At 56.3% G+C, this 57,671-nt stretch carries 43 protein-coding genes (2 of these 43 running past the window's edge); 21 read left to right on the top strand and 22 right to left on the bottom strand.

Annotated elements, in window-relative coordinates; translation table 11 throughout:
• From OSO_RS0124255 to OSO_RS0124245, 3 genes are all read right to left on the bottom strand, one after another.
• On the bottom strand, nucleotides 1-898 hold the start of the coding sequence (locus OSO_RS0124255; RefSeq protein ID WP_010585661.1) for a PA14 domain-containing protein. It extends 2,300 nt beyond the left edge of the window; the window shows 898 of its 3,198 coding nt (coding positions 1-898); its start codon is at nucleotides 896-898; the stop codon falls past the left edge of the window.
• Nucleotides 899-1,054: 156 nt separating this feature from the next.
• Nucleotides 1,055-1,894, bottom strand: coding sequence for a (5-formylfuran-3-yl)methyl phosphate synthase (locus OSO_RS44910; RefSeq protein WP_010585660.1), 840 nt, complete (start codon nucleotides 1,892-1,894; stop codon nucleotides 1,055-1,057).
• Nucleotides 1,891-3,993 (bottom strand): DUF2079 domain-containing protein, encoded by a 2,103-nt coding sequence (locus OSO_RS0124245; protein ID WP_010585659.1) that lies wholly within the window; start codon nucleotides 3,991-3,993, stop codon nucleotides 1,891-1,893. The genes OSO_RS44910 and OSO_RS0124245 overlap by 4 nt, the downstream gene beginning before the upstream one ends.
• Nucleotides 3,994-4,273: 280 nt before the next feature.
• Here OSO_RS0124245 and OSO_RS0124240 point away from each other — a divergent pair, with 280 nt between their 5' ends.
• Both OSO_RS0124240 and OSO_RS0124230 read left to right on the top strand, forming a co-directional pair.
• A complete protein-coding gene (locus OSO_RS0124240) occupies nucleotides 4,274-5,515 on the top strand; it encodes a CCA tRNA nucleotidyltransferase (RefSeq protein WP_010585658.1) in 1,242 nt (413 codons plus the stop codon).
• A 201-nt stretch (nucleotides 5,516-5,716) separates the two neighbouring features.
• Nucleotides 5,717-8,026: a PQQ-dependent sugar dehydrogenase gene (locus OSO_RS0124230; RefSeq protein ID WP_010585657.1), complete on the top strand. Its 2,310-nt coding sequence runs from the start codon at nucleotides 5,717-5,719 to the stop codon at nucleotides 8,024-8,026.
• 50 nt (nucleotides 8,027-8,076) lie between these two features.
• Here the strand turns inward: OSO_RS0124230 and OSO_RS0124225 are convergent, their stop codons facing one another.
• The gene (locus OSO_RS0124225) at nucleotides 8,077-8,706 is read right to left on the bottom strand and encodes a hypothetical protein (protein WP_010585656.1); all 630 of its coding nucleotides are present in this window, start codon (nucleotides 8,704-8,706) and stop codon (nucleotides 8,077-8,079) included.
• Between the two features lie 153 nt (nucleotides 8,707-8,859).
• On the bottom strand, nucleotides 8,860-10,137 hold the full coding sequence (locus tag OSO_RS0124220; protein ID WP_010585655.1) for a Gfo/Idh/MocA family protein: 1,278 nt from the start codon (nucleotides 10,135-10,137) through the stop codon (nucleotides 8,860-8,862).
• A gap of 249 nt (nucleotides 10,138-10,386) precedes the next feature.
• Here OSO_RS0124220 and OSO_RS0124210 point away from each other — a divergent pair, with 249 nt between their 5' ends.
• Nucleotides 10,387-11,841, top strand: a complete 1,455-nt coding sequence (locus OSO_RS0124210) for an Nramp family divalent metal transporter (RefSeq protein ID WP_040593125.1) — start codon at nucleotides 10,387-10,389, stop codon at nucleotides 11,839-11,841.
• Between the two features lie 397 nt (nucleotides 11,842-12,238).
• Here the strand turns inward: OSO_RS0124210 and OSO_RS0124200 are convergent, their stop codons facing one another.
• Complete coding sequence (locus tag OSO_RS0124200; RefSeq protein WP_010585652.1) at nucleotides 12,239-12,616, bottom strand: hypothetical protein; 378 nt, start codon at nucleotides 12,614-12,616, stop codon at nucleotides 12,239-12,241.
• Between the two features lie 29 nt (nucleotides 12,617-12,645).
• On the opposite strand from OSO_RS0124200, the gene OSO_RS0124195 reads away from it, so the two are divergent.
• Entirely contained in the window at nucleotides 12,646-12,951 is a 306-nt protein-coding gene (locus OSO_RS0124195) for a (2Fe-2S)-binding protein (RefSeq protein WP_010585651.1), read from the top strand.
• A 52-nt stretch (nucleotides 12,952-13,003) separates the two neighbouring features.
• On the opposite strand, the gene OSO_RS44905 is transcribed toward OSO_RS0124195, so the two are convergent.
• The 6 genes from OSO_RS44905 to OSO_RS0124165 form a co-directional block, all read right to left on the bottom strand.
• Nucleotides 13,004-13,561, bottom strand: a complete 558-nt coding sequence (locus OSO_RS44905; protein WP_010585650.1) for a metallophosphoesterase — start codon at nucleotides 13,559-13,561, stop codon at nucleotides 13,004-13,006.
• Between the two features lie 107 nt (nucleotides 13,562-13,668).
• Entirely contained in the window at nucleotides 13,669-13,860 is a 192-nt protein-coding gene (locus tag OSO_RS0124185) for a hypothetical protein (protein WP_010585649.1), read from the bottom strand.
• 98 nt (nucleotides 13,861-13,958) lie between these two features.
• Nucleotides 13,959-14,384, bottom strand: coding sequence for a division/cell wall cluster transcriptional repressor MraZ (locus OSO_RS0124180; protein ID WP_010585648.1), 426 nt, complete (start codon nucleotides 14,382-14,384; stop codon nucleotides 13,959-13,961).
• A 225-nt stretch (nucleotides 14,385-14,609) separates the two neighbouring features.
• Nucleotides 14,610-15,728 (bottom strand): glycosyltransferase, encoded by a 1,119-nt coding sequence (locus OSO_RS0124175; protein ID WP_010585647.1) that lies wholly within the window; start codon nucleotides 15,726-15,728, stop codon nucleotides 14,610-14,612.
• Nucleotides 15,725-16,774 carry a ferrochelatase gene (locus OSO_RS0124170; protein ID WP_010585646.1) on the bottom strand — a complete coding sequence of 350 codons (1,050 nt, stop codon included), beginning with the start codon at nucleotides 16,772-16,774 and terminating at the stop codon, nucleotides 15,725-15,727. The genes OSO_RS0124175 and OSO_RS0124170 overlap by 4 nt, the downstream gene beginning before the upstream one ends.
• A gap of 306 nt (nucleotides 16,775-17,080) precedes the next feature.
• Nucleotides 17,081-17,926, bottom strand: coding sequence for a LolA family protein (locus tag OSO_RS0124165; RefSeq protein ID WP_157605420.1), 846 nt, complete (start codon nucleotides 17,924-17,926; stop codon nucleotides 17,081-17,083).
• A gap of 370 nt (nucleotides 17,927-18,296) precedes the next feature.
• On the opposite strand from OSO_RS0124165, the gene OSO_RS0124160 reads away from it, so the two are divergent.
• From OSO_RS0124160 to OSO_RS0124150, 3 genes are all read left to right on the top strand, one after another.
• The gene (locus tag OSO_RS0124160; protein ID WP_040593120.1) at nucleotides 18,297-19,556 is read left to right on the top strand and encodes a hypothetical protein; all 1,260 of its coding nucleotides are present in this window, start codon (nucleotides 18,297-18,299) and stop codon (nucleotides 19,554-19,556) included.
• 135 nt (nucleotides 19,557-19,691) lie between these two features.
• Nucleotides 19,692-20,504 carry a hypothetical protein gene (locus OSO_RS0124155; RefSeq protein ID WP_010585643.1) on the top strand — a complete coding sequence of 271 codons (813 nt, stop codon included), beginning with the start codon at nucleotides 19,692-19,694 and terminating at the stop codon, nucleotides 20,502-20,504.
• Nucleotides 20,505-20,549: 45 nt separating this feature from the next.
• Nucleotides 20,550-21,977: a DUF11 domain-containing protein gene (locus OSO_RS0124150; RefSeq protein ID WP_010585642.1), complete on the top strand. Its 1,428-nt coding sequence runs from the start codon at nucleotides 20,550-20,552 to the stop codon at nucleotides 21,975-21,977.
• Nucleotides 21,978-22,747: 770 nt separating this feature from the next.
• Here OSO_RS0124150 and OSO_RS0124140 read toward each other — a convergent pair.
• From OSO_RS0124140 to OSO_RS0124130, 3 genes are all read right to left on the bottom strand, one after another.
• Nucleotides 22,748-23,050 (bottom strand): hypothetical protein, encoded by a 303-nt coding sequence (locus OSO_RS0124140; RefSeq protein ID WP_010585641.1) that lies wholly within the window; start codon nucleotides 23,048-23,050, stop codon nucleotides 22,748-22,750.
• A gap of 159 nt (nucleotides 23,051-23,209) precedes the next feature.
• Nucleotides 23,210-23,455 (bottom strand): hypothetical protein, encoded by a 246-nt coding sequence (locus OSO_RS0124135; RefSeq protein WP_010585640.1) that lies wholly within the window; start codon nucleotides 23,453-23,455, stop codon nucleotides 23,210-23,212.
• Nucleotides 23,456-23,887: 432 nt separating this feature from the next.
• Nucleotides 23,888-26,470, bottom strand: a complete 2,583-nt coding sequence (locus OSO_RS0124130; RefSeq protein ID WP_040593119.1) for a DEAD/DEAH box helicase — start codon at nucleotides 26,468-26,470, stop codon at nucleotides 23,888-23,890.
• Nucleotides 26,471-27,059: 589 nt separating this feature from the next.
• Here OSO_RS0124130 and OSO_RS0124120 point away from each other — a divergent pair.
• The 4 genes from OSO_RS0124120 (at nucleotide 27,060) to OSO_RS0124105 (ending at nucleotide 34,241) form a co-directional block, all read left to right on the top strand.
• Complete coding sequence (locus tag OSO_RS0124120; protein WP_010585638.1) at nucleotides 27,060-28,580, top strand: permuted SH3 domain-containing protein; 1,521 nt, start codon at nucleotides 27,060-27,062, stop codon at nucleotides 28,578-28,580.
• A 1-nt stretch (nucleotide 28,581) separates the two neighbouring features.
• Nucleotides 28,582-29,916 (top strand): ABC transporter permease, encoded by a 1,335-nt coding sequence (locus OSO_RS0124115; protein WP_237729330.1) that lies wholly within the window; start codon nucleotides 28,582-28,584, stop codon nucleotides 29,914-29,916.
• Between the two features lie 390 nt (nucleotides 29,917-30,306).
• A complete protein-coding gene (locus OSO_RS0124110; RefSeq protein WP_010585636.1) occupies nucleotides 30,307-32,763 on the top strand; it encodes a PSD1 and planctomycete cytochrome C domain-containing protein in 2,457 nt (818 codons plus the stop codon).
• 5 nt (nucleotides 32,764-32,768) lie between these two features.
• Nucleotides 32,769-34,241: a DUF1501 domain-containing protein gene (locus tag OSO_RS0124105; RefSeq protein WP_010585635.1), complete on the top strand. Its 1,473-nt coding sequence runs from the start codon at nucleotides 32,769-32,771 to the stop codon at nucleotides 34,239-34,241.
• A gap of 145 nt (nucleotides 34,242-34,386) precedes the next feature.
• On the opposite strand, the gene OSO_RS0124100 is transcribed toward OSO_RS0124105, so the two are convergent.
• Together OSO_RS0124100 and OSO_RS0124095 are read right to left on the bottom strand one after the other, a co-directional pair.
• Entirely contained in the window at nucleotides 34,387-37,092 is a 2,706-nt protein-coding gene (locus tag OSO_RS0124100; protein ID WP_010585634.1) for a hypothetical protein, read from the bottom strand.
• Between the two features lie 320 nt (nucleotides 37,093-37,412).
• Nucleotides 37,413-38,729 (bottom strand): TAXI family TRAP transporter solute-binding subunit, encoded by a 1,317-nt coding sequence (locus OSO_RS0124095; protein WP_010585633.1) that lies wholly within the window; start codon nucleotides 38,727-38,729, stop codon nucleotides 37,413-37,415.
• Between the two features lie 280 nt (nucleotides 38,730-39,009).
• Between OSO_RS0124095 and hpnC the strand changes: the two genes are divergently transcribed.
• Together hpnC and OSO_RS44895 are read left to right on the top strand one after the other, a co-directional pair.
• Nucleotides 39,010-39,960, top strand: coding sequence for a squalene synthase HpnC (gene hpnC / locus OSO_RS44900; RefSeq protein WP_010585632.1), 951 nt, complete (start codon nucleotides 39,010-39,012; stop codon nucleotides 39,958-39,960).
• 171 nt (nucleotides 39,961-40,131) lie between these two features.
• Entirely contained in the window at nucleotides 40,132-41,088 is a 957-nt protein-coding gene (locus tag OSO_RS44895) for a phytoene/squalene synthase family protein (RefSeq protein WP_157605419.1), read from the top strand.
• 151 nt (nucleotides 41,089-41,239) lie between these two features.
• Here OSO_RS44895 and OSO_RS0124080 read toward each other — a convergent pair whose 3' ends face one another.
• On the bottom strand, nucleotides 41,240-41,533 hold the full coding sequence (locus tag OSO_RS0124080; protein WP_237729329.1) for a hypothetical protein: 294 nt from the start codon (nucleotides 41,531-41,533) through the stop codon (nucleotides 41,240-41,242).
• 105 nt (nucleotides 41,534-41,638) lie between these two features.
• Here OSO_RS0124080 and OSO_RS0124075 point away from each other — a divergent pair, with 105 nt between their 5' ends.
• Entirely contained in the window at nucleotides 41,639-42,634 is a 996-nt protein-coding gene (locus OSO_RS0124075) for an NAD(P)H-dependent glycerol-3-phosphate dehydrogenase (protein ID WP_010585629.1), read from the top strand.
• A gap of 60 nt (nucleotides 42,635-42,694) precedes the next feature.
• On the opposite strand, the gene OSO_RS0124070 is transcribed toward OSO_RS0124075, so the two are convergent.
• Together OSO_RS0124070 and OSO_RS0124060 are read right to left on the bottom strand one after the other, a co-directional pair.
• Entirely contained in the window at nucleotides 42,695-43,612 is a 918-nt protein-coding gene (locus tag OSO_RS0124070) for a dihydrodipicolinate synthase family protein (protein ID WP_010585628.1), read from the bottom strand.
• A gap of 293 nt (nucleotides 43,613-43,905) precedes the next feature.
• The gene (locus tag OSO_RS0124060) at nucleotides 43,906-44,313 is read right to left on the bottom strand and encodes a hypothetical protein (protein WP_010585627.1); all 408 of its coding nucleotides are present in this window, start codon (nucleotides 44,311-44,313) and stop codon (nucleotides 43,906-43,908) included.
• A gap of 498 nt (nucleotides 44,314-44,811) precedes the next feature.
• Between OSO_RS0124060 and metX the strand changes: the two genes are divergently transcribed.
• The 6 genes from metX to OSO_RS0124020 all read left to right on the top strand — a co-directional run bounded on the left by metX (nucleotide 44,812) and on the right by OSO_RS0124020 (nucleotide 53,175).
• Nucleotides 44,812-46,017 carry a homoserine O-acetyltransferase MetX gene (gene metX, locus OSO_RS0124050; RefSeq protein ID WP_010585625.1) on the top strand — a complete coding sequence of 402 codons (1,206 nt, stop codon included), beginning with the start codon at nucleotides 44,812-44,814 and terminating at the stop codon, nucleotides 46,015-46,017.
• A gap of 8 nt (nucleotides 46,018-46,025) precedes the next feature.
• Complete coding sequence (metW, locus tag OSO_RS0124045) at nucleotides 46,026-46,649, top strand: methionine biosynthesis protein MetW (RefSeq protein WP_010585624.1); 624 nt, start codon at nucleotides 46,026-46,028, stop codon at nucleotides 46,647-46,649.
• 59 nt (nucleotides 46,650-46,708) lie between these two features.
• Entirely contained in the window at nucleotides 46,709-47,176 is a 468-nt protein-coding gene (locus OSO_RS0124040) for a hypothetical protein (protein WP_040593116.1), read from the top strand.
• Between the two features lie 130 nt (nucleotides 47,177-47,306).
• Nucleotides 47,307-49,994 carry a PQQ-dependent sugar dehydrogenase gene (locus OSO_RS44890; protein ID WP_010585622.1) on the top strand — a complete coding sequence of 896 codons (2,688 nt, stop codon included), beginning with the start codon at nucleotides 47,307-47,309 and terminating at the stop codon, nucleotides 49,992-49,994.
• Between the two features lie 437 nt (nucleotides 49,995-50,431).
• Complete coding sequence (locus OSO_RS0124025; RefSeq protein WP_157605417.1) at nucleotides 50,432-52,693, top strand: hypothetical protein; 2,262 nt, start codon at nucleotides 50,432-50,434, stop codon at nucleotides 52,691-52,693.
• An 83-nt stretch (nucleotides 52,694-52,776) separates the two neighbouring features.
• A complete protein-coding gene (locus OSO_RS0124020) occupies nucleotides 52,777-53,175 on the top strand; it encodes a hypothetical protein (RefSeq protein ID WP_010585620.1) in 399 nt (132 codons plus the stop codon).
• Between the two features lie 125 nt (nucleotides 53,176-53,300).
• On the opposite strand, the gene OSO_RS0124015 is transcribed toward OSO_RS0124020, so the two are convergent.
• Nucleotides 53,301-53,867, bottom strand: coding sequence for a GNAT family N-acetyltransferase (locus OSO_RS0124015; RefSeq protein WP_202799971.1), 567 nt, complete (start codon nucleotides 53,865-53,867; stop codon nucleotides 53,301-53,303).
• 189 nt (nucleotides 53,868-54,056) lie between these two features.
• Here OSO_RS0124015 and OSO_RS0124010 point away from each other — a divergent pair, with 189 nt between their 5' ends.
• A complete protein-coding gene (locus OSO_RS0124010; protein ID WP_010585618.1) occupies nucleotides 54,057-55,463 on the top strand; it encodes a DUF1501 domain-containing protein in 1,407 nt (468 codons plus the stop codon).
• Nucleotides 55,464-55,732: 269 nt separating this feature from the next.
• Here the strand turns inward: OSO_RS0124010 and OSO_RS0124005 are convergent, their stop codons facing one another.
• Nucleotides 55,733-57,671, bottom strand: the 3' portion of a protein-coding gene (locus tag OSO_RS0124005) for an efflux RND transporter permease subunit (protein WP_010585617.1). 1,232 nt of this gene lie beyond the right edge of the window; 1,939 of the gene's 3,171 nt are visible here — the last part of the coding sequence; the start codon falls outside the window, past its right edge — the gene reads right to left on this strand; the stop codon is at nucleotides 55,733-55,735.

Raw genomic sequence — 57,671 nt, 5'->3', positions numbered from 1 at the left:
CGGTCACCGCCGCGATCTCGATCACCGAAGAGTTCTGATCATTGAATGATCGAGGCATTCCCGAGTTGTGGCGATGTGAAATCGGGTTTGCCAAATGTTGTGCAAGCCACTGCCGTGGCACTCCGTCTGCGACAAGGTTCAGGGGCAACGTCTGTCGGGCCTGACGGAATCTGTCCTCTGTGGGGGGCATCTCAGGATCGTGGCAGGACGTACACTGGCTTCTGATGACAAGTTTCGTTCCCCGGTCGATTTCTGTGAATTCACGTTCGTCAGCGAGTTGGTGGGAAAAGGACGAGGGCATGATCGATTCTTCAAAGCCATCGGGAAGTTGCCAGAAGAGCCGCAAAATTGCAGGACGTTCCGCAATGGCAGAGAAGCGCGCGGTCATTGAGACCGTTCCCGAGGCGAGTTCAATCGGATCGCCCAGACGATCCACCGGAACGAGTGATGTTCCGCTGTCGATCGCAAGAACCTGGCGGTTGTCGATGCTCAGTTCGAATCGACCTGCGACGGTCGCCGAGAACCGATAGGTCCCGGGATTCGAAACCTCGAGTTGTCCGTGATAGGACGCATTCCACGGCGTCATTGACTTAGACGATGGGTGTTCGGGCGAAATCCAATGGGCCATTCGTCCGGTTGTTTGCCGCAGCGTTGCCTGACCGATTGTCGTTTCCACGATCAATCCAGGTGACCGCCGTTCGCCTGAATCGACCTCGTCCGCGACGACTTGGCTGACCAGAAGAGCGTGTGCGAGAACCAAGACTGTGAACGCGGTCAGCAGGAGGTTGTCAACTCCTTGTCGCGACAGCGTGGGAGCCGTCCCGGATTGTATTGCGGATGATGGCCGTTTCGAAACGGCCTGACCGACCAAGCCAATCAGGAACCGCTGTGCATTCATTGTTTGATCACCGTGAGCATCGTGGGTTCGCATCCTGTTGAAAAAAGGGAGGCAGGCACCTAGAAGTTCACGATGTCGTACGTCTGGCGTTTGGGTTTCCTGAAGTAGTCTACGGCGAGCCGTTCGCTTTTCAAGCTTATGACGTGGTGTCTTCTATTAGCGTGAGTGGGCATTGTCTGTGGTAGGGATGAACTGGTTCTTCAATTCGTGGCGGAATGCGTTGACTTGATTCGAATCCAGTTGTGATGTGCGTTCGGTATTTCGACACGCAGCCGAGCGGATGGCGATAACGTCGGCGGGAACGCCTGCGATATGTTTCAGTGAGTCTCGCGACAGCTTTCCCGCCAGTGCGAAAAAGAGCCCGGCTTGATGACAGTGGGCGGCCATCATCTTCAGGGTCGGGGGATCGAGAAAATCCAAGAGTGATCGACGTCCTTTCGTCCAGGTGTCGATCAACAGGCCGGCGCAGCCCGTCACTTGCGCCGCCTGAAGGACGTCTTCGATCGCGGGTGACTGGGCTTCGGCTGCATCGGCATACGCGACCGCAACCCAGGTCAACTTTGCGCCGGACTGCCGCTGAAACGCAGTTCGGACTTGATCCCAGATTTCACGCCAATCGGATTGCGACGAGCATCCACTCAGTCCCAGTTTGGCATAGGTGATTCCTGGGGGAAGCGAAGGAACCGGTTTCGATGAGTTCCAATCAAGAGCTTCTCCCAGTGCGGCGCTCAGTGGAGTGACACCCTGGGCAACAGATTCGATCGTGGCGATGTCTGAGATCGTCTCGATGTCTGACATGCCCAATGATCCCTTCAGAGGATCTTTGATATCGAGGATCTCGGCACCGCCAGCGAGTGCGGAATGTGCTTCATCGGCCGAACGGACACTGACGAGCAGGCGGGGGCGATCGGCGGAACCGAAGTTGAATGTCGTACGTCCCGTCGGTTCAATCGAACTTTTCGCTCGCGGCGCAACCCATTGGGGGCTGGCTGTCATTCTGCATCCTTTGGCTGACGTTTGAGTACGATAAAGTATCCCTCGGTGACATCCGGGATGACCTTCCAGCGATCGGGATGTTCGCGCAGTTCGGGAACTTCATTGGGGTGTTTGATGCGTGAGTAACGATGCTGGGTGTCGATGACCAGATAGTCGGTGTCATCAGGAATGCGTTTTCCTTCCCCGCTGACTTTCCGCTGATAATCGCTGTAGTCGTAGGATCGTTCGAAATGCGTATAGCGCGGGTGCACAAAATCGGTCGACGCGACGCGCGCAGTGTTTGGAATCAGGTCGGCAATCCGCGCGAACATCACGGCGCGCGGCGTGGGGCCATAGAGGCGTTGCCAGGACCAGCTCGAACCGGGGTCCCAAAACGTGGTGCTCAAAGGACTCAAGCTGAAGAAAATGCCCGTCGTGAGTGCGCTGCTCCAGACCAATGTCGGAAGTAGCGAAGACGTGATGATCGTTGGATTCGCGTTCGGAGCGGCTCGATTCACCAGAAATTCGATCAGGAAACGTGCTCTTGGAAGTGCCGCCGCAAGTGCCCAGAACAGAATGGCGACCAGTGGTGCGTGGAACTGATGTTGGGGAGTTCGCGATCCTTCCAGTTCGTTCAGGCACAGAATCCCGAACAGCGGCATTCCGACGGCGAGGCGACCGGGGGACAGCAGTGGAAGAAATGCAAGCGGGGCGAGTAGCGCCAGTCCATAGAGTGCCGTTTCTGCTGTCACGAGAGACTCAAATAGCAGCCCCGGCTGCGTGAGCATTGTCCGGACGATTTCTTCCGGCGATTTGCCAAACTTTGCAAAATAGCTGGCGTAATGCACTTCGCCGCCGGATCGAAACCAGGGCATGATCACGCGAGTGGCCAGCCAGAGATAGGCTACGCTGAAGACGCTGAGGCCGAGACCAAAGATGATTCGAGACTTCGTCGTGTTCAATGTCCAGCTTGTGGACCGTCCCGCGGTCAGCTCGTCGGGTTTGGGGCGACTGAGAGCAATCCACGAACCAAGCGGTCCCAGAATGAGCGAATAGTCCTCTTTGACGGTCAGGCAGAAGGCGATCGCGATGATTGTTCCAATAACCTGCCTGCGGTCCAATTGGTCGAGTGCGAGCAAGAGAAGTGGAATTCCGAACGACTCGGGCCGAAACGTTTTCAGGTCAATCTCGATGTCGAGGAACTGCATGGGAAAGTACAGCAAGTACGCTACCGCGGCCGCGAAGGCGACTCGATCCGATCCAGAATGACGCCGTGCCATCCAAAAGACTGGAAACGCTCCGCATGCCAGTGCCGCGGAACTACAGGCCTCGAGCAGCAGGTGTGACGGCCAGAGTGCATAGAGCGGGATCAGGAAAAGGTGGACGAATTGGATATGTTCACCCCAGAAAAGCCCTTGATCGAGGTAGCTGCGAAAACCCTTTCCGTGCAGTAGATTCCAGAGGTGCTCCTCATACATGACCGAGTCACCATGAGGAACAAGCAGGTTGAAATAAAGTCGCCAATTCATTGTCGTAAACACGACAAAGTACGCTCCACAGGCGAGCCACAGCCAGCCAATTCGAACTTGCGGCGATTCGCCAATCTGCTTTGCAGCTTTATTTGGCTCGCTGATCACCGTCCAGGTGGTGATCCATCCAGAGAGACACGCGGCCAGCCAAAACTGAGGCGTGACAGCCATCAGGCTGGCGATGCTCGTCCACCCAGCGGCATTTGCGATGATCCAAACCCACTCCCACAGATCGACTGCGATCCACCACAATCCACCGTACCAACCCCATCGGATGAACGCATCGAGTGGCGCGTCGTGGCGACGAATGATCAACCAGACCGATCCGCAAATCCATGAGCCCACTGCCACGGCCACGCATGGGACGAGCGTAAACCAGAACGGAAGTTCAATCGAATCGACTTGAGGTGCTGTCGAACGGCTGGAGGATGCCAGCGACATCCACGTCGGCAGGCTGATGAAATTCGACGAGAGCAGCCGAGACGACAAACAGGTCTGCCAATAGCCGCTGCAGAGAAACACGCCGAGCAGAATCACGGCAAATGTTCCCAGGAATCGACCTGTCGAATTGTGTGGGGTTGCGGACGACATCGCTGCATCGTAATTGGTCGACTTCGGTCGGTCGATGGACCGGTGTGGCAGAAACGCTTCCGAATTGGTCCGGATGCCGTGAAATTCGTTGTTTTTGAATCGCAGCCGAATTGCTCGGAATCAAAGTGGCGAGTAGTCTGCTACGCAGAGGCCCGTAAATTCACGAGATTCAGGGCATACGTGAATCTCGGTGCAGCGAGCTCCCCTTTTTTCCAGGTCGAGACCGCCAGTCGCGGGCTCATTGATCATTGTTTGATGCACACTTTGAGAAAATCTCTGAATGGCCGTCGTTTCTGCTCAGCGTGATTTTGCCGTTCAGATTGTGAACCGACTGCGTGAAGCCGGGCATACCGCGCTCTTTGCGGGAGGCTGCGTTCGCGATCTGCTTTTGGGCCGTGAGTCCAACGATTTTGATGTTGCCACAACGGCCCGGCCGAATGAAGTTCGAGAGCTGTTCGGTCACCGCCGGACACTCGCGGTGGGGGCCAGTTTTGGTGTGATTGTCGTCATCGGTCCACCGGAACTCGGTCATGTGGAAGTCGCCACGTTTCGAACGGATCTGGACTACGTTGACGGCCGCAGACCCGAGGGAATCGCCTTTTGCAGTCCCGAAGAAGATGCACTTCGGCGTGATTTTACGATCAATGGGATGTTTTTCGATCCGATTGATGAACGTGTGATCGATTATGTGGGGGGCGAAGAGGACCTTAAGGGGCGATTGGTTCGGGCCATTGGCGATCCGCACGATCGGATGCGCGAAGACAAGCTTCGCATGCTGCGTGCGGTTCGCTTCACGGCGATTCTCGATTTTTCACTCGATCCGATCACTGCGGATGCGATTCGGCAGATGTCCTCGGAACTGGTTGTCGTGAGTGCCGAGAGGATTGCCCAAGAGTTGAAAAAGATGCTCGTCGACCGGAACCGTCGCCGAGCCGTCGAATTGTCCGAGGACATGCTGCTGCTACGCATCATTCTTCCTGAACTAAACGAATTGCAGAAGCAGTCGGACTGGTCGACCACGCTCAGGCGGCTCGAGTTGCTCGAACGTCCGTCATTCGAGCTGGCAATGGCAGCCCTACTGCAGTCGCTGGATTCCAAGTCGGCCGTGAACAAGATTTGCCGACGTCTCAAGCTGTCAAACGATGAAATCGAACGGATTTGCTGGCTGGTGGAACATCAGCGAGACCTGGACGATGCGTCGCAACTGAGTCTCGCGTTACTCAAACGCTTGCTGGCCCACCCATTTCGAAGCGATCTGTTGCAGTTCGTTGAAGCGGATCGAACTGCGAAAGAATTGGGCATAGAGCCGATTGCGTTTTGTCGAGAGTTTCTCCGATCCACTCCGATGGACCAGATTGATCCTTTGCCGCTCGTGACAGGTGATGATCTGGTCGCGATGGGACTTCGGCCCGGTCCAAAGTTCAAGCAGGTCCTTGATACGATCCGCGATGCACAGCTCAATCTCGAGCTAACGAATCGCGAGGACGCATTGGAACGCGCAAGGATTGAATGGAACGCATGAACGATCCCCTGATTCGGTGACCGTCTCTGCATGAACATTGGCCGCGTCTTCGACGCGTTGAACAACGCAACGAATCTGTGGGCGAACTCAGGCGAGCAAAAGTGCGCGCGGCGACTTACAATTTCGCAGAGTCATTCTGAATGACTGGCGATGCTCGTTCGCTCTCCTTTCGCTCTCGAACTCCTTTTACTGAGGTGCGGCATGGTGTGGGCTCCAATTGCGCTGGCGTTGATGTTCGCGATGCCCGTATTGGCCGCCGCGGCGGAACCCGTGAAGCCCGCTTCATCGTTTGATACGCATCAGAGGGTTCCGTGGACGACGGGCAATCTGCAGGGGTCACCCGATCTGCCCGATCCCTACACGACCGAGCGGGCATTTCCCAAGCTCAAATTCGTCGAACCGCTGTCAGTCGGGCTTGTGCCGGGGTACGGACGGTTTGGAGTCGCGACTCGTCCAGGAAAGATTTTCACGTTTGAGATTCGCTCGGACGTGAATGAATCGCAACTGCTGATCGATCTTCAGAAGACAACCTACGGTCTCGTCTTTCATCCACAGTTCGCACAAAACGGCTTCTTTTATCTGACGTACATTCACGACGACGACCCTGAGATCCAAAATGGAAGCCGCTTGTCCCGGTTTCACGTTCCACCCGGAGGGCCGCTTATCGCTGACCCAAGGACCGAGCAAGTTCTACTAGAATGGCCAGCGGGCGGTCATAATGGCGGCTGCATTCGCTTTGGTCCCGATGGCTATTTGTATCTGGCAACCGGTGATGGAAGTGGAATTGCTGATGGCCGATTGACGGGGCAAGACATCAGCGACCTGCTCGCCTCAATCTTACGAATTGATGTCGATCATGTTGATCCCGGGCTTGCGTATTTCATCCCTCGTGACAACCCGTTTGTCGGAGTGAAGGGGGCCCGGGGCGAAGTCTGGGCGTATGGCCTGCGTCAGGTCTGGAAGTTCAGCTTTGATGGTCAGCAGCGGTTGTGGGCGGGAGAAGTCGGTCAAGATTTGTGGGAGATGATCGACCTGATCCAGCGTGGCGGCAACTACGGATGGAGCGTGAAAGAGGGCAATCATCCGTTTCGTCCTGAGCGTCCCCAAGGACCGACAGAAATCATTCCCCCGCTCGTCGAACACAATCATGCGGATTTTCGCTCGATCACCGGAGGATACGTCGCACGATCGAGCCGTCTGCCGGAATTGAACGGCGCCTACGTGTATGGGGACTACGACACTGGAAAGGTCTGGTCACTGCGACTTACAGGCGAGAACGTGACCGAACATCACCAGTTGACGGACACGCAAATTCGCATTGTCGAATTTGCGCACGACCTTGAAGGAGATGTGTATCTGGTCGACTTTGCGGGAGGCGGCTTTCATCGGCTGGTCAAATCGAACGTTCAGGTGTCGACGAAACCCTTTCCGAAAAAACTCAGTGAGACAGGACTGTTTGACTCGACGAAAGATTTGATTCCCGCCCAGGGGCTCATTCCCTATTCCGTCAATGCACCGCTCTGGTCAGATGGAGCCGAGAAGGATCGGTTTCTCGCCATTCCTGGGAATTCTACAATGGAATTCGACACGGTCGTCTATCCGCACGGACCCGACTATGCCGATCGTGGCTGGCGGTTTCCTGACGGGACAGTGCTGGTGAAAACGTTCTCGATTGACATGGAACAGGGCAACCCTTCCAGCCGCCGACGGCTGGAAACGCGGTTACTGAAGTTTCATAAAATGCCGGGAGATGATGACGAATATGGAGCTCAGTTGTGGTTAGGATATACCTATGTCTGGAATGACGACCAGACCGATGCGGAACTGCTGGATGCGAGTGGGCTCGACCGCGTGCTGACGATTCAAGACGCGGCCGCGCCCGGGGGCCAGCGTCAGCAGGTGTGGCGATTTCCTAGCCGGACGGAATGTGCCCTTTGCCATACCATGGCCTCAAAGTACGTCTTGGGTGTCTCGACTCTGCAGATGAACAAGACGCACAACTATGGTGGCGTTGTCGCGAACCAGTTGGATGTCCTTAATCGACTGGGACTTTTCGTCGAGAAACTGCCGAAGCCTGCGGATGAGCTGCCTCGCCTGGTGGACTATCAGGATTTGACGGCCGATTTGAATCTGCGTGCGCGATCGTACTTGCACGCTAACTGCGCGCACTGTCATCGAAAATGGGGGGGTGGTAACGCAGATTTCGAGTTGCAGGCGTCCATCCCCGTTTCACAAACCATGACGGTTAACACTCGGCCCGGACAGGGACGCTTCAACCTGACCGATCCACGCATCCTGGTCCCTGGTGAACCGCAACGTTCGTTAATTCTGGAACGAATGAAGCTTGAGGGATTGGGGAGAATGCCGCATGTCGCATCACGAGTGGTCGACGAAAAGGCAATTGCGATTTTGACAGAATGGATCGCCAGTCTAAATCGAAAAGACGCATTGGAAACCGCGGGAGCAATCCACCCGCGAATCCCTGAAGTGAAAGCGGGACCGGCCGAATGAATGCCGGAAACAGTGACGCGCCCTTCAGGCCAGCCTCACTCGATTTCCAACTAACGAGATCCGAAATAGAAGAGCATCATTCCCAGAGCCACACGATGGAACACCGGATGAAGCACATCGGGCGAGCCAAGAAACTCGGGAATTGCGACGCAGAGCATCGCGGCCAGGACCACGAGCGCCTTCAAATCTCCAAATGTCCCCTGCGAACGCTTCACCTGGTTTCGATTCAGCCAGATACCGATTCGCCGAACTGTTGCGCCGAGCAGGAACGAGGCCATCATCGCCAACAGGGTCGCCGCGTGATGTTCGAGCAGCCGGTTGTGTTCGTATAAGTAGTATGCCAGCCAGCCGAACGCCGCGATGATGATGACGCGGATGGAATTTCGCGGCAGGAACAACGGATTTCGCTCGCGATCCAGGATCCCGTCGTCTTCCAACTGGCGTCGGGCATTGGGTGGCAAGTCGACGAATCGTCGAGATGTAAAGTAGTGCGACAGCGCGATCAGAAGCGCTTCGATCCAAAGCAGGTCATCGTGTGCGGGATCGAGAGTTAAGTCGCCTCCGCGCACGATCCTCGTGATCACGACGGCGACCAGGATCAACGTCAGGATCGCCCGGACGCTGCCGGTGGGCATCCCAAGCGGAGGCCATGTCTTCGGCGAGCCTTCGAATTCGTCCATTTCGCGAGTTCCTTTTCGTGAGTCGTGAATTTGCGCGCTTTGCCGTTTCTCTTTGTTCCCAGGCTGTCACTTCATTAGTTGCAAGAGGCGTGACCAAGCGGGAGCTTGGTAACGAGGAAATGACGAGGAATCGCTCGACCTTGGGGCTGGTGGTCAGACAACCGGTTCCCAGCCGGGACGGTACTCGCGGCTGAGCAGCGCATCGGCTTCACTATCACTAACGAACCGCCGTGATTCCGGATCAAACTTTAGCATTCGTTTGAGCTTGTACGAGATGTTTCCGAGGTGGCACAGCAGCGTACTCTTCTGCCCTTCCTCGATTTCGGAATTCAGTGGAGCGCCAGTTCGAACGCTGTCCAGGAAGTTCGCGATATGCTCCTGTTCGCCACCGGTACCAGAGCCCTTTCCGATTTCCTCGCCTTTGGGATTCAGGATGCGGTATCCATTCTGAAGGATTTGCAAGGTTCCTTCAGTCCCGTAGAAAATGACGGTTGCATGCTTTTCGTCGCGGCGTGGCAGGCAGCTACTAAAGTCCCAGCTGATTCCTTTGTCGCCGAAATTGAAGACGGCCACGCCTGTGTCCGGTGTTTCTTGATCATCGTCAAAATGGTACCGGCCTCCGAGAAAGCTGATCTCTGTCGGGTATTCGACCCCCAGTCCCCATCGCGCGACATCCAATGAGTGAATGCCGTTGTTGGCCAGTTCTCCGCCGCCCCAATGCCAGCGCCAGTGCCAATTGTAATGGACCAGATTGTCGAGATAGGGACGTTCCGGCGCGGGGCCCTGCCACATCGAGTAGTCCAGATTTTCTGGAACGGGAACCACTTTGCCCTTTCCGATCGACCCGCGGTCGGCGTCGTACCAGCACCTCGCGAACAGCAAGCGACCGATGACGCCTTCTTTCAACTTGCCCATGGCTTCACGAATTGCGGGCCAGGTGCGCCGCTGATTACCCATTTGAACCAGACGATTGTATTTCCGCGCGGCCTGAACCATCAGCTCGCCTTCGCGAGCGTTGTGACTGCCGGGCTTTTCAACGTACACGTGTTTGCCTGCGGCACAGGCCAAGATCGTGGCTGGCGCGTGCCAGTGGTTGGTGGTCGCCACGAAGACGGCGTCCAGTTTGGGATCGTCCAGCATTCGACGCAGGTCAGTAATTCCTTGAGCCTTCGCGCCGCGCCCTTCCACCGTTTTCATCGCAAGCGCCAACCGCTTTTGATCGACGTCACAGACGTAGTTCAGTGCGACGCCTTTGGAATTGAAAATTGCAGCCGCGTGGGCCATTCCTCGCCCCGTGCCGATAATGCCGACCGAAAGGTCTCGACTTGTCGATTCCTGAGCGGAGACGGCGTTGAACATCCAGGGGGCAAGTGATGCGGCCGAAGCCAGGGCAGAAGACTGAAGAAATTGACGTCGATCAGCAGAATGCATAGTCCCGGTTCCTTCAAGTAATGAAACGAGCATCACGGCATGATACCGGACGATCCAACGAATAGCAGTCTGGCCGCGTCCGTCATTGACAGACTTTTGTGATCGGATGGTGAAAATGAACTGCCATTGTGGCGTCGTTGTTCGCGATGATTTGCGAGGTGCCGCTGTTGCAAGTCGCTTGCTTTGTGGGCGTCACGCAGGAGAATGCTTGACCTCCAAACAATCTCAAAAAACCAGAAAGGCCCCGCGATGAGCGAAGCCACTGAATACGATCCGTATGCCCTGCCGCCGGATGTGATTCAAGATCCGCCAACATCACTGTGGCAAGCGCTACGTAAAATCGGCCCCGGGATCATCCTGGCCGGTACGATCGTGGGATCGGGCGAACTGCTGCTGACGACATCTCTGGGGGCCAATTATGGCTTCGTGTTCCTCTGGTTGATTCTGTATAGCTGCGTGGTCAAGGTCTTCGTCCAGACGGAACTCGGCCGCTACGCGATTTCGTCGGGCAAACCGACATTGGGCGCGGTCAATGAACTGAGTGGCCCCCGTCTGGGGGCAAATTGGATCGTCTGGTGGTGGTTCGTGATGATGCTCACCACGATCTTCCAACTCGGCGCCATGACAGGCACGGTCGGACAGTCGCTGAATCTTGCGTTTCCCGGCGTGACGCCTGCGCTGACTGGGTTCCTTGAATCGTCGGCACCCCAGCTTGCGGATGTGATTCGCGATCGTCCGGAATATCCTTGGGCGGTCCTGACCTGTCTGATGGCGATGTTACTGCTGTGGAGCGGTAGCTATCGTCGCATCGAATCGATCACCACATTTCTGGTGGTGACGCTGACGATCGTGACTGTCGTCGCGACGGCATCGCTACCCGCGACGAAGTTTCCAATTCCCTGGAACGAAGTCGTGTCGGGGCTGACATTCGGCTTGCCACCTGAAGGAATTGCCGCGGCGTTCGGTGTGTTCGGCATCACCGGGGTAGGAGCCGCCGAGCTGTTTTACTATCCCTACTGGTGCCTGGAAAAGGGCTATGCGCGATACGTCGGGCAATGTGACGGCAGTCCCGAATGGGAACGTCGTGCTCGAGGATGGATCCGCGTAATGTATCTGGATGCCTGGGTCAGTATGGTCGTCTTTACGATCTCAACGGTTGCGTTCTACTGTATGGGGGCGACGGTCCTGCATCCGCAAGGGCTGCATCCTCAGGGGCGAGACATGATCCTGCATTTGTCACGAATGTTCGTCGATACCTTCGGGACCTGGACCCAGATCGCGTTCTTGATCGGAGCCGGTGCGGTGCTCTTCAAGACGCTCTATCTGTCGTCCGCCGGCAATGCGAGGCTCGTTGCGGACGCCGTCAGTCTTGCCAGTTTCGTCCGTTACCGATCTCCGCATGATCGGGCGCGTGTGGTTCACTGGGTGTCGCTGCTGATTCCCGTCATCGCGTTGCTTTTGTTTTTGACGTTCAAGGAGCCACGATGGATGGTTGTTGTCGGCGGGTTCGGCCAGGCATTGACGCTGCCAATCATCACGGCCGCAACGATCTATTTTCGATATCGAAAACTGGATCGCCGCCTGACCCCCTCGCTGATCATCGATCTCATGCTCTGGCTTGCGTTCATCTCGATCACCTGTGTGGCGATCTATGCACTACGCGATCAGGTTATGAAGTTCTTGACACCGGCTGCTGCGGCGTGAGGTGACAAGTCGAGTGAAAGAACAGCGTGTTAAAAGAAAGGGGACAGGCACCTCGCGGAGCCAGTCCCCTTTCTTTTAACACGCTGTGACGCTTGCCTTCATTTCCAGATTTCCCGCTTCGGAGCGTGTCTTTCGATCTCGTCTTTTGCCGAGCATGCAGGAGGTTGGAGATCCGTCTGCACACAACGTCTGGGCATGCGAAACGATCCCAAGCGAAGCTTGGGATCGAGGAGAATATTCTGCTGGCCCGGTGTTGCCCATCGCCGAATAATCCGTGCGAATGTGCACAGTATTTTCAACGTAAAAATGAAAATGCCCGGAAGCAACCGGTCCAAGGGGGGCGAAGGACAAGTTGCTTCCGGGGCGATCGGACGCTTCGAATTTTAAACGGGACGCTTCACTTCCATGTGAGGTCGTCCCGCACCCGCTCTTCGTCGCATGCATCGAAGCCTCCATGCTTGGATGCAACACGCCGTTCAACCAGGGGGCCGAACGAACGGGAAGGTCTTTGTATACTCAAGTGGACAATCGAAATTGTCTCGGCGGAATCGTCGAAATTGACGGGCGAAACGGTGGTGATCTGTCGAATCGAATTCAGATGAATGATGAGTCGCGAGATCGGATTGGCTTGCTCGTGCTGGCTGATCATCTTGATCTGGTCAGTGCGGGCGGGCGGAACATAGAGGCTAATTTCTGATGGGTCAACATGTGTTTCTTTGTTCCAGCAAATTTTGTAATAATTGATATTCGCAAAGAATTCCTGAAGTTCTGGCATCGAAGTTTTTGGATGAAGCAGGCAGGCTGATGAAAGACGACGACACGATTTGTTATTGCTTCCACGTCTCGAAGCGGAAGATCATGAACTTCATTCGCATCCACCGGCCCAAGCGCGCCAGTCAGATCAGCGAGTGTGGAGGTGCGGGGACGGGATGCGGATGGTGTGTGTCGTTTTTGAAGCGGTCTTTTGCCGATGCTCAGTCCGCGGTCGCCAGCACTGACGCGCTGACGGCTGAAGATTACGCCGCGCAGCGCGCAGCCTATATCAAAGCGGGGCACGGTAAGCCGGCGGCAGGTGCAATCCCATTACCGACCGACAAGACGTCCGATTGACCCGGTATGTCAGTTCCTGATGTGAACGAGCTATCAGGATGCAGGCAAGCTGTCACGACCGTTCAGTGCGCGGCTTGGGCGATGTCGCCTGCCGGGGCGATGGCTGAAGTGGGGGGCTGAAAGGTTGCAGATCGACGATCCACGCTTGCTTGGTCGAAGTTTCGAGCAATGCAACGGACGGTCGGCCGTATGACCACCCGCTTGTTTCACCGGGATTAATGAACAGGCGGCCTGCCGCGTCGTGTGTGATGTTCGGCTTGTGCGTGTGAGCATAGATCGCGACATCGAAGTCGCCTTCCAGTCCACGCAGCATTCGGTCCATATGCGTCACCAGGATTCGGCACCCGTCGGGCGTCTTGAAACCAAATGGCGGTTCACCGATCGTGCCGATGATCCGCATGCCCGCAGTGACACCGGGTTTGTTCCCTTCGTTGTCGCCGAAGCAGCCGATGACTTTGCAGCGAAGGGCACGCAACGGAGGTACTGCGAACGAAGACACCAGATCCCCGGCGAAGACGACGAGTTCGCAGTTTGATTCGTTGAAGAGAGACACGGCCTGGCGGATGTTGTCCAGGTGGTCGTGACTATCAGCGAAGATCCCGATCAGCATCGGCTGCGGTTCCTGTCGATAAACTCGGTTGCTCAATGCGCCGTCGTCGGCATCATGGCGAGAGGGACAGGATCATGGCAAGGTGTGGTCGAACGGTTGCGGCGGTTTTACAAGAGAAGCCATTCGCCGCGGGCGGCGTCCTTTCCGCCCGGCGGCTGCGCCAGGATTGGGCGAATGACCCGTGACGGGACGCTGCCGCGCTTCCCATCACACCTTCCATGGTCGGCATCATCTCCGACCGTTCCGCGTAGCCCGGTTGCCAGCGGAATCGCACGTGATTCCTTTTTGACGAGTGGCACAGCCAAATTGTCCTGACAGATTCATGAATATCGCCCGCAGCTTCGTTGGCCTGCTCGTTGCGAGTTCATCAACGTGTCATTTCAGGTTTGCAGCTCCACTATGACATCGCTTTCAGGGCCAGTTGATCGAAGTCGGGGGTGTGGGTTGTCATGAAGGCGTCCCACGCCTCCTTGTCCCACAACTCCGCATGATCCTGGACACCTAACAGGTAGACGTCTCGTTTCAATCCCGCAAAGTCGGCCAGTCGATCTGGGATGCGAACACGACTTTGGCTGTCGAGTTCCACCCGTTCAGCAGACGAATAAAACAGTCGCAGATACCGCTGATTCTCGGGTGTCGCTGACAGTCGAGCTGCGAATTGATCGAAGCCCTTCGGTGAGTACACCGCAAGTGATTTCTCGGTCCCTGGGGCGATGATGAGGCTTTCGAGGTTTTCTTCCGCAAAGTCATCCTTGACCCGCTTCGGCACCGCCAGACGACGCTTGTCATCCAGCGTTCGGAGGTAGGTCCCCGTTAGTGCCATTTTTCACCATTGTTCCCCACTGTTCCCCACGGCGGCCCAAATGTACCAAGGCGTACGCGTTGTTCAAGCGTGAAAGATTCCGACGACTTCGCCGGACGAACATCGTTGGATCTAGCTCCCTAGCCGGTATAGGAGTTACGATTTTGAGAAAAATCTGAGCGACGTGAAAATCGACTCAAGCTTCCCGTTTGGGGGCTCAGGATTTTGGCCAGAAGGGCCCGAGATTTATTTGCGACTCAAGAGAGTGCGGTAGACGTTTGTGTAGGCCTTGCAGGTGGCTTCCGTCGTAAATGATTCTCGCACAATGCGTTGTGATTCGGAACCAGCGGATTCTACGAATTGAGGGTTCTCGGCAAACCATTCCAGGGCTGACCTGAGGTCGGCTGGAGAGTCGGGTGAGACCACGAGCCCCGAGACTCGATCGCGGACAATTTCAGGCACGCCTTCCACCCGCGTCGCAATCACCGCTCTTCCCGTCGCCATCGCCTCGAGAACGACGTTTGGCATCCCTTCCCAGCGAGACGCCAGGACCAGGGCACAGGCGCTCTTGAGCAGCCCCGGGATATCCTGGCGTGGTCCTGCAAAATGAACTCGATCAGTGAGGCGATGTTCGGCGACTTGCGCCTGCAATGAATCGCGATCGTGACCATCGCCAACGATGAGGATCTGGACGTCATCGGGGATCGTCTTCCAGAGGGCGACTGCGTCGATGAGCAGGTCCATTCCCTTCTGACGTTCCAGGCGGCCGATTGCAATGAAGGTGCGGGATCCGTCTGGAATTCCAAGCGAACGAAGGTCCGTTGGGGGCGCATTTGCGAATCGTTCGATCTCTACGGCATTCGGAATGACGCGCAGTTTCGATCGCGCAAGGCCGACGACATCGGCGGAATAGTCTGCGACGCCTTGGCTGACGCACACGTTGGTCGTCACCAGAGAATTCGTCCAGCGGTCAAGCCGGCCGTACCACCGGCTGCGGTGGTCAGCCACGCGAATTCCCGACACGACATGGGGGATTCCTGCGAAGCGTGCTGCCACGCGCCCCAGAAGATTTGCGTGGAACAAGAAGGTCTGCACCAGTGCCGGCCGAAGTCGCCGCAATTCCTGCGTCAGTCGGATTAGGATCCGGGGAAGGCTGGCAATTCCTCGTGCATTCAGGCAAATCACGGGGATCTGTTCGCCTTTCAGGACGTCGACGAAATGACCGCTCGGACCCAGGCAGATCACGTGTGGTTCCCATTCGTCGCGATTGAGACCCAGCACGAGTTGCGTCAGGGCTCGTTCCGCGCCCCCCAGATCGAGTTCGGTGATGCAGAAGACCAATCGAATGGGTGAGCCTGACGTCATGGCTTCGCCGGTGGGCGCTGTGGGATCGTATACAGACAACAATCGGCGGGGCAAACATCGTGCGAGGGGCCATATTGTCCGATCGCGCGGCGTTCGGTCCGCCGGCCAATTCGTTCTTCAATCAATTCGCGGATGCAGGCGACAAATTCGGGATGTGAACCCACAGTCAAGGCGCGCGACATCGTGATCTGCAGCTCGTCGCAGATCTGTTTCGCTTCTTCATCCAGATCGAACATCACTTCCATGTGGTCGGAAATGAATCCGACGGGCGCGATGACCAGTGATGTCACCCCCTTCGCGTGCAATATGCGAATGTGGTCGCCGATATCGGGTTCCAGCCAGGGATCGCCAGGGCGCCCGCTTCGGCTTTGATACACCAGCTTCCAGCGTTCAGCAGGAATCGACAACGCTTCGGCGACCAGGCGACAGCACTCTTCCAACTGTCGTACGTAATTACAATTGTTCGACATCGAGATGGGAATACTGTGTGCGGTAAAGGCGATCTGGGCGTGCTGGCGGGCATCGGGTGGCAAGCGGTCAAATGCCGCGCGGATGCGATCGACGTTTGCGGAGATGAAGCCGGGATGGTTGTAAAACATCCGCAGCTTATCGATCTTTGGTGCCCCTTCTCCGACCTGTTCCGAGGCCTTCAGTAGGTTTTCACGGTACTGGCGACACCCCGAGTAGGAACTATAGGCGGATGTCATAAATGCCAGTGCGCGCCGAACGCCGTCCTGCTTCATCTGCTGAATCGTGTCAGGCAGCAGGGGATGCCAGTTTCGATTTCCCCAGTAGATGGGCAGATCGATTTGCGCCTCGGCCAGATCGCGTTTCAGAGCTTCGATGAATTCGCGAACCTGAGCGTTGATCGGGCTGACGCCATCGAAGTGATAATAGTGTTCGGCGACCTCCAGCATTCGTTCGCGCGGGACGGGCTTTCCGCGAAGGACGTTTTCCAGGAATGGAATCACGTCATCGCGTTTTTCCGGTCCCCCGAAAGAAACGACAAGAATTGCATCGTACTTTTGCTTGTCCGAATCGCTCACGAAGTTGTCCTGTCTGGAGTCCAATTCAGCACCTCAGATGTCATACAGTGCAGGCTATTTTAGGGGAACCGTTCACAGTTCGAAGCGAGTGGAATAGGCACTTTTTCCCGTTTCGTTGGAATCCCCCGGGTATCGACCAGAGCAATCCATCGCTTGGCAGCGGGAAAATGTGCCAGCCCCCGGCCTGCGATCTGTAATCGATTGTAGGATCAGGAGGCGAATATCCGTCCTACGGCGTTCTTGTAGATGGCATCCGGCGTGGTAAGAGGGCCGTGTGAAGAGCCTGCTCGGCGGATTCGAGTCGGTTCAGTTGGCGGCCGGCGGAGTCTCTGTCGGCGGAAGCATCCGGTTGATGTATTGCTTGGTGACATCCTCGGGGACTTCACCATCCGGAACCTTGAACACAAATACGTCGTCGTTGACAGGCTCGTCAAAGACGATGTTGTGAAACTGGAGATTGACGAGTGCTTTGAAGGCGCGTTTCCCCGGCTGCTTCTTCAGATACAAGATCTTTTCAGGGAAAAGCGTCTGATTGTTGATGACCAGTTGCACGGCGTCTGGAATATAAGGCGGCAGTGACTGATCCTTATCTTTGGGGAACTTGTCGGCGAACGACTTCTTCCAGCGTCCCTGAATGCTGGTTCGAGCCACGTCGCCGGTGCTGTCGGTCTTCATGGCATCAAACGTCATCGTTCGTTCGAGAGAAGCAAGCAGCGTCGCGACACCGCCCAGGCCCAATTCCACGTTCGCGGTGGCCTGAGTCACGTTCTTCTTATTGGCAGCAGCCGCGGCTGCCAGAATCTGTTGGACGTTCCGTTGTGTCAGGCGTTTGGAATCGGGCAACGTCAGTTGAGTCCACAACTCGTTTCCGTCGCAGACTTCAAGGATTTCCCCTTGCGCACCCTGATCGGGCATGACCTTATAGCTGAGCCTCAACTTTTGGCCGGACGAGACGTACTGGCCGTCGACACGAAACTGCTGATCGCCAATCGAGACCGTCTGTGTGACTTCAGCCTGAATCGACTGATGCCGAGGCAGTTCCTGCCGGACCCTGGCAAGAAATTCTGAAGCCTCGGATGTGGTTTCTGCGTCAGTCGTTTTCGCTTTCTCTTCATTCGCGGATTGAGCTGTTGCGTAACGTACTGATGGCAAAAGAGTTATCGCGGACGCTCCGCCAAGGCAGATGACAAGCGTCAATTTAAGCAAAGTTTGTGGGTGGTTCGGAATATGACGGATTTGCCAAAGATGCAATGCAGTTCCTTCCGAAAAGAGAGGAGCAGACCAAGGTGCCACGATGGATCAGTAACCGGACTGTCGCGAACGGGCTTCACCAAGCCTGACGTCGATCGCGAAGGATTGTAGCTGAAAGCGGATGCACGGGTCGACGGAAAAACGTGTCACAAGGCAAGTCAGAAGGGATTCGACAGTGCGACCAGACATGAAGACACACACGCGGGCCGATCGAAGTGCCAATGCAAATGATGTCGTGGCTGTATCGCATCCTGTTCCGAGAGGGGTCGCAATGAAGCTGTACTTTCTCGCATTGGGCACGGTCGTCGTAGTGTGCGTCGGCTGCGCCATGGATGGTCACCAATCGCCGCGTCAAAGCAGCGGCTTGGGAGGACCGGGGCTCGGTGGATTAAACCACAGCGCCGCAAACAAAGGTGAGTATCACGCACCGCCACCGGCGATGATGATGCGACCCGGACCAATGGTCGATGGACCAGGGCCGGGTGTGTTGCCGATGATGGGCGGCGGCGGCATGGGGGGGCCTGGCGGACTGCCTCGCACGTTTGCACCCAGCAGCACTCAGATTTCGTTCCGCGGACCCGATGGCATGCACATCGGCTGGCAGATTCCTAACGGCTATGCCGAGAATCAGCTTGTCACGCCTGCTCGTTACAACTTCATTCAAGGGGCGACCTATCGCCTGAAGTTGTCAAACATCGCCGGCCCAGGGCACGAAGGTGTGGTGCTGTATCCTTCACTGCAAGTCTATCCAGCCCATCCAAGCACAGATGCTTATCTGTCACACAATGCGGTTCCGATGGAGTTGACGCAGGAAGATCTGGATCAAATCGAAAACAACAATTTCGTCACCAAGGTCATTTATCTGCCGGATGCCGCGTTCCAGGAATTGGCGATCGCCAATGTGGAAACGCTGGTCTCGACGCGGCTTGATCCCGGTGTCGATCCGATCCAAGAAGCTGACAAACGCGGTACAATCATGGCCGTCATGCGAATCGGTAACATGGATCTGGAAATGCCCGGTCAGCCAGGCGGCAAGCCAATGGCCTCAGGCCAAGATGGAAGCCTGGACCAGGTTGGATATCAAGTCGATGGTGAACGGGGCGATCTCGTCCCACCGATGCCTGTCGGCCCTGCAGGTCCCTCTGGTGGTCCTGGTATCCCGAACGCCATGATGATGGCCGGTGGCGGTTATCCTGGTGTGCCGATTGCCGGTGGCAATGTGGAAGCCTGGGGTATGCCCATCACCGGAACGCCGATTGGACTGCCAGGTCCACCACACCTGCCCTACGGTGGTCCTGCTGGTCTGAAGTCTCACACGGTTCGTAACCGCACTCGAATGGACTTGCCGAAGCCTGTCGATCACATGCTGATCGATGTGCGACACGAGCCCGGTTTGAGCCTGCCAGAACCTGTTCGGTACATCGAATACACGGAAAAGCATCCCGTGTATCAGCCAGGCGAACTGTCCAATCCTGCCTGGAATGCACCGAATCAAGGCCAGGGACAATACTGTCCTCCTGGGCAAGAATAATGTGAAATGATGGTGATTTCGCTCAGCCCGGATGCTTCACCGCATACGGGCTGAGTTCCTTCCTTCCGGCCCGCATTTCTCGACGCGACGTCCGTACTAAACCTGTCTGGCGTCTCATTCTGAAGGCGAATTATTGTGATCCGGACGTCTTTCATCCTCTGGCTCTCGCTCATCGCGGCACTCACGCTGCCCTCGCGCTTTGTGGTGGCTCAACAGACTCCGAACCTCGATGGGCGGTATTTTCCGCTGAATCAGATGACTCCCCCCGGAACGGCTGCCGAATGGGCAGCGAAATCCGGAAAGTTTACCGCGGATTACTTCCAGCCAATTCGCGTCTCGCTTCCGACGACTGGCACGGTGACCTTTTATGAAGGAACGCCAGACCGTGCGATCGATCTTCCCGCCCCGGCACAGGCCAGTCTGATCGTGGGACGGATGTATCGTCTGAAGGTCAGTAATCTGCCCGAGTTTCCCGGTGTCGAGTTCTTCCCGTCGATCGAACTGATCGATCGCCTGCATCCCCCCGCGGGCCAGGTTGAGGACTTCCCCGTCGAATTCGAGTTGACGCTGGAAGAACTGGAATGGGCGGTCGCTGATCGGCTGCTCACCAAGGTCGTTTATCTCGAACAGCCGAACCGTGTTCCGCTGACGATGCTGGACACCAAAGAACGAATCAAGACCGTTGCCCCCGCTCAGAACGTCATCGCCGAAGCGGATAGCCTGGGGCGTCCAGTGGCAATCGTGCGAATGGGTGGACGTACGCCGGATTTCAATCGGCCTGATCCTGTGTTTTTCGGGCCGGGCGGCCCCATTCGAATCACAGAACGAGCACAAAAAACAACGGCCCGCATCGGGCAGACACGAACGGCCAAGACCGCGACGAATGACAATGACGCAGGTGTCTATCACCTGCGTTCCGCCGCCTCAAAACGGATGGCTCAGCGTTAGCAGACGGTCAGCGGATTGATCGTCAAATGAGGATGGGAACTGGCGATGACACGGATTGTTGAAGGCCACGCCATGAAAACGACAAGTCACCAACTGGGACAGACGCTGCTTCGCTGGAGTTCAATCAGTGTGGCACTGGCCTGTTCGGCGTGTACCTCCATGTCGCCAGCGGCGCGCTTGAAAACGGTCGAGAATGGTCCGGTGCATGCGGTCTATCAAGAGACCGTCAATGACAGCGCGCAGGCCCGAGCGACGCGTCGCGGTCGCATGGCGGAAGCATCTGCCGGACCTGCTTCCTCGTCGGTGCCTGGAAATCCGGTTGTGCGTCGCGATCCATCTTTCCAACAAATTGCTTATGCGGGACCAGTGCCGGCCGCCCATGGAATTCAACCTGCAGGAGGCGCACATGGAGCTCCATGGCAGGGCGACGATCTGCAGGGACAATTCAACTGTCCCCCTGCGGACGTAGAATGCCCTCCCCTGCCTCGCTGGCCCGCCGCCGGTCCGAACCCTATGGCGCCGGGAATGATGGCATGCGATGCCTGCAATGTTCCTTCACCCGAGTCTTATCCTGATGAGTACCTGTGTGACGGTGGTGATCGTGACTGGCCAGTCCACTACGACAATTTCTCGCGCGACGGACTGGATACCGAAGACACCGTGTTGGAGTACACCGATCGCCGTGGCTATGAAAAGATGAAGCCGTCGAACAAGGTGTGCGTCTACGCTCCCCGATTCGCATCCGTCCGCACGGTCAGCCAACCGCATGAACGACACAATGTCAGCGAGCTCGCTGGAGTTGGTCAACTCGCTTCAACTCAGGGGATGAGCACTCGGCTGAAGGCATCGAAGCAAATCAAACGCGAAATGATGGGCGGAATCGCCGTTCGATCGCGGGCGAGTGGGCTGGATACCGATGCCGCTCAAGGCACTGTTTCTCAACTTCGTCGGCCATCGGCTCACGACAAAGTGCTGAATCTGTATGAGTCGATGAGCTTCTTGATGACCGGTAAGCTCGAAAACACCGACACGGCTCGGTTGGGGCTGGGGCTTCAGAACGGGATGGTTTGGACGCGCAACGAATATCCGGTCATCACGGCCAAAATCGACGTGCCGATCGAAGGACATTTCGAGCAGTCGACGGCGGTGATCACCGGGATTGAAGAGAAGGAAGAAGCCGAAAACCTGCGGATCGTGAAGCTGGCGGACAAGAAGTCGGCACTTCCCGGCGACGAAATCCTGTTTACGATTCGTTACGACAACCTCGGTGGCCGCGAAGCCCATCACATTCGCATCGTCGACAACCTGACGCCACGCCTGCAATACATCGTCGATAGTGCGACGTCAGATCGTGACGGCGAACTGGTCTTGCAAGACAATGGCGAAGGCAGCCAGATCCTGATCTGGGAACTGTCAGAGCCGCTTCCCGGTAATACCGGCGGCATCGTGACCTTCAAGGCCAAGGTCCGGTAGGTCACGGTCGGTGACCCCCGCGGTCCGATGACCCAAGCCGTCGTTTGCTCGCACAGGTATCAATCGTTTCATTCCTCCGCCCGAAGTGGGCGGAAGGGCACAAGCCTAGGGCAAGCGAGCAACGCGAGCGCCGCCCTGGGGCGTTTGTCGAAACAAGAAAGTACCCTGAAGGGGTACGGGAACCTCACTTCGAACGCGACAAATTTCGAGTCAGACTCTCTCTGGCTAACGAAGACGCAATTTCCTGCACCCTCTCAGGGTGCTCTTTGGTCTGCGCCGTAAACCCAGGGGAGCGATCGAAACGCTCGCACCCCTGGGCTTGTTCGCGTCCGCCCGGCTGGGGCGGAGAAGAAATGGGACGGCGCGCCGTGTATCCGCCGCGATCCAGGGTACCTACGCTGCCGCCGTTCGCATCTAGTTAACGGCGTGTAACGCAAAATCCGCCCGCGTAATGAGTTGCTTGCAGCAACCAAAAAAGCCGAAAGCCCGGCGAGTGTCAACTCCCGGGCTTTCGGCTTTGATTTGGATTCGCCACCGGCGAAGCGCAATCACATACCGTACTTCTGCTTACGGATACGTCGTCGCTTGATCTTGAGGCGGCGATCACGCTTCTGCTTGGTCGTCAGTTTTGGCCGTTTCATCGGAAGCCCTTCGTGGGAAGTCATGAGTACAAGTTCGGCGGTCGCCGGTTAAATCGAGCCGGAAAGAGTAGCAACGTGAATCGGTTTCGGGAAGGGAGTTAGAATTTTGAGGGCTGAGTGATTGGTGCGTTACGAAAGTTTCGTGTGCTCGGGAATCTTGATGTAGTGAAAGGTTCCTAGCGTTTCGGCGTATGACCACGTCGATTTCTGACGAATCCGACGCCAGAGCAATGAAAATAGAACTTCGGTATGCCTCACTGGGGTCGTTTTGTGGAATTCCAGAGTGAGTTTGTTTGATCCGCGAAGACTTGGAGGCACAACGGCCATCAGTTCATAGCCCTGCGATTCGAGATCTTGAATATGCCGTCTGACGGTGCGCAGCGTTAAATATTCGAATAGCGGGAATATTGAGACCTGCTTTTTTTCGTCCATAATCTTGCCATAATTCGAAGACCTCAGCTTCCCATCCACTTCGCTAACGAACAAACCTCGGTTTATCGCCGGTGGCGTTCGAATTCAACGTCAGTCCTAGATCGTCGCTGATTCTTCGATCCGTTCGCTCATCGTGTGATCACGGCGGATTTTCGTGCGTCAGAAATCACGTCGCCAATTTTTCTTCTTCATAATTTGATGACTTGCCTTGGGCTTCATCGGCTTGCTGATGAACAGATAGGCGGTGAGCAGGGTGAGTGGCGTGATGAAGTAAGGAAAAAAGAACGCCCGCGCCGTTATCACGCCACGGGACTCGGCATGAACCCACAAGACGAAGAATTCCAATGCGTTCACCAGCGTTAGTAGCCCAATTCTCCGTCGCGGATATTTGAAGAACTCGACCACAATGGCATCCCCTAAAATGAAGGTACTCCAGCTTATCGTCTGGGCTTCACCTGTTTAAGGGCATTTTCCAGAGCTGAGGGAGCTCTGAGGTCCGATCTCGGCGAGTCCAGGTGTGATCTTCAAGATCAGATCCCCTCACTGGCGTTTCGTTCAGCGTGATCAGTTTTCGTCAGAATGATCGCTCTCTCCACTCAGGTATAGGAGCGGTCTCGCGCCTGAGGTTCACACAGCATCATTAGACCTTTGGCGAGCTGAGAACCAGTCGTGTTTAAAGAAAGGGGACAGGCACCTGGTGGAGCCCGTCCCCCTTCTTTAAACAAAGCGGGAACTTCGAAATGACGAGAATTCTCGTCCGTCACCACCCACACTCAGTGATAAGTTCAACTGGGAGTGACGCTTCTCGGCTCGCCAAGACTTTATTCGGAATGTCGATCATCGTTCCACAAAATCTGCGCTCTCTTGTTGTGCCAGCATGGAATCTGTCCAGCTTGGATCGACGCTACGACAACATTCGGTCAAGCGGTCGGCGGTTTCTTGCAGGTCGGCTTCCCATTCCAGCGGATCGACGCCCAGCGGTGCAATCTGACGGAATTCGTCGAGCAGCAAGACCATCTTCAACAGGTGCCGGAAGATCAGGCCTTCCTGACGGATCAGATCGCGGCTCGACACGAAGTTGAAGAAGTTGCCGTTCCAATTCAATAAGAGTTCGGTGGCAACCATGATCGGTTGCACCGAGACGTCGTTGACATCGGGATACTCTGAATCGAACAACATTCGTAGTTTTTCGACGAGCGCTGGGGCGTACTTGCGTTCTTCCGGCGGGACATCGCGGTCGAATTCGGGGTAAAGATCGGATGCTGCGATCAAGCCGCGCTGGACGATTTCGTTGTCCAGTCTTTCCTTGGCCAATGGACCGGGCGGTAGCCGGAACGGGGGCGGAACGCGGACGTGACGAATGAGGGCTCGGGGTAGTTCGAGCACGCTTTCGAAAATCAGCATTCGCTCGGTCCAATCAGCCAGACCCAAATGTTCGAGCAGGAACATCCCGTAGACCGGATTGACGCTGCGGAACGCAAACAATTGTTCCAGTCGTTCTGTCGGCTCAGCCAGGACGGCTCGATAGCGATTCTTTTCGCGTTCTTCGGCCGCGCGATCGATCTTCTTGCCCGTCTTTTGCTCCTGCTTTTTATCGACCTCTTTTTGAAGCTGCTTCGAGAGCCAGGTCGACTTGGGGGTATCCTCGGGTTGAGGCGGCGGCGGGGCCTCACCCGCCTTGATGACGGCGGGCGGCGGCGGCGGTTCGGGGGTGAGCTTTACAAAGTCACCGGCGTGCAGCGTCATCAGCATCTTTTCCAGGTGCCGTTCGCCTGCGTCCAATTGCTTGGGGTCCATCAATCGTTTTTGGACCAATCGCCGCAGCCGATCGACCTCGGGAGACAGTTGCAACATGTACGCCAGCAGCCGCCACGGCAATGGCCCGCGGCTCATTAAATCGCCGGGCATGGCGAATCGCAGTTTTTCGAACTGCTGTTCGGTCCAATACTGACGATTGGGATTTCGCGTGGGCATCTTCTTTTTCAAGGCCTTTTTGGCCTTCAGAAGGGCGAAGTCTTTGGTGTCTTCCGGAATCGAATCGTACTTTTCTCGCCAGTTCAGAATCCGGACATCGTCTTCATGCGCGAGGGCAAAGACGTGACCTTCGGTATCGAACTGTGGTCGACCGGCTCGGCCGAAGATCTGGTGGGCAGAACTGGGGTCGATCAATTTCAGATCGCCCGGTTTGCCCTTCATCAAGGACGGTAAGACCACCGAGCGAGCTGGCAGGTTAATTCCGGCGGCCAGTGTTTCAGTACAGACGCAAATCGTCAGCAGCTTCTTTTGGAATAACTCTTCAACGATTTTCTTGTAGCGCGGCAACAGTCCCGCGTGGTGGACACCTACCCCGCGCATCAGCAGTTGTTTCAGCTTGGGGCCGACCCCTTTATTCCATTCATATTTTTCGATTGCCGCGATCAGCTTTTTCTGTTGACCGCTGGCCAGCATCGCTTTGCCCTTCAGTTCTTCGGCGACATTCCAGCATTCGTCGCGATTAAAACAGAAGACCAGGGCCGGCGTCTTGCGATCGGCTTCCTCACCGGCAGCCATGTTTTCGAGCTGGTCGGTCAGGTACTGATCGCCGATCCAATGGAACTGCAGTGGGATGCGACGGTCGGTACTTTGGACGAGTTCTAGCAGCCGGTCGTGCGTCTTGTAGCACCATGACCGGAACGTCGCGGCATTACCGATCGTGGCCGACAGCAGCAGCAAGCGAATATGTTTGGGCAACAAGGCCAGTGAAAATTCCCAGACGATCCCGCGTTCTGGATCGGAGAAGTTATGGAATTCGTCCATCACGACGGCGGCGACGCGATCGAAATCCAGCGCGAGCGGCGTCTTGGCATGCGCCGGATCGGCTTCAGCTTCCGCTAGTTCCTCGACAACTTCGTCGTCCCAGCCGATCAGATCGTTGTACGAGTGCAGGCCACCCTTATGGTCTTGTTCTGACATCGATTTGAGATGGTCGGCCGCGACCTGACGAACGCGCGCCGCTTCCGCCTCTTCTTGCGCGGCCCAGTGCGACGTCAGCAAACGGTTCAGCAGGATCTCGGCGACGACAACCAGGACGTTGGCATTCGGGTTGACGCGTCGATTGCCGGTGACGAGTCCCACCTGATCGCGGCGAAATCCCCAGCGTTCAGCCGAGTCTTGCAGCTCGTTGAACTTTTGATCGGTCAATGCGATGAGGGGCGTCGTGTAATAGATGGTTTGGCCGGTGTGCAGCGCCTCAAACGCCGCTGCTTCGGCGATCAACGTCTTGCCGGTTCCCGTGGGAGCGCACACCATCACCCCTTGCGTCGTTTCGAACCACGCCAGAAGTGCTTCTTCCTGGACGGGGTACGGGACGTAAGGCAACGAGTCGAGATATCGCAGTGCCAGATCTTCGCGGGCAATATGTCCGGGGGGTAGTTCATTCATGGCGAAATCATAGCGGAATTCGGTCGAGAACACCGCTGGCGAAGGTGTTTGGGCTGGCGTATTCCGATTTTGACGAATCAACCTGCTTGGTATCTGGTGTGCTGAATATCACGCGAACTGTTCGATGTTCAGGCGTGTTGTTTAAGCGATGTCTGTGAGTTGCGATACCGCTTGGCAACGTTTCCTACAGATCGGAAATGTGTGCGTCGGTCCGACGGCCACTTTTCTGATCGACGGAAATAGAGAATTGCGAGAGGCGTTGCCAAGCGGGAGTCAGGCAACGAGGAAAACCGAGATCTCAAGGGGCGTTCCCAAGCGGGAGCTTGGGATCGAGGAATGGATGTGAGCTGGAGCGGGAGCTTGGAAACGAGGAAACGAGGCGGGAAAGAACATTGACCGCGGTGCGAATCCGGGTCGCCTCTTGAAATTACTTGACTGCCTTTTTATGCATATCCGTTACCGAAAGACGTTTTTTCTTTCTCGCGTGGTGAGAAGAATTTGTGGCGAGGATCGCCTCCAATCGATATAGTCAGACAATTCGTCGTGAGTCCGTTTCTGCCATTCTCCTCAAATTGCGATGATCACGTCCATGAAAAGTGACTCGACACCACCCACAACGCATGCCCGCAAAGGCGGCGCGCGCCGGCGAATTCTGGTCATTTTAGGGGTTCTTGGCGTCTGCCTTGCGGCAGGTGGCGGCGCGGTCTACTCGTTCCGCGGCGAGGGGGCCGTGCAGGCGATCACGCGTCGGCCGATCTTTGGCGAATTTGTGAATGACATTGTCGAGCGTGGCGATGTCGAGAGTTCGTCGAATACGGAACTGCGCTGCGAAGTTTCGTCGTCCGAAGGTGTCAGAATCCTTGAACTCGTTGCAGAAGGTACACTCGTCAATCCCGGCGATGTCGTGATTTCATTGGACGACTCCACGATCAAGAAGGACTTGAACGCCCAGCGGATCACGGTGAATACCGTCGAAGCCGCCTACAGCAAAGCCAAAAATGAATTGGCTGCCGCACGTCAAGCACGTGAAGAGTACGAAAAGGGGACCTTCGTTCAGGACGAGCAGAAGCTGCAGAGTGAACTGTTTGTTGCCGAGGAACAGTCTCGTCGAGCCAAGGCGACGTACGAATACGGACGAAAGATGCGAGCGCGGGGCTTCATCACCGATTCACAGCTTGAAGGGGAGCTTTTCTCTGTCAAGCGGTACGACAAAGATCGCGATGCGGCCACGACGAAGTTGATGGTGCTGCGGGAGTACACCAAGCCCAAGACGTTGATTAAACACGAATCGGACATCAAGACGAACGAGGCTGCTGAATTCGCCGAAAAAGCCAAGTACGAAATCGAACTCGCCAAGCTGGCCAAGCTCGAAGAACAGCTCGAAAAATGCGTGATTAAGGCCACGACGACCGGCCAGGTTGTCTACAACAATCAGGATCGGTGGCGCGGCGACGAATACTTTGTGCGTAAGGGGAACCGCGTCCGAGAACGGCAGGTCCTGGTCAAGCTGCCGGATATCGGCCAGATGCAAGTGAAGGCCAAGATCGGTGAAGCACGTGTTGACCGGGTGAAACCGGGAATGGAGGCGATCATTCGGGTCGAGGCGATGCGCGGCTCGGAGCTCAAGGGCATCGTCAAGACGGTCAGCGCCTATGCCTCGGACGAGATGTGGTACAACCCAAATACCAAAGAATACGACGCGATCATTACGATCACCGATCCGCCAGCGACACTGAAGCCCGGCATGACATCTCAGGTGGCGATCCGAGTCGAGACGCAGCAAGATGTGTTGCAGGTGCCGGTGCAGTCTGTGGTCGAGCGGACGGGAAAACACTATTCCATCGTCCGTGAACAGGATGGAAAGTTGTCGCTTCGCGAACTGTCGATCGGTTCCTCGAACGAGAAGTTCATCATTGTGAAAGAAGGACTTGGTCGGGACGACGAAGTTGTGATGAATCCACGTCCTCATCTGGCGCGCGTCGGATTGAAGGATGTGGAAGTTGATCCCAACGGTGCAAAACCCGCGGACGACGCGAAAGGCAAGACACCCGCAACGACCAAGACGCCCGCCACGCCCGTTGCAGGCGAGTCGCCAGGTCGAGGCGCGTGACGTGAACGCAAATCTCTTCGGGCTGATTGGCTTTTCGTGGAGCAGCGTGAAGGGACTTTTCCTTCACCCGCTTCGATCCCTCCTGACCATTTTGGGGGTGGGTATCGGTGTGGCCAGCGTGATCTGGCTACTGGCGATTGGAGAAGGAATTGGCCAGGCCGTTCAGAAACAGATCGAGGGCCTGGGGGCCGACAATGTCATCGTCCGTTCGCTCAAGCCCCCCGCTGAACTGAACTCGGGAAAGCGAGGAATCTTTCCGTATGGCATCACTCGTGACGATCTCGAACGGATCATGGCAACTCTGCCGACCGTGAAGCGATCCGTACCGATTCGCGAGGTGCGTCGTGAGTTTCGGTATCTCGATCGGCTTGTCGACGGCCGAATGGTCGGCTGTATTCCCGAATATGCCGAGATCACCAGACTGGAAATCGACCGTGGTCGTTTTCTGACCCAGGGGGACTGCGACGAACGTGTGAATGTGTGTGTCTTGTCGGCGGAAACCGCGGAAAAATTGTTTCCGTATGAAGATCCGATGGACCGGGCGATCAAGGTCGAGAAGGACTACTACCGAATCGTGGGGCTGCTGAAGCCTCGCGCACCGTCTGCGGGAATCGGCGGATCGCTCGAAGCGCAGGACTATTCCCGTGACATTTACGTCCCGCTTCAGACACTCTGGTTACGGGTCGGCGATCTCGTTGTGACGCGCCGCAGCGGTTCGTTTGAAGGGGAACGAGTGCAGCTCAGCCAGATCACGCTTCAAGCGGTCGATGTCGCACATGTGGTCGAGACCGCCGACATCATTCGTGAGACTTTGCTGCCGCATCATCCGAACGGGGACTTCGCCATTACGGTCCCGCTGGAGCTCTTGGAGCGGGCCCGGGCGATGCGGCTGATGTTCATGCTGTTTCTGGGGATCATCGCGGTGATTTCGCTGCTGGTCGGCGGCATCGGCATCATGAACATCATGTTGGCAACCGTGACCGAACGTACCAAGGAAATTGGCATTCGGCGGGCGTTGGGCGCCAAGCAAGGTGACATCACGCGACAATTCCTGCGGGAAACGATCACGATGTCCGTCATGGGCGGCGTGGCGGGAATTCTGGCCGGGCTGGCATGCGGGCCCTCGATCAACTTGATGCGCTGGTGTCTGCAGAAAGTCTTGCCGCACGCGATGGCTCAGGTGCCCGATGTCATTCGTACCATGGAGCCGACGATCGTAAACTGGTCCGTGCCGCTCGCGTTCGCAATTTCCGTCATGGTGGGAGTTGTCTTCGGCCTCTATCCCGCCATGCAGGCCGCTCGGATGGACCCGATCGAAGCGCTGCGGCACGAGTAGTCGTGACACTGAGTCCCCAGGGCTGAGTATCTCTGGAGGACTTCATACTGCGCCTTGGAGTTCAGCTCGTTCTTTCGAAAGCTGATCGCCCGAAGGTCATTGGAAGAGGAGGCCGTTCGATGCGACCTCGCTCGGGCGCGCCCCCCGTTCAGAACTGTAAATTGGTCAACGTCATAGACCGTCCAATTCATGTTTTCGTAAGAATCTGTGTCGCTTTGCGTACGGATCTGTCAGTTTCGGGCCTCTTTGCGCTCGAAAATTGAGCAAAGGCGTTGATAGAATCAGCGGACCTCATTTCTATGGTTGGGTGTTCAAGTCTGAATTGTGCGTTCTGCACAGCAAATTGACCTTCGCGGCGCGGATGCGCCTGCGCGGGGCGGAGTCGGCGACATGTGGCATCGCGCAGATCTGCCGCTTGGTTGGGCCGTGGGACGATTGCTCGTCGTTCTCACTGCGGCGACTGTCTTGACGCTCGACCACTGCCGAGGATTGACGTCCGTCGCGAATCGACCGAAATCATTCGCTTCGAATCTCAACAACACGATCAGCGTTCCTGTCGTGTTCACCAAGTCTGAACCCCTTGCGGCGTGCGAGATCTGTGAAGCACGTCGCCGTGCCCAAGCGGAGCGACAGTCGGGCGAAGGTATCGATTCCGAACATGCCGCAACGCCGTCCGCCGATGTCAAAGAGATATCGCTGAGCGACAATCAAGCCGATTCTTCGGTGAGTTTTAAGCATGACATTCGTCCGATCCTGGTTGCGCATTGTTATCGGTGCCATGGACCGGGACAACAAGAAGGTGGGCTGCGCTTCGATCGACGAGAATCCGTATTTAAGCCTGTCGAGTCCGGGGCGATCCCGGTAATTGCGGGACATCTTGAGGACTCGGCGCTGCTCGCACGCGTGACGGCGTTGGAGCCCGATGAACGCATGCCACGTGGCGCTCCGCCGCTGACATTCGAGGAAACGTCGCTGCTGAGGAGCTGGATTGCGTCGGGCGCATCCTGGTCCGAGGATTCGCATTGGGCGTTTGTAAAGCCTCAAGCACCCCGCCCTGCTCTGATTCAAGAACGGGATTGGCCGAACGTCGCAGTCGACACATTCATCCTGCAGCGGCTGGAAGCCGACGAGATTCCGCATGCCGCACCTGCCGATCGAATCACGCTGATTCGCCGGTTGTCGCTAGACCTGATCGGTCTGCCTCCCGCTCTCGAAGATGTCGACGGCTTTCTGGTCGATTCCGCCCCTGATGCGACGGAACGGTTGGTCGATCGATTGCTGGCCTCGCCGCATTTCGGCGAAAAGTGGGCGATCAGATGGCTCGATCTGGCACGCTATGCTGATACGAATGGATTCGAATTCGATGCCGTGCGCACCATCTGGTTGTATCGCGACTGGGTGATCGACGCACTCAATCGCGATTTGCCATTCGATCAGTTTACGTTCGAGCAGGTCGCGGGTGATTTGATTCCCGATGGCACCATTCAGCAACAGGTGGCGACAGGATTCATGCGGTGCTCGGCCGTCGCACCCGACATCATCACCAATCGATTCGACATGCTGGTCGACCGCGTGAATACGCTGGGAACGGCCTGGCTGGGGCTGACGTTCAGTTGTGCACAGTGCCACGATCACAAGTTCGATCCGCTCACGCAAAAGGATTTCTATCGTCTGTACGCGATCTTCAATCGTGGAGCGGATGAAGTCGAGGGGGTGAAGTACGAAGGAACGACCGTCGCGGCGATGTCTCCTTTCAGCGAAATGGAGGCCACTACACTCGTAATGTCGGATCGCGCTCGTCCCAATGCGACATTCGTCAAAGTACGTGGATCGGCCGTCGTGGATGGCGAGCAAGTTCAACCAGGGGTGCCCACGTTCCTGCAGCCAGCTAAAGGTGATGACGACGATCGGATCGGATTGGCCTGCTGGCTGATCGACGAAGACAACCCATTGACGACACGCGTGGCCGTCAATCGTGTTTGGGAATCACTGTTTGGCAATGGGCTGGTGCGGACCAGCGATGATTTTGGCACGCGGGGTGAAGCCCCGTCACATCCCGAACTTCTTGACTGGCTCGCCGTCGAGTTTCGGCGTGGCGGACTCAGCCAGAAACGACTGCTGCGGTCTATTGTGGTTTCGGCGACGTATCAGCAATCGCCACAAGTCTCGCTCGAGATTCGCGAACGCGATCCCCTGAACCGATTGTGTTCACGCGGCCCGCGATTGCGCGTGGATGCCGAATTAATTCGTGATATTGCCTTGTCGGCGTCCGGTCTGCTGTCTTTGCAACTGGGAGGCCCCAGTGTGTTTCCCTGGCAACCGCACGGGACATCGGAAAAGCTGGAATTCGCCGCGTTCCAGTGGAATGTCAACCCGGACGAAAACCGATTTCGCAGGGGAGTGTACACCCATTGGAAACGAACTGCCCTTTATCCGAGTTTCGCGATCTTCGATGCACCCAATCGAACTGGTACTTGTGCTCGTCGCGGAAACAGCATCACCCCTCTTCAGGCGCTGGTGTCGTTGAACGACCCCGTCTTTTTTGAAGCCGCGGTGCATCTGGGCAAACGTATGCTCGAAGAGGGTGACGGTTCCATCGAATCGGCACTGTCCGCTGGCTTTCGGCTGTGCGTGGCCAGAACGCCGAGCGGTTCCGAGATTTCTCAGTTAACGCAACTGCTTCAAGAGGAACTGAGTCGCCTGACCGACGATGGCGACGCGGCGCGTCAGATGGTCGGGGATGAAGCGATTTCGCAATCGTCGCACCTGAGTGTTTCCAAGTGGGCCGCGTACGCAACGGTTGCGAGCGTGTTGTTGAACCTGGACGAGACGATCACGAAGGAGTAGCTGCGATGGATCACCCGGCGCTCGCTCATTCAGATCTCATCCGTCGACGTGTGTTTCTTGCGGGAAGTGGCGCGGGGATGGGCGGGTTCGCGCTGGCGTCGCTGTTTGCGTCCGACGCGCGCGTCGACGTCTCGCCGCCCACAGCGCCCGATCGTCTCGTGGGATTCCCTCATTTTGCTCCGCGCGCCAAACGGATCATTTTCCTGTTCATGGCGGGTGCGCCGTCGCAGCTTGATTTGTTTGACGACAAGCCGATGCTCCGCAAAATGAATGGCAAAACCGCCGATCGCGAGTCGCTGGGCGATGTGCGGTTTTCACAGATCCGCTCGCGGAACAAGTCGCGACCTTCCAAGCTGCTCGGTTCTCCCTACAAATTTCAGCAGCATGGCCAGTCAGGGGCATTGGTCTCGGAATTGTTGCCGCATTTTTCCGGCGTTGTCGATGATGTCGCGTTCCTGAAAGGAATGCGATTTGATGGCCAAGTTTTCGATCATCCTTTTGCGCAGCTCAATTTGATGACCGGTTCGCCGCTCGAAGGTCGTCCCAGTTTGGGGGCATGGCTCAGCTATGGATTGGGACGCGAAAACGACAACTTGCCGGCGTTTATCGTTCTGCTCTCAAACCTGTTGCCGCGTGGTGGTCCGGGCATGATGAGTTCAGGGTTTTTGCCGTCCGTTCATCAAGGTGTCCCGTTCTGTTGCCAGGGAGATCCGGTCTTATTCTTGTCGAATCCCCAAGGCGTGACGCCCGAGGTGCGACGACGGACAGTGGAGACGATTAATAACCTGAATGCCCTGCGTCGCGATCTCGTGGGTGATCCCGAGATCAGCACGCGCATTGCGGCATTCGAGATGGCGTGCCGAATGCAGACGTCGGCGCCGGAACTGGTGGATTTCTCGAATGAGCCGCAACACATTCAAACGATGTATGGGGCCGAGCCTGGCAAGCAATCGTTCGCGAACAACTGCCTGCTGGCGAGACGTTTGGTCGAACAAGGGGTGCGCATCGTGCAGCTTGTTGATCTCGATTGGGATCATCACGGCGATACGCAAGCTCGCGATTTGATGCAGGCGTTACCCAGACAGTGTCGGTCGGTCGATCGTGCGATCGCCGCACTGCTGCGCGACTTGAAACAGCGCGGTCTTTTGGACGATACGCTTGTCGTCTGGGCGTCGGAGTTCGGGCGGACGCCGATCGACGAAGAACGTGACGGCTCGATCTATCTTGGACGCGATCATCATCCGTTTGCCGGGACATTCTGGATGGCTGGGGCGGGAATTAAGGCTGGCATGACGATGGGAGCGACAGACGAGCTTGGTTTTCAAGCGATCGAGCAGCCCACCGATATCTATGACTTTCAAGCCACGATTCTGCACCTGATGGGACTGGATCACGAACGATTCACGTACCGCTTTCAAGGTCGTGATTTCCGCTTGACCGATGTGGCCGGCCGAGTGATTCACGAGGTCCTGGCGTAGGGGCTTCTGTCTCACATTGGCGATTTTTCGCGTCACCGAGGAAATAAGCAATTCCTCGTCCCCAAGCGGAGCTTGGTAACGAGGAGAACGAGAATTCAGGATCCGAGAGCTAACGCTTCTCGGCTCGCCAAGTTGTTTCGCTTGTTCACAATTGCGGCTTCGGCAGGTCTTCGAGCAGATTGAGGTCCTGTTCTGACGGTTCTGGTGGCAAATCGCCCGGATGTAATTCGACATAGCCCGACTGCGATGATTGCTCGTCGATTCGGAACGCATCGGGACAATTGTTGTAGTAGCGGTCGATAAGCGACTCGTTGGTCATCGGACCTGGATCGATCCAGAGTCCCCGTTCGTCGAGCTGCATGGTCCCCATGTCAAAATCCAGAAGACGACGCTGGACTTCGTAGTGTCCCCACACAAACAGGAATGCCTGCTGCATGTCGAGCAGGTTCTGTAACGCATCCACGAGGTCACGCGCGAGGGTTGGAGATGCCGGTGCCGTTTTGCCGTCGACTGCGGGTCTTTCCGGTTCGACCAGTTTCAAGTAGGCCACGTCGGACTGAGTGATCGCGGTATCGACGGCCAGTCGACGGATCTCCACATTCAATTGATCCACCCGAATCTGTCGCATCCGATCGCGAAGCGCATAGTGGATGGAATCGCGATAGGCCATCGCCGATCGACGGGTTTGCTGATAATCGATCAGCGACTGGCGAAACTTGTTGCGTTCGATGACGCGGGTCAGCGGCGCGTCAAACGTTACTCCCGCTGCCAGATCGCTCTCTGTTGCGGCGAAATTGACGGGGTTGTTTCCGGTGGTTCTCAGGTTGCCCGAGACGTTGATCGTCACATTTGAACGCAAGGCGTTCGCGTTGTATCGGATCAAACGCCATCCATCGACGACACCCGCTTTGGCGTTCATCCAATCCGCACGTTGTGCAAGCGCGATCTGAAACGCGGTTTCCGATGTCACATTGACGGGGTGGATGGAAACGCCATGCAGTCTTGCTCGAGCTTGCAGGAGCGACAATTCGAGAAGAGCTGATGACATTTGATTCAGCATCTCTTTCTCGGCCTGCAACTGATCTTCGGATTCGCCCTCGGATTCAGCAGGAACTGCGTCCGCCCGTTGGGCCAGTTGCGTGAGATCGTCAGTCAGGCGTCCGTAGTCACCTCGTAGCGTGGAGACACGTTGGTCCAATGCTTCGGGGGTGAGCGCGCGAATATCAAAATGATTTTCTTTGAGCTCTGGGAACTCGGCAAGCGACAGCAGCATTTGCTTGCGTTTGGGGAGGTTCTCATCGACGAGCTTCAAATCGTTCGTGACTTCGGCGAGGAACTCGCGAATTCTTGGTCCCAAGTTTTTCACAGTGGATTCGCGTGAGTGCGGAGTGCCTTCGATTTGTGCGGTGGAAAGTACTTCCAGTCGGTCATCCACTTCGTCGAGCAGCTCTTGCAGGTCGGGATCGACCAGATTGAACTGTTCGAAGAAGTTCCCCTTAACTTCGATTGGAACGTCCGGCGGCAATCCCATTTGCGCAATCTTGTAACTGTCGAGCTGACTTTGATACGACATCAACGTATTCAACAGAAAGCTTTGGCCGCTGTAGTAGGCTTGTTGCGCAAGATCAACCTGGTAGCGATTCTCCAGGCGACCTGCTTCGTACGCGGTCCGCAGCTGCAGCCAGGTCTCGCGAAGTCGCGAGTTCCGTGCACGCACATTACGGATGATTTGCTGTGTCTGTAGAAAGCCGAGATATCCCCCCGCGATGCCTGGTGCGATCCCTGCATTCCCGGCACTACTGCCGCTGGTCAGCGTCGTGATCGCACCGATACCACCAAAACCACCGGAACCGACACCCGAGAAATTATTCAGTCCTGAACCGCCGAAAAGTCCGCCGATCCGCTGCAGCCCAGTGGCAGATGACGCGCCTGTCACAACTTGCAGATAGAAGCCCTGTCGATACCGCTCGTACTGTCGAACGTTCCAAAGCAGGTTTCGTTCGACGCGAGTCAACCGTTCCAGGATGTAGGGACGGCCGGCGTACTGCAGGAGCGGTTGCGACACGGCGAAGTTCAGCAGCGACGAGTTGACCGTCGTTTGGCCACCCGAGAATTGCCACACGACGGAGTTGAGCGCCCCCACCATTAGGGTTGTGCCGGTGGTGAGCATCTTGTTGACACGGAGGTAGGACGCCGTCGTCAATGAACTCGACGGTGTTCCACCATTAAAGAGCGAGCCCAATCCCACGTATTGAGTCGAGTTTCCACCGTAAAATTGAGATTGGAAGGCAAACCGCTCGGCACTGACGTCGAGCGCCGCCAGGTACAGCGTTTCCAACTGAGCCTGATAGTCGCGTGAGTGCAGTCGTGACAGTTCGACCGCCGACTCAAGGTTCACCGGGACTTTGCCGTTTTCGTCAAAGGGCAGATACGATCGATAGTCGTTGACTTCGACATCGTCGAGATCACCGTCCTTGTGCCAGTGAGGCCAGCCTCGATGTCCGTCGACGCAGACCATCAGTCGCGCTGAATCGGGGTCGTCGGGTGGCATGGGAGGAAAGTCGGGATCGGTCGGATCGTAAAGTCGCGATCGCGAGTCGACCGCCACACTGTGACCGGGTAGTGCAAAACGCGGATTCGCCGTCGCACCGGCAACGGCGTCTGAGACAACCTCGTCGGCCTGGGTGCGGTAATGGGTGCGATTGCACCCCACCAGCAACAGCCCGCAGATCGCAAGGGCCGCGGCGGACGCGGTCAGGCATCGGGCGAACTCGCGGTGTTGATCATAGTGCGAATAGACCGCCGGACGCGGTCGTTGTTCGGCTTCATCGCGGCTCGATCGGTCAGACATCCCTGGAAGCCCACTATTCCCGCATGAGATTTTGAACTGGCACTTTCGGCCGCTGACGGTTGCCAAACCTGAACTTGGTACCGTCAGCCAGCGGCTGACACCATTCGTCCGCCGTTAGGTTCAGACATGATGTCAGTATCGGAGTTCGTGCTGCTCAACTTAACGGCAATGCCGATTATCGGGGGCAGGCATGGTGGGACCGGCAATCATTGCCGAAGGTGAATGTGGCACGACACACCACATGATGATGGGTGTTCATTTGGGTTCGGCTTGCGCGCCATTTCAGGTCTCAACTCGATCGAAATTACTCGCACGTGATTTCACGTCGGTTCCGCCTGAGGAACGGCAGTGCTCACTCGAGCTCGTACCAGGTTCAGGTGCAAACGCAGGTTGTAGTACTCTTCCATATAGCTGAGCGGCACCCCGACATGCGCGATTTGTTGTTCGAGGCGTCTCAGGTCTTCGAGAGACTGTCTGGCCTCGTCGGTCGACATGCCATGGATCGACAACTGGTCGATCTTGCGAAGGGCGGCATACCACAAATAGATCTTCCGCCGTGTTTGCCAGCGCACGAGCGGTGGTGCCATGCGCACGAGAGGCATCATCAGCATGATCAGCGGGATGAGCATGATCTTCAGGCGGTCGACAAGCGACGCGAGCCAGAAAGGAAGGATCCGTTGCAGCACTGGTGGACCAACGCGAAAGTACCGATCAGCATCATCGCTCAACGGCAGATCGGTCAATGCGGCCGAAGGGAACTCGCCCGTTGTTGCCAACAGATCTCCTGAACGATGCACCTTGGCTGCCACTTTCAGCAGCAGCGTAATGAGCGCCGGATGCAGCGAGTGGTGCGCAACCAAAGTGGCCGCGGGGGCGACCATGGTCGTGTCGTGCGAGGGGATGTTGTGCTGCAGGTCGAGCAATCCCGCATGGATTGTCACTGTCGAGAGAAAGCGGAATCGGCGTTCGTATGCCTTAGCATCTTTCAGCTCGACCAATTGAATATTCGGCATGCGCAGCAGCCTCTGGATGTAGGCTGCGTCGACGCCGGCGACAAAAAACGCGGTGTCGATTTCGTTGTTCTCAAACGCGTCAGCCGCGGCCGTTCCACCGATGTCTTTTAACTCGGCTTTCTCAGAGTCGATTCCATTGGCGCTGAGGAGTTGCAACGCGATACCGCGGGTTCCACTGCCTTCAGGTCCGATGGCGATGCGCTGGCCTTGCAATTGGGTGAGTCGGTCGATTTCGTCTGAACCGCGATGAAAGATCCATAGAGGCTCGCGATAAAGGCTCGCCAATGCCATAAGAGAGTCGGACTTTTCGGGGTCGGCAATTCCCGTTTGGACAAAGGCGACGTCAATGTCCGATGATTCGTCGAGAAGCAATTGCACATTCTCGACCGAACCATGCGTGGTGCGGACGTCCAGCGTGACGCCCTCTTTTTTGAGCAGTTCTTGATATCGCTCGGCAAATTGATGGTAGGCGCCATCCGCGCTGCCTGAAGCCATGACGATTCGTCGCGGCGGCGGCGGCTCGACAAACAGAAAATAGGTTGCCAGCACGCCCGATGTGCAGGCCACGACAACGGTCGCCCAAACCCACATATACGAGCGATTTGTCGAGACTTCCCGTGACATCAGCGTCTTCCTCCATGACGACTCTTCCAGCTGAGTGCGGCGATGACGGCCGCTGCAGTGGACAGATGGTAATGGCTCGGATGATATCTTGATCCCACGGCAAGTAAAGGACGGTGAATAGGCGGATATTGCGTCGTATCGCGGAGAACTCGAACAGGACGACTGGCATTCCCTTACGCCATTCGAAAACTCTTCGTAAGATTCTGCCCTCTGTTCGATATTTCAATTCGCGTGCTGGTCGTGAGCCTGAACCGAATCACTTAGAGAAGGTCTTTGTCGCTTGTTCTTAGACGATCTCCGGCAGTACGGTCCAACGGCTTTGGAATCGATCGAGGTTCCCGATCGGCGCACCGCCGAGGCTTATTGCAAAAAATTGGCGACGTCTCATTATGAGAACTTTCCCGTGGTGTCGTGGCTCTTGCCACAACATCTGCGTCAGCACTTTTATAATGTCTACGCCTACTGCCGCTGGGCCGATGATCTGGGTGATGAAGTCGGCGATTCCGCCAAGTCGCTCGAACTGCTCGCCTGGTGGCGGAATGAATTGCAAGACTGCTACGCCGGGCGGTACCGTCATCCTGTGTTCGTGGCGCTCCGATCGACGATTGATGAATTCTCGATTCCTCAGGAACCGTTTGTCGATCTGATTTCTGCATTCGAACAAGATCAGTCCGTGCTTGAGTACGATACCTTCGCTCAATTGCGGGATTACTGTCGGCGTAGTGCCGATCCCGTCGGACGGCTGGTGCTGTATCTTTGTCGCGAGTCGACACCCCGGAATGTTATCTGGTCGGACTCAATTTGCACCGGCCTGCAACTTGCCAATTTCTGGCAGGATGTGGCTCGAGACTACGCCATCGGGCGAATTTATCTTCCGAAAGAAGACTGTCAGCGTTACGGATTTCGACGGGAAGACTTTGACTCAGGTCAAAGCAATGCGGCGTTCGTTCAATTGATGAAATTCGAAGTCGATCGCGCGCGGCAATTCCTGCGCGATGGGCTGCCGCTGGTCGAACAGCTTCCGGGACGATTGCAGGTGGACATCGATTTGTTTGCCCGTGGTGGGCTGCGAATTCTGGATCGAATTGAATCGATCGGTTATCGAGTCTGGGAAACGAGACCCAAAGTCACGAAGTGGGATGCACTCCGTCTGGTTGCGGGGGCTCTCGCACGGAAGTTCGCCCGCGGCGTTCGTGGGACGCAACCTGAATCTCGTCGTGGACCGGGTTAAGTCTCGCGAGCCAGAAGCAGCGATTGATCCGGCGATTGCGCCAACAACTTGGTGATTGTCGGTTTCCAATTGGACGTTCTGGCGTCAGAATGTCGAACTCAATTGCGTCAGCCCTTTCATCCTCCACGCGCTGGTCGTGTCGAACGTCGAGAAATCCAAGCGAAGCGAACAATGCCGTCTCTGTCAGAGTCCTACGAATTCTGCCGCAAGTTGACTCGCCGGACGGCTCACAATTTTCGCTTTTCGTTTCTTACCCTGCCTGAAGAAAAACGTCGTGCGATGGAGGCGCTGTATGCGTTCAATCGTATTACGGACGATTTGGGCGACGACACCGGAATGACGCTTCAATTGCGCAAGGTTCGGCTGGGAACCTGGCGTCAGGCGGTCCGCGTGGCATTAAATTGTCGAGATGAGCGTGTCGCGCCGGGGATGGCCACGACGGGGCATCTCGCGACATTTGGCGATCATCCCGCATTACCCGCAATCAGCGACATGGTCCAGCGACATCAAATTCCACCTGAGTATCTATTCGCTGTGATTGACGGTGTCGAATCAGACTTGGTCTCGCTCGATATTTCGACGTTCCGTGAACTGGAGCGTTACTGCTACCACGTGGCGGGGGCGGTCGGGTTGTGCTGTATCCACGTCTGGGGTTTTCATGGCGACGAAGCGATTCCGCTCGCCATTGATTGCGGGCTCGCGTTCCAACTGACGAACATTCTGCGCGACATCAAAGAGGATGCCGAAGTGGGGCGAATCTACCTGCCTCGGGAAGATCTGGATCGGTTTTCTTATTCCGAAGAGAGCCTGCGAAGTCACGAAATCAACGAGCCATTTATGGAGCTGATGAGCTTCGAGACCGCGCGAGCGCAGGTCCATTACGAGAAGGCCGAAATGCTGTTCGATTATCTCGAGCCGCACGGACAGCGCATCTTGCGGGCGATGATCGATATCTATCGCGGACTGCTACACGAGATTGAACGACGTCGGTTCGATGTGTTTTCGCAAAGAGTGTCGCTTCCCAAATGGAAGAAACTTTGGTTTGCGGGACGCGCGATCTTGATGTCACGGTCGTCGCGCAGAACTCGCACGGGTCACGTCGCGAAGGGCGCATCCGGTACGCGTTAGATCTGGTTGACCGTGGTCGATCCGTCTGTCACAACAATGCGCGCACGTCGCCCTGAATCCGAGTTGCTGCGGTTTTCTATCTGGCCCGTGGGCATTTGAGCGAACGGGAAATCCAATCGAGACCGGATGCGGCGGCGGATTGCCCCGCTGCTTATTTGTGGTAGCCTAATTCGGCGATGACGTCGTACAGTTCGTCGAAGGTGATAAACCGGCGTCGATGTCGCGCTTTGTAGGCATCGACAGCCGCGGCCATTTCGGCGACTTCGGGCCGTGACGAATCGGGGGTGGCGCGGAACTGACGTCGTTCTGGGCCGCCTTCGCGAGCTTCCCCGGTGCCACGACGTTCGACAAATGGACGAGGGTTCTGTTCAGCGAGACTTTGCATTAGGATTCGCTCCGCATGAGTGAAGGTGTTATGGAAACCTAGTTCGCATTTCACCGCCATGCGAAACTTCTTTCCCGAAAAACTCCAGGACGAACGATCCCCCAAGTGGGTTTGTAGCGGGATTGTCGACCTGCATTCCTTATCAACCTATGGAATCGGCACACCATGGCAACAAACATTGCAATTCTGGGCAGCGGAGCGATGGCAACGGCATGCGCGACATTGCTTGCCGAACACGACAATCAAACGGTCTCGATCTGGGCGCGAGATCCCCAGATCGCTCAGCAAATCCAGCAAACTCGGGAAAACAAACGACTGCTTCCCGGGGTTTTGCTCTCGGATCGGATTTCCATCACCAGCGACGTCGAATTGGCGTTGCGAGACGCGGAATACATCGTCGCCGCGATTCCCACCCAATTCCTGCGGTCGAGCTTGCAGGACATTAAGGTGCATCTGACCCGAAATCGACCCGTCATCAGCGTCATCAAGGGGATCGAGAACGCGACGTTCATGCGGCCTAGCGAGATTATTTCGGAAGTTCTCGGCAGCCGCGCGGTGGTGGCAGTTGGCGGGCCCAGCCATGCCGAAGAAATCTCACGTCGAATGCCGGCGACCGTCGTCGCCGCCAGCGGTGATCTGGGACTCGCACGTCAGGTTCAGCGGATGTTCAACACCGACCGATTCCGCGTGTATACCAATCTGGATTTGATTGGTGTGGAGCTCGCCGCGGCCCTGAAGAATGTCATCGCGATCGCGGCGGGGATTTCAGACGGGTTGGGATTCGGTGATAACGCCAAGTCCTCGCTGATGACGCGCGGTCTTGTCGAAATGACACGGTTTGGCCAGCGATTCGGTGCCGAAGCGACCACCTTTACGGGACTTGCAGGGATGGGAGATTTGATTACCACCTGCGTCAGTCCCTACGGGCGAAACCGCGGCGTGGGTGTTCGTCTGGGCAAGGGAGAATCACTCGATCAGATCATCCAGAGCATGGATGCCGTTGCCGAAGGGGTCGCGACGACCAAGAGCGTTTTCGATGTCGCCGAACAGGAAGGCATTGAGATGCCGATCACGACCGAGGTCTATCGCGTCCTCTACGAACATCGTGCGGCCGACGAAGCCACACGCGCGTTGATGCTGCGACCGCTACGGGCTGAATAGACGGCGTGAATACGGCTGCGGTGACAGTGCGTCACCGCAGTTCGATCCGACCGGGCACGCTTAAGAGCCGGAATTCACGACGTCATCCAGGCATTTCAGCAGGCGATCCAGCTCCGCGCGTGTCTCGTTGTCCAGGCTGTACGCGTACGGCGGGCGGCGTCGGTCTGTGGTGAACAGTCCTCGTTTGTGAAGGACGTATTTTTCGACGGCCAGAAAGCCGTCGAGCCCCGCTTGCAGCTGCAGGCTGACCAAAGCGCAGATGGGAAAGTACAGGCGATAGATCGCTGCGTCATCTTTTCGTTCGAGCGCCTTCCAAAGGGCGACGATTCCGGTCAGAAATTCCATACCGGGCATCGTGCCGTCGATTCCGCGGCGGTAACAGTCGACCAGGCAGACGCCACCCGAGCCATCGAAAATCCTGGCTTCTCCGCCCGTGGCATCGCGCAACGCAGACAGGTTTGGTCCAATCGGCGATGCCTCTGGTTTGAATAGGATCTTGTCCCGACCGAACCGCTTCAGCAGACCCACGCTGACGTCCAGAGGAATCGGTTGGCCGACGTATCCCGAGGCGTCTTGAACGATGACGGGAATCGAGATGCTTTCGGCCAGGGCGACGAAATAGTCGCGCACGGCTGCGGCCGGGGCTCGCGTTGTCATCGGGGGCGTTGCCATCACGCCGTCGGCCCCTGCCTTCTCCGCAATCTGCGCATATTGAATGGCCTGACGCGTTGATTCGGCACCCACACCGGCGACGAAAGTTCCGCGACCGTGAGCCAGCTCTGCCAAAGTCTTCGTCAGCGCGGTGCGCTCTTCAAACGTCAGGCGGATCAGTTCTGAAACCATTCCGGTTGCGAAACCATCGGCTCCCGCCGCAAAGGCCCAGTCAAGCTGCCGAGCAAGGCTCGTGACATCAATCGAATCGTCATCCAGAAATGGAGTGTGGGCGATTGGCAAGACGCCCTGAATCGGTTTGGCCATCAGATTTCCATTCTCAGTGATTGTGCGGAGCGTGACCGCTCGTTTTGTGGTCGCGCCGTGAACGAATGTGGTTGGTTGATTCGGTTCAACGTTTCGCGGAAATAATAGTCAATCGGCCGTCACAAATCTTGGATGGCCGGGATGATCTTGGTGGATTGGCGTCGGCTTTCCGAAACAGATGCTCGAATACTCCCTTTGGGGGTCGTCATGGCGATTGTCGATGACCGCTGGCGTCAGAATGGCGGCGGGCACGTCACGTGTCGTAAGTATCGAGTGGGATCAGCGTCTGACGATCAAGGAGTGCAGGCACCCGCATTGCAGAGGCAGCCACATTGGCAGCAAACCGTTTCTAAGACGCATTTCACGGTGGGTTTCTCGACGCTGGTCGTTGTTTTTTTCAACTTCTTTTTGCACACAATCATCCCACAACGCGGAACCTGAACGGTCTCGCAGCGTTGTCCGGTGGGTGAGCATTCGTCGGGAACCGTTCGTTCTTCGGTGCAACTTTTCCCGAGCAAGCAAACCTCTTCTTCTTCCACGACGTACTTGAATTCGGGAACCTTTTTGACGTCGGGGACCAGACGGCAGACCTTCTTCAATTGGCTGCAGCCGCATTGAGCGCAGGTGCGAGAGCTTCCTCCGGCCAGGCAAGGAATCGCAATTGCCAAACCCGCCAATAGTGTCAGCAGAAAATGTTTCATCGATTCGATTCCGTGAAGCGAGAACGTCCTGACGAGATTCCATTTCCGGCCAATCCAGTTCGGCGGAGCCCGGGATTGACGCGATGGCGATCAAGTTATCGGGAACCCCTGATTCACAAATCCAGTGGGATCGCTGCTGTCGCTACAGTTCACGGAAGTGGGCGTTCTACCAGTGCAAAACGGACTCTTCCGGTCGTGCACGACGCGCCGATCACGGTGACTTTGACGCGTATTCGTGTGAGTCGAATCGATTCGGAAGGCCACATCCCCGCGAGCGGTCAGGTGATTGCGCCGGGGAATTCGACGTGGCAATTGCCCTCTGGCCGTCGGGCATCGCACCACTGGGGGAAGGAGAATCCGGCGTGGGAAGGCGGGTGTTGATGGCTGTGTACTCGAATCCCCTGCCCTTGATCCCTATAATCCTGCGACGAGTTGCCGATACTTTTTGATTGTGACTGAGATTGCGATATCCCTTGTACTCAGGGTGACCTTGCCGTCATGGCTTCCGAGATTGCATCACCAGAACGAATTGATGACGAGACGTCCGTGGGCATCGTCCAGACGCAGATCGTTCGTCTCTTTGAACCGTCGGCGCCTTTGACATTAGAAGGCGGCCGTCAGTTGGGGCCGATCAATGTCGCGTTTGAGACCTACGGTGAGCTGACACCAGAAAAAGACAACGCCATTTTCGTCTGCCACGCCTTGACGGGTGATGCGCATGTCGCGGGCAAACATTCTCCCGACGATCGCAAATCGGGCTGGTGGGACGGATTGGTGGGCCCCGGCAAGGCACTCGATACGCGAAAGTATTTCATCGTCTGCGCCAATGTGCTGGGAGGATGCCAGGGAACGACGGGACCGAGTTGTCCTGATCCTGCCACCGGCCAACCGTACGGACTCCGGTTTCCGTTTATTACCGTCGGAGATATGGTCGAAGTTCACGCGGCGCTTGTCCGGCATCTGGGAATCGAAAAGTTGCTGGCAGTGATTGGCGGCAGCCTGGGCGGAATGCAGGTTCTGGACTGGGTGGCGCGGTATCCCGATATGATGCATGCGGCCATTTGCCTGGCGTCTGCGGCAAAGCTGTCTGCCCAGGGAATCGCTTTTAATGCCGTGGGGCGTCGTGCGATCACAACCGATCCCCAATTTCAGAATGGCGATTATTACGGTGCCGAACCGTCGAAGTACGGTGATGTCGGTCCTCGTGCGGGACTGGCACTGGCTCGCATGGTGGCACACATCACGTATCTGTCGGAAGCATCAATCGAACGAAAATTCGGCCGTGATTTGCAGCATTCGGATCATCTTGCATACGACCTGCAGAGCGAGACCGAATTCAAAATCGAGAGTTATCTGCACTATCAGGGCAAGCGATTCATCGAACGGTTTGACGCCAACAGTTACGTCTATTTGACCAGAGCGATGGACTATTTCGACCTCGCGCAGCGGTACGGCTCACTCCGTCAGGCACTGGGTCGAACCGAGGCGCGGTTCCTAATTACGTCCTATCACACTGATTGGCTGTTTCCGTCGAGTCAAAGTCGTGAACTGGTGAGTGCCTTGCTGCAAACGCACCGACATGTGACGTACCTCGAACTGGAAAGCGTGTTTGGACACGATTCGTTCTTGCTTGAAATCAAGCAACTTGAGGAACTCGTGACCCCGTTGTTACGCGAAACTTATCGGCGCTTGCGTCATTCCTAGGAGATACGATGGCGACGCGCCGTTACAGCGTGGGCGATCCTATGGCTTCGCTTACCGATCGCTTAATCATTGACCAGATTGGCCGCGGCAGCCGCGTGATCGATCTGGGGTGTGGTGATGCTCGTTTGTTGTGCCGACTGCGCGACGAACTGAACTGTTCCGTGCAGGGAATCGAACTGGATCATCGCGAAGTCATTGCCGCGATCTCAAAGGGAATGCCCGTGATTCAGTCCGACCTTGATCATGGTCTGAAAGAGATTCCGGAAGGCTCATTCGATTTCGCCGTGCTCAGCCAGACCTTGCAGCAAGTGCGTCATCCACAAGAACTGTTGAAAGAGATGCTGCGAATCGCCAAGCGGGCCGTGATTCTTGTCCCCAACTACGGCCACTGGTGGATTCGGCTGCAGATCATGCTGCACGGCCGCGCGCCCGTCACCGGTTCGTTGCCGTACGACTGGTACAACACGCCGAATTTGCATTTTCTTTCCATGCTGGATTTTCGCGAACTGTGCGAACGGATGAAGTTTAAGATTGTGATCGAAATTCCGTTGGTTCATGGACGATCGGCGCGCGGCGCCTGGGCTGCGAATTTCCGTGCCGACAACGCGCTCTATGTCTTGGAACATGTTTGAACCGGAACGAAGTTCAGTTTGAGGCTCGTTTGAATCGTTGCTTTCTGGAAGGAGCGAACATGACACGTTTTTTTGCAGGTCTTGTTGCCATAGGCTTCGTCGCGATGTCGCTCTGGGCAGCCGATCCCGAGAAGAAGGCTGATCGGGAAGATCTGGAGAAGGCATTCTCGGCCAAATTGACGAATGGAGTTCTCGCCGGGGCATTCAGTGTTGATGGGAAGGACTCGGGAACCAATAAACCTGATCGATATCAGATTGTTTCTGCAAAGAAGTTGAAGGGTGATGACTGGTTGATCACGGCCAAAATGAAAGTCGGCGAGAATGAACTCGATATTCCGATTCCGATTAAGGTTTACTGGGCCAACGATACCCCGGTCATGTCGTTGACGGATCTCACGATTCCTGGTGTCGGGACCTTCACGGCTCGAGTCATGTTTTATGGGGACCGCTACGCAGGCACCTGGCAGCATGGTGAAGTCGGTGGTCACATGTGGGGCCTGGTCGAGAAGAATGCTCCAAAGAAATAGATCCGAGTTGTGATCGTTCGAAATTGTCCGTTACGTCAGCGAAGCCCATGGAGTTGTGGATCGAATGTATGATTGCAAGTCTCGATGGCGGGAGACCGCATGGGCTCGTTGGGAGCGTTTAGGACCGTCAATGACCATGGTGCTCGCGCTGATGACTCTGGTCAGCGCGTCGAATGCCGAAACGTCCGTCGATCAAAGTCGGTTTGAGACGACGATTCTTGCCACGGGCCTGGTGCAACCGATGGAACTGGCCATCGCGCCCGACGGATCGGTCTATTTCATCGAACTCAGTGGCAAGCTGAAAGTGTTGAAGCCCGGCAGCCGCGAAGTGACGCTCGTGGGTGAAGTCGTGGTTACGACTGCTCAAGAGAACGGCTTGATTGGACTGACGCTCGATCCGAACTTCGCATCCAATCAATGGATTTACTTCCAGTATTCGCCACCAGATTTTCCGGGACAATATGTCAGCCGATTCACCTTGAAAGACGGCAAGCTGGATTTGTCGTCGGAGAAGGTGTTGCTCAAGTACGAAGAGCAGCGAAAGGAATGCTGTCACCACGCCGGTGCGCTTCAGTTCGGACCGGGCGGCGAGTTGTTCATCGCGTCTGGCGACAACACCAATCCGTTTGGCGATTCACAAGGCTATGCTCCGATCGACGAACGTCCGGATCATTCGCCGTTCGATGCACAGCGTTCGTCCGGAAACACCAACAGTTACAACGGCAAGATTCTGCGAATCAAGCCGAAGCACGATGGAACATATGAAATTCCCGAAGGCAATTTGTTTCCAGCCGACGGATCACAGGGGCATCCCGAGATCTACGTGATGGGATGTCGGAACCCCTGGCGAATTAGCGTCGATCCTGCGACGGGGTTTCTGTACTGGGGCGATGTCGGACCGGATGCAGGTGCCGATGGGCCGCGCGGATCGCGTGGTTATGACGAGATCAACCAAGCGCGGAAGGCGGGAAATTTCGGTTGGCCCTACTTTGTTGCGAACAATCGCCCCTATGCCCATGTGAACTTCGAAACAGGCGAAATTGTGGCTCTGTCTGATGTGAATGGACCGAAAAATGACTCTCCCAACAACACCGGAGCGAAAGTGCTGCCAGTGCCGCAACCGGCCATGTTGTTCTATCCGTACGGAGACTCACCTGAATTTCCCGAGTTAGGAAAAGGGGGACGCACGGCGTGTGCCGGGCCGGTCTATCATTTCCAGGGCCGCTCCGATTCCCTCGTCAAATTTCCGGCCGAGTATGACCGATGCTTGTTCATTTTTGAGTGGTCGCGCAACTGGCTGAAGGTGGTGTTTCTTGACGACCAACAGAACGTCAAGCGCATTGAGCCGTTCTTGCCCGAGCAACGGTTTGTTCGTCCCATCGACTTGGAGTTTGGTCCTGAAGGCAGCTTGTACGCGATTGAATACGGCGAAACCTGGGGTGTGAATCAAGATGCCCGGCTGATCCGAATCGACTTCGTTCGCGGCAATCGGCCGCCCGTCGTGGTCGTGGCGGCCGAGAATAACCTCGGCAAGCATCCGCTGAAGGTGTCGCTTTCAAGCCAGGGTACATTCGACAAAGACGTGGGTGATCAACTGAGTTATGAATGGCGCGCGATCCGCGCCGGTGATGCCAACGCGGCGCCGAAAGTGGTCTCTCGCGAGCCCAACCCGACCATCACCATGACCGAGCCTGGAGTTTACAATCTGGAACTCGTCGTGACGGATGCACAAGGAGCATTTCGCAGCGCGACGGTCCCCGTGATTGTGGGGAACGAGCGGCCAACGATTCGATTCAGTAAACCGGCCAGTGGCGAGTTCTACGATGCGGATCAGCCAATTCGTTTCGAGCTGACAGTGAACGATGTCGAGGATGGCTCGAATGACGACGACGAAGTTGATAAGCGTGGCGCCGAACCGATTGATGGCGATTCTCCCAAACGTGTGTCGCTGAATGCGGCGTATTCCAAGGAGCCCATTCCGACTGCGGGGGGAGCGACAGAATCGACCGATCAAGGGCCGATGGGGCTGCGGAGAATGAAAGGCAGCGATTGCTTCAACTGCCATGCTGTGGATCAAAAACGTGTCGGCCCGCCGCTCCTCGAAATCGCGACGAAGTACCGCACGACCGAAGGGGCTCTCGATGCGTCGGTGCAGCGAGTCTTGAAGGGATCGACAGGCGTCTGGGGAAAAATCCCGATGATTCCTCATTCTCAGCACACACTCGACGAAATTCGCGAAATGGTGGAGTGGGTCTACTCGCTTCAGCCCCGCGGACTGGTACGAGTCTTCAATGGTTTCGTGGGCGAGATCCCGGTTTCGACTGAGGAAGCTGGCCAGCCCGGGCACTACAAGCTTGAAGCGAATTACGTGGACCGGGGGGCCGAAGGGATTCCGCCGTTAAACGCATCGGCCGTTGTGTATTTGCGACATCGGATGGTTGAGGCCGAGTCTGCTGACGAAGTTCATGGTCCACGGTTTCTCAATTCCAACTCTGCGGGAGGCGGACGATTCGCCGGTTCGATCGATCATGGACACTATCTCAGGTTCAATGGCGTGACCCTCGATCGCGTGAAGCGATTGACGTTCCGGGTGGCTTCGGCCGGACAAGGAGGTGTGATCGACATCCGTATGGATCGGCCAGACGGCCCGCGGCTGGCGTCGGTCAGTGTTGAGGTGAATGGCGCGTGGGAGACATGGTACGAAAAGACCATCGAACTTCCCTCGACGACCGGCCGACATGATCTGTTCGTCCGGTTTGAGAATCCCGAAAAGACCGGCGGCCTGATGAACCTCGATTCGATCTATTTTCATCCATAGGCCATGGGCACTTTTGCGGTTCTGGCATCGTCGGAGCCGCAGTGTTTTCGCGCTGTGTCCAGTTTTGTATTGCGCATCGTGGCAAGTGGCCGCCACGCTGCGCAATGCGCGCCCATTCCAACCAAGCGCGGCACTGATGTTTCCGTTCAAAATCCAGCATGATTTGAACGGTTTTCCAGAGGGGTGCGTCGCAAGAATTGCGATGCACATTCAGAGGCCCCGTACCCATCTTGAAAAACGCACCTGTTGCGCCGCACGTCTCGAGCGCCGGGCAAAAAATCATTTCAATCAAGACTTGTCCGTACTGGGCTTTCGGACAAAAGGTCGGTATCTTTGGAGGTTCTTCGAGCTTGATGGTGCGTTTCGAAGTCTACGAAGCCATGCCATCGAATTCGTCTTTTGCCGTTGCGGCCGTAACTATTCAGGGTTTTTCAGTAATGCATTCACTTCATTCGTGGTCGCGGTGGCTGCTGCTCATCGTCCTGCTTGTCGCAGGTTGCAACTCGAAACCGGATGCCTCGACGGCGCAATCGACTGAGGACGGTGAAGTTTCTTCCCCGGAACAGGCGGGGGCCAAGCCGAAAAAGAAGATTGTCCCGGTCAAGCGGGATGTTAAAGAGCTGGTCGGAAATTGGGTTGTCGTTGTCACGAATCAGCGGGTCGACAATTACCGTTGGATTATCAAATTCTCGCGCGGCGAAGGTGACAAGGTCACCGCCGAATTTCTCGATACACACCAGGACAAAGACGAGAACAGCAAGCCGAAGATTTTGGAAACCGTTGTCGACGGTGACGCAATTCGGATTGTGATGGAGAACGCGAAATCGAAATTTGACTTCATCGGATCGTTTCAAGACGGCTTTGTCCGCGGCACGATTCGGACCAGTCCCGTTGAACTGTTTCTCACGCGGATGTTGCCGACCGATGAAAAATCACTCGAACCGTTCGGAGCGACAGGGCTTCCCCCCGGTTCGGATGCGATCGAAGCCAAAATTAAATCGAAAAGTTTGAAACCCGATGACTTGCTGGTGACGGTACGCGAGTTTCGAACAAGCCCCGCAGTTCAAGACATCTACGCCATGATCCTCGCCAACCATGCGCAGGCCGGATTTGACGAAGCGAAGTTGAAAGAGGTCATCAACGATTTCGTTTCGTCAGCCAAATTGTGGGGTGATCGCTGGTTGGGACGTGCTGAAATGACGGTGGGCGTCAACCTGATCAATGGACGACTATTTCCACAATTGGCTTTGCCATACTTCGATGCCGCGGAACAACATCTGGGTGAAGATCTGGATCTTTTGAAGAGTTCGATCGCCGCGTATCGCGATGCCGCTCATGTTCAGATCTGGTCACGGCAGTTAATGAGTGAAAGCACGCCCGACGACGAGCGAACGAAGGCGGCCGCCGGACTTACGGAAATTGTCGCAAAGCAACCCTTCAATTCCGAGGTGCTGCTGGCCCTGGCGACGCATGCCGAGCGTACAGGAAATGCCGATCAGGCCATCGAGTACCTGACTGATATCGTGGCTTTGCCCCTACTGGAAGCAACAATCCTGCAGCTCCGTGCTGGCGAACCGCCGAATTCGCCGACTCCCCATGAAGTGCTAAAGAAACTCTGGAATCAAAAGCACGGCAACGAAGACGGCTATGATAAGCGGTTGCTGGAAGTCTATCACCAGAAAATCGGTGCCCTGCTGACGGAAGTGCAAGCAAAAATCGCTGCACCACCCGCGGTAGATGCGGGAAATCGAACAGTTCTCGTTGAGCTGTTTACCGGAATGCAGTGTCCGCCTTGCGTTGCTGCCGACCTGGCCGTCGAAGCTTTGAGTAAAACCTATCCGACATCGGAAGTCGTCGTCGTTCGCTACCACCAGCACATCCCAGGACCAGACGGGCTGGCCAATCAGGATTCCGAGGAACGCGGGGCTTTTTATAACCTCTCGGCGACACCGACTGTCGTGGTCGATGGAATGATGCTCGACCCGCGTTACTACTCGGGTTTGATTCAATCGACCCCGAACGGATACGCCCTCTTTCGGCAAGTGATTGACGAGCGTCTGGCGATGAAGACCGACGTGGCTCTCAAACTTTCCGCCAAGGTGACCGATGGGCAACTAGCCGTCGAGGTGGAAGCGACCGGAATTCCCGAAGACATCCTTCCATCATGTCGTTTGCGGATGGCGATTGTCGAAAACAAAGTCCAAACGTTCTGGCCCTTGGGGTCGAACGGAATCTTCGAACATGAATTCGTTGCACGAGAATCGTTGGACGGCTCCAAGGGGATTCCTCCGAAAAAGGGTGAGTTGAAATACGCGATCACGATGCCGCTGTCGGACATTCAAGATCATCTCACGCACTACATTTCTCAGTTCGAAGCGGGACGCCGAACCGAGTTCCCCGCGCAACTGAAGCCGTCCATTAAAAGCAGCCTGTCACTGGTGGCGTGGGTTCAAAACGGGACGGTTGATAAAGAATTGCAGTCAAGACTCGTGTTGCAGTCGGCTCTGATTCCAATCGAGGGGACCGATGTTGCCGCGCCAGTCGAATCTGCGGCGAACCCGATCGCGACTGAGCCAAAGTCCGACACGCAACCGGCTGAGACACCGGCCGCAACGTCAGCGACACCCGAAACCAAGTCCGAAACATCTCCCGCAGGCAATTCCGAGTCTGTTCCCCCCGCTCCTGATCTTCCAGAGTGAAATTCAGGACATAATCTGTTCGCTCACTTCTCTGTTACGCGTTTAGTTTTTCACGTCACACGCCACAAAAAGGTAACGACTGTATGAACCACGGCTGGTTGGTCCGCATGCTTTGTTTCTTGACGGTGACCTTTCTGTGGACGACCCCATCGTGGGCATTTAAGCGGGAGCTTCGACTACCGCTGTTTGGTTGTCGAGGACACTTTGCCGCTTCAGGATCAGCGCGTCACGTAGAAGTCCGTGGTGAGCCCAATGTCAAAGACCATGACGTTTTGTCGATTGATGTGAAGAATGTTCCTTTGCCGCCGGGGACAGTACTCGCGGTACAAGTGAATGATGAAGTGATTGGCAATATCACACTGAATGAGAGACAGTCGGGGAAGCTTCGATTGACCAGCTTGAAACGTAAGAATCTTCCCAAGCTCGATTGGGGCACAAGTGTCAATCTGAAGAAGATTGACGGAAGCCTTGTGACGTGGTGATACCCCAAACTGGGCACCCTGTTCGACGCCGAGGAAAGCCGCGATGGGAAATCGGCATTCAGCGTGTGCGGTGGTCATTCACACTGCAGGCAGACTTAAAGTCAATTTCCCTTGACAACTGTCGGTCATGCTAGTGATTCTTCGACCGGGGCGACACGATACATCGTTCGTACGACGCGAAACCCAATACTGCGGTAAAGATCGACTGCAGAAACATTGTTGGCCGTGACTTCCAGCACCGCACGCTTCAGGCGTGCCTGCCGGAAGCCCTCGAGCGTTTTCAGGACCAGGGCGCGTCCCAATCCGATACTGCGATGCTCGGGAACGACCCCCACATTTTGAATCGATCCCAATTGTTCGGTGACAGCGATTCCTTGAATGGTTCCACAGTCTTGTGGTGTGTGAACCTGATCGATCCAACTGATCAGCCAGGTTGCTGGTGCGAGGAACGCCTCTTGATGGGCGATCTCGTTCATCAGTCTCAGGCAGCCGTAGTAGTCACCAAGACAGGAAAAGACTTCTGAGTCGAGTTCGTCGCGAAAACTGCGAAATTTGACGAACGCATGACGCTCAAGATCGGCCTCATTCCACGGTGACCAGAAGTACCCTTCGGGTAATGACACAGGGACGGCCGGAGTTGAATCCAGTTGGATCTCCATCCGGTAACGCTTAAAGTATTGCGTGTCGGACATTGCCATCGCCAAGATGAAGGACTAACAGGGGAGCGTGCTCGCCGCCCCGTGCCGTGTTTATTCGAATGTGATCCGCTGATGGATCACGGACAGTCATGACTGATTCACTCAAATTTAGTCTAACCGAATCATTCGCTGGACGCCAAATGCGAAAGTCCTCTTTCGCCCTACAGGAACGATGAGATCAAGATGTTCGATCGCCGCTTGATTCGACGACGTGATTATCTGCGTGCCGGGGCCGTCAGCCTGATGGGGCTTGATCTGCCGAAATGGTTTCAGCTCAATCAGGCGGTGGCGAACGAGTCACTCGCTGCTGCGGCAGCGCGTCCAAAGGCGAAAGCGTGCATTTTTTTGTTCATGTGGGGCGGTCCCGCACATCAGGATACTTGGGACATGAAGCCCGGCGCCCCGGCCGAATACCGGGGAGAATTTCAACCGATCGATACGAAGGTCCCAGGGCTGCAGATTTGTGAGCACCTACCGCTTCTGGCGCAGCGGGCCGATCAGTTGGCGGTCATTCGTTCGATGACGCATGATGATGTCGACCACACCTCAGCCACACACTACCCGCTGACGGGACGTGGAACCCCGCGGCGCGGCGCCGCGCTGGCGGAGGACTGGCCGAGCATCGGATCGGTGATTGCAAAGCTGGGACATGGTCGCGGCCCGCTACCTCCCTTTGTGTCGATGATGCCTGTCGTTCCGAACGGGGCGCCACGATTCGTCGAGTCATCACATGGGCAGGGAGCGGGCTGGCTCGGTCCAACGCTCGATCCCATGCGAATTGACGCCGATGGCAGCAAGCCTGACTACCATGTCGGCGACTTTGCGTTGCGCGCCGAGATTCCTGAATCGCGTTCGAATCAGCGAAGGCATCTGCTTGAGTCGATCGATCAGCAACTGCATTACCTGGAGGGCGATGTTCGGGTCATGGCCCGTGACAGCCACTATGAACGTGCGTTCTCACTGTTGTCATCCCAAGGGGCGACCTCAGCGTTTGATCTCAGTCGCGAACCGATGGCACTTCGCGAACGCTATGGGATGAATGTTCATGGTCAGTCTGTCCTGCAGGCACGTCGACTTGTCGAAGCTGGTGTCCCGTTTGTGACGGTCTTCTGGCCGAACGACGGGCTGACGAATGTCAGCGTCTACTGGGATACCCACAATCGTAATTTCATTGATCTGAAGACGCGGCTTTGCCCTGTCACCGATCAGGCGTTCAGCGCATTGCTGGACGATCTCAAGCAGCGGGGGATGCTCGACGAAACGCTGATTGTCTGGACCGGTGAGATGGGCCGAACCCCACGCGTGGGACAAGGCGTCGTCGGTGGCGCAGGGGCAGGACGTGATGGCCGCGACCATTGGCCAAGCTGCTTTACGTCGGTCCTGGCCGGGGGAGGGATACAGGGCGGCATCGTACATGGCTCAAGTGATCGGTTTGCGGCATACCCCGCCTCGTTTCCTACGAAGCCTCAGGATCTGGCGGCCACAATTTATCATTGCCTGGGCGTGAATCCCGAACTGCAGCTTCAGGACAATCTCGGCAGACCGTTGACAATCTGCGATGGTACGCCGATCAACTCAATTCTGGTGTGATCGACCTGTAGCGACGAACCGGCGTTCGTCGCTACAGGTGAAGTTGAGTCTTCAGTGGTCGCCGTCATGGTCAATCTCCGCATGTGCCTCAGCCCAGAATCTACTGGCACTGGCACAGCCAGTGGCACACAAAAGGAGGTCGAAAGTGTCGTATTGCGGGAGCTTGAGAACGAGGCAAATTTTCGTCGTCACCACCCTCGCTGGACGATGAAATCAACGCACCGTGACGCTTGTCGGCTCGCCGAATTCCCGAAACTGCGCACTGCATTTCAAGTGATTTCTTCCGCATGGCCCTCGTGTTGCTTGTTCGCGAGACGCTTCGCGGCTGTGCCGCTCAGTCGCCAGAACAGACCAGGGTGAACGACGTACTCACAGATGGTGGAGGTGATCAAGCCGCCGAGAATGACCGTGGCAACGGGATAGAGGATCTCTTTGCCCGGTTGTTGCCCGCCGAGCACCAGCGGGACCAGACCGATACCCGCCGTCAGGGCTGTCATCAACACCGGTGCCAACCGTTCGAGGCTTCCGCGAAGAACCATTTCCGCCGTGAACCCTTCTCCCTCTTCACGCATCAGATGCATGTAGTGCGAGACAAGCAAGATTCCATTTCGAGCGGCGATTCCACCCAGCGAAATGAATCCCACCAGACTGGCGACGGTGAGCGTTTGTTTCGTCAACCACAGTCCAATTGCGCCGCCAACATAAGCGATCGGAAGCGCTAACATGATCTGCAGAACGATTCGCGTCGATGGGAATAGGGTGTAGAGGACCAGAAAAATTCCGACGATGGAAACCAGACTGAGGAGTGCGATCAGTCGTGTGGCTTCTTGCTGAGCTTCGAACTGGCCCCCATACTCAACGAAGTAACCTTCTGGAAGTTCGACCTTGGCTTTGATCGTTTTTTGAATGTCCGCCACCACACTCCCAAGATCGCGGTCGGTGGTATTTGCGCGAATGATGATCCGTCGTTTGACGCGTTCGTGATTGATCATGTTGGGGCCCCCTGCCTCGTAGATCTTCGCCACCGCCGACAAGGGAATTCGTCCTCCGTTGGGTAGATTGAGTGACAATCGCTGAATCGTTTCCATGTGCGTGCGGAATTCATCGTCAAGTCGCACCACCAGGTCGAACTGCCGCTGACCTTCGAGGATGGACGAAGTGACGCGTCCGCTGAGTGCCGTTTCGATGAATTCGTTGACCTGTGCGGCACGCAAGCCATAGGCCTCAAGTTGCTCTCGATCCAGTTCAATCCGCAGTTGGGGGATCAGGGTTTGTGGCTCGATTAGCGGTGGTGCCAAACCGGGAATTCCTTCGATGGCGGCCTTGATTTCCTGAGCCTCTTTCCTCAAGACTTCGAGGTCTTCTCCAAAGACTTTAATGGCAATTTGCGCCGTGACTCCGGAAAGCATATGGCTGATCAAGTGGGCCAGCGGTTGTTCCACCTCATATTCGACACCTGGTATTTCTTCGAGTTCCTGGCGGAACATCGCAAGGACTTCCTGGCGGCTTTTCCCGCTCGAGGGATTCAGTGAAACGATATATTCCGTCACGTTGACCCCTTCCGCATGCTCGTCCAACTCGGCTCGCCCACTGCGGCGAACGAAGTTCTTGACGATGCCCTGGGGATGCTCGGAGTCTTGCAGGTGACGCGCGAACGCACGGTCCACCATCTTGCTGACGCGGTTCGACGTTTCGAGAGAGCTTCCTGGGGGCAAAACGACATTGATTTGTGCGGCCCCTTCATCAAAGGGCGGCAGAAAGTCACTGCCGATGTTGAACATCAGAATCGCACAGCCCACAATTGCCGCGCCGACCCCGGCGAGAATGACGGACAATCCCGTGCGATCCATGCTCAGGTGAATGACAGGCGTGACCAGACGTTTGAGTAGCCGTAGCAGCGGACTATCATGGGAGGAACTATGACCGGACGCCCCCGTTTCGGGGTTCAGCAACAAGCTGCCCAGCACGGGTGTCACCGTCAGTGAAACCAGCAGCGACGCCAGGATCGAGACGATGTACGCAATTCCAAGCGGAACAAACAGTCGCCCTTCAATGCCGGACAGTGCAAACAGTGGGACGAATACCAGAATGACGAGCATGGTTCCGTACACAATGGCACTACGAATCTCGATGCTGGCACGATAGATCACTTCCAGTCTGGGTCTCGGGTTCGGCAGACGTGCATTCTCATTGAGTCGTCGAAAGACG

This window comes from Schlesneria paludicola DSM 18645 (assembly GCF_000255655.1).
Classification (GTDB): Bacteria; Planctomycetota; Planctomycetia; order Planctomycetales; family Planctomycetaceae; genus Schlesneria; species Schlesneria paludicola.
Note: the sequence above shows the minus strand (reverse complement) of the source record. Positions and strands in the feature narration are given on the sequence as shown.

Bases quoted from the DNA above. Each gene is read 5' to 3' on its own strand.
- OSO_RS44910 (WP_010585660.1), bottom strand. From the start codon at position 1,894: ATGACAGCCAGCCCCCAATGGGTTGCGCCGCGAGCGAAAAGTTCGATT.
- OSO_RS0124245 (WP_010585659.1), bottom strand. From the start codon at position 3,993: ATGTCGTCCGCAACCCCACACAATTCGACAGGTCGATTCCTGGGAACA.
- OSO_RS0124240 (WP_010585658.1), top strand. From the start codon at position 4,274: ATGGCCGTCGTTTCTGCTCAGCGTGATTTTGCCGTTCAGATTGTGAAC.
- OSO_RS0124230 (WP_010585657.1), top strand. From the start codon at position 5,717: ATGGTGTGGGCTCCAATTGCGCTGGCGTTGATGTTCGCGATGCCCGTA.
- OSO_RS0124225 (WP_010585656.1), bottom strand. From the start codon at position 8,706: ATGGACGAATTCGAAGGCTCGCCGAAGACATGGCCTCCGCTTGGGATG.
- OSO_RS0124220 (WP_010585655.1), bottom strand. From the start codon at position 10,137: ATGCATTCTGCTGATCGACGTCAATTTCTTCAGTCTTCTGCCCTGGCT.
- OSO_RS0124210 (WP_040593125.1), top strand. From the start codon at position 10,387: ATGAGCGAAGCCACTGAATACGATCCGTATGCCCTGCCGCCGGATGTG.
- OSO_RS0124200 (WP_010585652.1), bottom strand. From the start codon at position 12,616: ATGCCAGAACTTCAGGAATTCTTTGCGAATATCAATTATTACAAAATT.
- OSO_RS0124195 (WP_010585651.1), top strand. From the start codon at position 12,646: ATGAAAGACGACGACACGATTTGTTATTGCTTCCACGTCTCGAAGCGG.
- OSO_RS44905 (WP_010585650.1), bottom strand. From the start codon at position 13,561: ATGCTGATCGGGATCTTCGCTGATAGTCACGACCACCTGGACAACATC.
- OSO_RS0124180 (WP_010585648.1), bottom strand. From the start codon at position 14,384: ATGGCACTAACGGGGACCTACCTCCGAACGCTGGATGACAAGCGTCGT.
- OSO_RS0124175 (WP_010585647.1), bottom strand. From the start codon at position 15,728: ATGACGTCAGGCTCACCCATTCGATTGGTCTTCTGCATCACCGAACTC.
- OSO_RS0124160 (WP_040593120.1), top strand. From the start codon at position 18,297: ATGAAGCTGTACTTTCTCGCATTGGGCACGGTCGTCGTAGTGTGCGTC.
- OSO_RS0124150 (WP_010585642.1), top strand. From the start codon at position 20,550: ATGACACGGATTGTTGAAGGCCACGCCATGAAAACGACAAGTCACCAA.
- OSO_RS0124140 (WP_010585641.1), bottom strand. From the start codon at position 23,050: ATGGACGAAAAAAAGCAGGTCTCAATATTCCCGCTATTCGAATATTTA.
- OSO_RS0124130 (WP_040593119.1), bottom strand. From the start codon at position 26,470: ATGAATGAACTACCCCCCGGACATATTGCCCGCGAAGATCTGGCACTG.
- OSO_RS0124120 (WP_010585638.1), top strand. From the start codon at position 27,060: ATGAAAAGTGACTCGACACCACCCACAACGCATGCCCGCAAAGGCGGC.
- OSO_RS0124110 (WP_010585636.1), top strand. From the start codon at position 30,307: ATGTGGCATCGCGCAGATCTGCCGCTTGGTTGGGCCGTGGGACGATTG.
- OSO_RS0124105 (WP_010585635.1), top strand. From the start codon at position 32,769: ATGGATCACCCGGCGCTCGCTCATTCAGATCTCATCCGTCGACGTGTG.
- OSO_RS0124100 (WP_010585634.1), bottom strand. From the start codon at position 37,092: ATGTCTGACCGATCGAGCCGCGATGAAGCCGAACAACGACCGCGTCCG.
- OSO_RS0124095 (WP_010585633.1), bottom strand. From the start codon at position 38,729: ATGTCACGGGAAGTCTCGACAAATCGCTCGTATATGTGGGTTTGGGCG.
- OSO_RS44895 (WP_157605419.1), top strand. From the start codon at position 40,132: ATGCCGTCTCTGTCAGAGTCCTACGAATTCTGCCGCAAGTTGACTCGC.
- OSO_RS0124080 (WP_237729329.1), bottom strand. From the start codon at position 41,533: ATGGCGGTGAAATGCGAACTAGGTTTCCATAACACCTTCACTCATGCG.
- OSO_RS0124075 (WP_010585629.1), top strand. From the start codon at position 41,639: ATGGCAACAAACATTGCAATTCTGGGCAGCGGAGCGATGGCAACGGCA.
- OSO_RS0124070 (WP_010585628.1), bottom strand. From the start codon at position 43,612: ATGGCCAAACCGATTCAGGGCGTCTTGCCAATCGCCCACACTCCATTT.
- OSO_RS0124060 (WP_010585627.1), bottom strand. From the start codon at position 44,313: ATGAAACATTTTCTGCTGACACTATTGGCGGGTTTGGCAATTGCGATT.
- metX (WP_010585625.1), top strand. From the start codon at position 44,812: ATGGCTTCCGAGATTGCATCACCAGAACGAATTGATGACGAGACGTCC.
- metW (WP_010585624.1), top strand. From the start codon at position 46,026: ATGGCGACGCGCCGTTACAGCGTGGGCGATCCTATGGCTTCGCTTACC.
- OSO_RS0124040 (WP_040593116.1), top strand. From the start codon at position 46,709: ATGACACGTTTTTTTGCAGGTCTTGTTGCCATAGGCTTCGTCGCGATG.
- OSO_RS44890 (WP_010585622.1), top strand. From the start codon at position 47,307: ATGACCATGGTGCTCGCGCTGATGACTCTGGTCAGCGCGTCGAATGCC.
- OSO_RS0124025 (WP_157605417.1), top strand. From the start codon at position 50,432: ATGCATTCACTTCATTCGTGGTCGCGGTGGCTGCTGCTCATCGTCCTG.
- OSO_RS0124020 (WP_010585620.1), top strand. From the start codon at position 52,777: ATGAACCACGGCTGGTTGGTCCGCATGCTTTGTTTCTTGACGGTGACC.
- OSO_RS0124015 (WP_202799971.1), bottom strand. From the start codon at position 53,867: ATGTCCGACACGCAATACTTTAAGCGTTACCGGATGGAGATCCAACTG.
- OSO_RS0124010 (WP_010585618.1), top strand. From the start codon at position 54,057: ATGTTCGATCGCCGCTTGATTCGACGACGTGATTATCTGCGTGCCGGG.